Origin of the sequence: Luteimonas kalidii (genome assembly GCF_029887935.1) — a bacterium.
Classification (GTDB): Bacteria; Pseudomonadota; Gammaproteobacteria; order Xanthomonadales; family Xanthomonadaceae; genus Luteimonas; species Luteimonas kalidii.
This window is the reverse complement of record NZ_JARXRO010000010.1, coordinates 291-56,460: the sequence shown is the minus strand read 5'-3', so window position 1 is coordinate 56,460 and position 56,170 is coordinate 291. Positions and strand designations below refer to the sequence as shown.

At 70.0% G+C, this 56,170-nt stretch carries 51 protein-coding genes, 1 tRNA gene and 1 pseudogene (1 of these 53 running past the window's edge); 22 read left to right on the top strand and 31 right to left on the bottom strand.

Annotated elements, in window-relative coordinates; translation table 11 throughout:
- From QFW81_RS03055 to QFW81_RS03005, 12 genes are all read left to right on the top strand, one after another.
- Nucleotides 1–376, top strand: partial view of a YjhG/YagF family D-xylonate dehydratase gene (locus QFW81_RS03055; RefSeq protein ID WP_280577093.1) — the 3' end only. Its footprint begins 1,646 nt before the window's first position; 376 of the gene's 2,022 nt are visible here — the last part of the coding sequence; the start codon falls outside the window, past its left edge; it ends in the stop codon at nucleotides 374–376.
- A gap of 27 nt (nucleotides 377–403) precedes the next feature.
- Complete coding sequence (locus QFW81_RS03050) at nucleotides 404–1,711, top strand: gluconate:H+ symporter (RefSeq protein WP_280577092.1); 1,308 nt, start codon at nucleotides 404–406, stop codon at nucleotides 1,709–1,711.
- 273 nt (nucleotides 1,712–1,984) lie between these two features.
- Nucleotides 1,985–2,440 carry a hypothetical protein gene (locus tag QFW81_RS03045; protein WP_280577091.1) on the top strand — a complete coding sequence of 152 codons (456 nt, stop codon included), beginning with the start codon at nucleotides 1,985–1,987 and terminating at the stop codon, nucleotides 2,438–2,440.
- Nucleotides 2,441–2,633: 193 nt separating this feature from the next.
- Nucleotides 2,634–4,640: a TonB-dependent receptor gene (locus QFW81_RS03040; protein WP_280577090.1), complete on the top strand. Its 2,007-nt coding sequence runs from the start codon at nucleotides 2,634–2,636 to the stop codon at nucleotides 4,638–4,640.
- Between the two features lie 7 nt (nucleotides 4,641–4,647).
- Complete coding sequence (locus tag QFW81_RS03035) at nucleotides 4,648–5,838, top strand: PepSY-associated TM helix domain-containing protein (protein ID WP_280577089.1); 1,191 nt, start codon at nucleotides 4,648–4,650, stop codon at nucleotides 5,836–5,838.
- Nucleotides 5,839–6,224: 386 nt separating this feature from the next.
- On the top strand, nucleotides 6,225–6,503 hold the full coding sequence (locus QFW81_RS03030) for a hypothetical protein (RefSeq protein WP_280577088.1): 279 nt from the start codon (nucleotides 6,225–6,227) through the stop codon (nucleotides 6,501–6,503).
- Nucleotides 6,504–6,584: 81 nt separating this feature from the next.
- On the top strand, nucleotides 6,585–7,193 hold the full coding sequence (locus QFW81_RS17695) for a class I SAM-dependent methyltransferase (protein ID WP_425603958.1): 609 nt from the start codon (nucleotides 6,585–6,587) through the stop codon (nucleotides 7,191–7,193).
- Nucleotides 7,194–7,302: 109 nt separating this feature from the next.
- Nucleotides 7,303–7,992 (top strand): YoaK family protein, encoded by a 690-nt coding sequence (locus QFW81_RS03025; RefSeq protein WP_280577087.1) that lies wholly within the window; start codon nucleotides 7,303–7,305, stop codon nucleotides 7,990–7,992.
- A gap of 392 nt (nucleotides 7,993–8,384) precedes the next feature.
- Nucleotides 8,385–8,825 carry a DUF1810 domain-containing protein gene (locus QFW81_RS03020; protein ID WP_280577086.1) on the top strand — a complete coding sequence of 147 codons (441 nt, stop codon included), beginning with the start codon at nucleotides 8,385–8,387 and terminating at the stop codon, nucleotides 8,823–8,825.
- A 79-nt stretch (nucleotides 8,826–8,904) separates the two neighbouring features.
- On the top strand, nucleotides 8,905–9,300 hold the full coding sequence (locus tag QFW81_RS03015) for a YciI family protein (RefSeq protein ID WP_280577085.1): 396 nt from the start codon (nucleotides 8,905–8,907) through the stop codon (nucleotides 9,298–9,300).
- 83 nt (nucleotides 9,301–9,383) lie between these two features.
- A complete protein-coding gene (locus QFW81_RS03010) occupies nucleotides 9,384–9,932 on the top strand; it encodes a GNAT family N-acetyltransferase (RefSeq protein WP_280577084.1) in 549 nt (182 codons plus the stop codon).
- 33 nt (nucleotides 9,933–9,965) lie between these two features.
- Nucleotides 9,966–10,322, top strand: coding sequence for a cupin domain-containing protein (locus QFW81_RS03005; protein WP_280577083.1), 357 nt, complete (start codon nucleotides 9,966–9,968; stop codon nucleotides 10,320–10,322).
- Between the two features lie 72 nt (nucleotides 10,323–10,394).
- On the opposite strand, the gene QFW81_RS03000 is transcribed toward QFW81_RS03005, so the two are convergent.
- The 7 genes from QFW81_RS03000 to QFW81_RS02970 all read right to left on the bottom strand — a co-directional run bounded on the left by QFW81_RS03000 (nucleotide 10,395) and on the right by QFW81_RS02970 (nucleotide 21,341).
- Complete coding sequence (locus tag QFW81_RS03000; protein WP_280577082.1) at nucleotides 10,395–11,156, bottom strand: isocitrate lyase/PEP mutase family protein; 762 nt, start codon at nucleotides 11,154–11,156, stop codon at nucleotides 10,395–10,397.
- Nucleotides 11,157–11,330: 174 nt separating this feature from the next.
- The gene (locus tag QFW81_RS02995) at nucleotides 11,331–12,485 is read right to left on the bottom strand and encodes an endo-1,4-beta-xylanase (protein WP_425603957.1); all 1,155 of its coding nucleotides are present in this window, start codon (nucleotides 12,483–12,485) and stop codon (nucleotides 11,331–11,333) included.
- A gap of 35 nt (nucleotides 12,486–12,520) precedes the next feature.
- Entirely contained in the window at nucleotides 12,521–12,652 is a 132-nt protein-coding gene (locus QFW81_RS02990) for a hypothetical protein (protein WP_280577081.1), read from the bottom strand.
- A 75-nt stretch (nucleotides 12,653–12,727) separates the two neighbouring features.
- Entirely contained in the window at nucleotides 12,728–15,427 is a 2,700-nt protein-coding gene (galB, locus tag QFW81_RS02985; protein ID WP_425603960.1) for a beta-galactosidase GalB, read from the bottom strand.
- 149 nt (nucleotides 15,428–15,576) lie between these two features.
- Nucleotides 15,577–17,001, bottom strand: coding sequence for a glucuronate isomerase (uxaC, locus tag QFW81_RS02980; RefSeq protein WP_280577080.1), 1,425 nt, complete (start codon nucleotides 16,999–17,001; stop codon nucleotides 15,577–15,579).
- A gap of 82 nt (nucleotides 17,002–17,083) precedes the next feature.
- Nucleotides 17,084–19,954 (bottom strand): glycosyl hydrolase 115 family protein, encoded by a 2,871-nt coding sequence (locus QFW81_RS02975; RefSeq protein WP_280577079.1) that lies wholly within the window; start codon nucleotides 19,952–19,954, stop codon nucleotides 17,084–17,086.
- Nucleotides 19,955–20,036: 82 nt separating this feature from the next.
- Complete coding sequence (locus QFW81_RS02970; RefSeq protein WP_280577078.1) at nucleotides 20,037–21,341, bottom strand: MFS transporter; 1,305 nt, start codon at nucleotides 21,339–21,341, stop codon at nucleotides 20,037–20,039.
- A gap of 385 nt (nucleotides 21,342–21,726) precedes the next feature.
- Between QFW81_RS02970 and QFW81_RS02965 the strand changes: the two genes are divergently transcribed.
- The 5 genes from QFW81_RS02965 (at nucleotide 21,727) to QFW81_RS02945 (ending at nucleotide 28,941) form a co-directional block, all read left to right on the top strand.
- Nucleotides 21,727–24,642 (top strand): TonB-dependent receptor, encoded by a 2,916-nt coding sequence (locus QFW81_RS02965; RefSeq protein WP_280577077.1) that lies wholly within the window; start codon nucleotides 21,727–21,729, stop codon nucleotides 24,640–24,642.
- Between the two features lie 226 nt (nucleotides 24,643–24,868).
- On the top strand, nucleotides 24,869–26,359 hold the full coding sequence (locus QFW81_RS02960; protein WP_280577076.1) for an MFS transporter: 1,491 nt from the start codon (nucleotides 24,869–24,871) through the stop codon (nucleotides 26,357–26,359).
- Between the two features lie 16 nt (nucleotides 26,360–26,375).
- Complete coding sequence (locus QFW81_RS02955; RefSeq protein ID WP_280577075.1) at nucleotides 26,376–27,395, top strand: glycoside hydrolase family 43 protein; 1,020 nt, start codon at nucleotides 26,376–26,378, stop codon at nucleotides 27,393–27,395.
- Entirely contained in the window at nucleotides 27,385–28,230 is an 846-nt protein-coding gene (locus tag QFW81_RS02950; protein ID WP_280577074.1) for an aldose 1-epimerase, read from the top strand. The genes QFW81_RS02955 and QFW81_RS02950 overlap by 11 nt, the downstream gene beginning before the upstream one ends.
- 129 nt (nucleotides 28,231–28,359) lie before the next feature.
- Complete coding sequence (locus QFW81_RS02945) at nucleotides 28,360–28,941, top strand: GIY-YIG nuclease family protein (protein ID WP_280577073.1); 582 nt, start codon at nucleotides 28,360–28,362, stop codon at nucleotides 28,939–28,941.
- A gap of 163 nt (nucleotides 28,942–29,104) precedes the next feature.
- Here QFW81_RS02945 and QFW81_RS02940 read toward each other — a convergent pair whose 3' ends face one another.
- Together QFW81_RS02940 and QFW81_RS02935 are read right to left on the bottom strand one after the other, a co-directional pair.
- On the bottom strand, nucleotides 29,105–29,623 hold the full coding sequence (locus QFW81_RS02940; protein WP_280577072.1) for a COG4315 family predicted lipoprotein: 519 nt from the start codon (nucleotides 29,621–29,623) through the stop codon (nucleotides 29,105–29,107).
- Nucleotides 29,624–29,854: 231 nt separating this feature from the next.
- Nucleotides 29,855–29,939: transfer RNA gene (locus QFW81_RS02935), tRNA-Leu, on the bottom strand.
- Between the two features lie 295 nt (nucleotides 29,940–30,234).
- Here QFW81_RS02935 and rnr point away from each other — a divergent pair.
- The 4 genes and pseudogenes from rnr to sugE all read left to right on the top strand — a co-directional run.
- Nucleotides 30,235–32,451, top strand: a pseudogene (rnr, locus tag QFW81_RS02930) (ribonuclease R); the annotation flags it as partial.
- Between the two features lie 194 nt (nucleotides 32,452–32,645).
- Complete coding sequence (rlmB, locus tag QFW81_RS02925) at nucleotides 32,646–33,404, top strand: 23S rRNA (guanosine(2251)-2'-O)-methyltransferase RlmB (protein WP_280577071.1); 759 nt, start codon at nucleotides 32,646–32,648, stop codon at nucleotides 33,402–33,404.
- A 20-nt stretch (nucleotides 33,405–33,424) separates the two neighbouring features.
- Entirely contained in the window at nucleotides 33,425–33,682 is a 258-nt protein-coding gene (locus QFW81_RS02920) for a CBU_0592 family membrane protein (protein ID WP_280577070.1), read from the top strand.
- 139 nt (nucleotides 33,683–33,821) lie between these two features.
- Complete coding sequence (gene sugE / locus QFW81_RS02915) at nucleotides 33,822–34,142, top strand: quaternary ammonium compound efflux SMR transporter SugE (protein WP_280577069.1); 321 nt, start codon at nucleotides 33,822–33,824, stop codon at nucleotides 34,140–34,142.
- A gap of 35 nt (nucleotides 34,143–34,177) precedes the next feature.
- On the opposite strand, the gene QFW81_RS02910 is transcribed toward sugE, so the two are convergent.
- The 10 genes from QFW81_RS02910 to pstS all read right to left on the bottom strand — a co-directional run bounded on the left by QFW81_RS02910 (nucleotide 34,178) and on the right by pstS (nucleotide 43,092).
- Complete coding sequence (locus QFW81_RS02910; RefSeq protein ID WP_280577068.1) at nucleotides 34,178–35,101, bottom strand: hypothetical protein; 924 nt, start codon at nucleotides 35,099–35,101, stop codon at nucleotides 34,178–34,180.
- 135 nt (nucleotides 35,102–35,236) lie between these two features.
- A complete protein-coding gene (gene rnt, locus QFW81_RS02905; protein WP_280577067.1) occupies nucleotides 35,237–35,866 on the bottom strand; it encodes a ribonuclease T in 630 nt (209 codons plus the stop codon).
- Between the two features lie 126 nt (nucleotides 35,867–35,992).
- Nucleotides 35,993–36,778: an HvfC family RiPP maturation protein gene (locus QFW81_RS02900; protein ID WP_280577066.1), complete on the bottom strand. Its 786-nt coding sequence runs from the start codon at nucleotides 36,776–36,778 to the stop codon at nucleotides 35,993–35,995.
- On the bottom strand, nucleotides 36,771–37,634 hold the full coding sequence (locus QFW81_RS02895; protein WP_280577065.1) for an HvfB family MNIO-type RiPP peptide maturase: 864 nt from the start codon (nucleotides 37,632–37,634) through the stop codon (nucleotides 36,771–36,773). Before QFW81_RS02895 ends, QFW81_RS02900 begins: the two co-directional genes overlap by 8 nt.
- A 23-nt stretch (nucleotides 37,635–37,657) precedes the next feature.
- Nucleotides 37,658–38,083 (bottom strand): HvfA family oxazolone/thioamide-modified RiPP metallophore, encoded by a 426-nt coding sequence (locus QFW81_RS02890; RefSeq protein WP_280577064.1) that lies wholly within the window; start codon nucleotides 38,081–38,083, stop codon nucleotides 37,658–37,660.
- A gap of 288 nt (nucleotides 38,084–38,371) precedes the next feature.
- Nucleotides 38,372–39,076 (bottom strand): phosphate signaling complex protein PhoU, encoded by a 705-nt coding sequence (phoU, locus tag QFW81_RS02885; RefSeq protein ID WP_280577063.1) that lies wholly within the window; start codon nucleotides 39,074–39,076, stop codon nucleotides 38,372–38,374.
- 139 nt (nucleotides 39,077–39,215) lie between these two features.
- The gene (pstB, locus tag QFW81_RS02880) at nucleotides 39,216–40,076 is read right to left on the bottom strand and encodes a phosphate ABC transporter ATP-binding protein PstB (protein ID WP_425603956.1); all 861 of its coding nucleotides are present in this window, start codon (nucleotides 40,074–40,076) and stop codon (nucleotides 39,216–39,218) included.
- Complete coding sequence (gene pstA / locus QFW81_RS02875; RefSeq protein WP_280577061.1) at nucleotides 40,069–40,923, bottom strand: phosphate ABC transporter permease PstA; 855 nt, start codon at nucleotides 40,921–40,923, stop codon at nucleotides 40,069–40,071. The genes pstB and pstA overlap by 8 nt, the downstream gene beginning before the upstream one ends.
- On the bottom strand, nucleotides 40,923–41,891 hold the full coding sequence (gene pstC / locus QFW81_RS02870) for a phosphate ABC transporter permease subunit PstC (RefSeq protein WP_280577060.1): 969 nt from the start codon (nucleotides 41,889–41,891) through the stop codon (nucleotides 40,923–40,925). The genes pstA and pstC overlap by 1 nt, the downstream gene beginning before the upstream one ends.
- Before the next feature lie 94 nt (nucleotides 41,892–41,985).
- The gene (gene pstS / locus QFW81_RS02865) at nucleotides 41,986–43,092 is read right to left on the bottom strand and encodes a phosphate ABC transporter substrate-binding protein PstS (RefSeq protein ID WP_280577059.1); all 1,107 of its coding nucleotides are present in this window, start codon (nucleotides 43,090–43,092) and stop codon (nucleotides 41,986–41,988) included.
- A gap of 554 nt (nucleotides 43,093–43,646) precedes the next feature.
- Between pstS and QFW81_RS02860 the strand changes: the two genes are divergently transcribed.
- Nucleotides 43,647–44,948, top strand: a complete 1,302-nt coding sequence (locus QFW81_RS02860) for an OprO/OprP family phosphate-selective porin (RefSeq protein ID WP_280577058.1) — start codon at nucleotides 43,647–43,649, stop codon at nucleotides 44,946–44,948.
- A 61-nt stretch (nucleotides 44,949–45,009) separates the two neighbouring features.
- Here the strand turns inward: QFW81_RS02860 and gspN are convergent, their stop codons facing one another.
- From gspN to QFW81_RS02800, 12 genes are read right to left on the bottom strand one after another with little or no spacing between them, the layout of a single operon-like run.
- Complete coding sequence (gene gspN, locus QFW81_RS02855; RefSeq protein WP_280577057.1) at nucleotides 45,010–45,708, bottom strand: type II secretion system protein N; 699 nt, start codon at nucleotides 45,706–45,708, stop codon at nucleotides 45,010–45,012.
- On the bottom strand, nucleotides 45,705–46,196 hold the full coding sequence (gspM, locus tag QFW81_RS02850) for a type II secretion system protein GspM (protein WP_280577056.1): 492 nt from the start codon (nucleotides 46,194–46,196) through the stop codon (nucleotides 45,705–45,707). Before gspM ends, gspN begins: the two co-directional genes overlap by 4 nt.
- Entirely contained in the window at nucleotides 46,193–47,296 is a 1,104-nt protein-coding gene (gene gspL, locus QFW81_RS02845) for a type II secretion system protein GspL (protein WP_280577055.1), read from the bottom strand. The genes gspM and gspL overlap by 4 nt, the downstream gene beginning before the upstream one ends.
- Entirely contained in the window at nucleotides 47,293–48,333 is a 1,041-nt protein-coding gene (gene gspK / locus QFW81_RS02840; protein ID WP_280577054.1) for a type II secretion system minor pseudopilin GspK, read from the bottom strand. Before gspK ends, gspL begins: the two co-directional genes overlap by 4 nt.
- Entirely contained in the window at nucleotides 48,330–48,953 is a 624-nt protein-coding gene (gene gspJ / locus QFW81_RS02835) for a type II secretion system minor pseudopilin GspJ (RefSeq protein ID WP_280577153.1), read from the bottom strand. Before gspJ ends, gspK begins: the two co-directional genes overlap by 4 nt.
- A 17-nt stretch (nucleotides 48,954–48,970) precedes the next feature.
- Nucleotides 48,971–49,390 (bottom strand): type II secretion system minor pseudopilin GspI, encoded by a 420-nt coding sequence (gspI, locus tag QFW81_RS02830; protein WP_280577053.1) that lies wholly within the window; start codon nucleotides 49,388–49,390, stop codon nucleotides 48,971–48,973.
- Entirely contained in the window at nucleotides 49,374–49,826 is a 453-nt protein-coding gene (locus QFW81_RS02825; RefSeq protein WP_280577052.1) for a GspH/FimT family pseudopilin, read from the bottom strand. Before QFW81_RS02825 ends, gspI begins: the two co-directional genes overlap by 17 nt.
- 9 nt (nucleotides 49,827–49,835) lie before the next feature.
- Nucleotides 49,836–50,285, bottom strand: a complete 450-nt coding sequence (gene gspG / locus QFW81_RS02820; RefSeq protein ID WP_280577051.1) for a type II secretion system major pseudopilin GspG — start codon at nucleotides 50,283–50,285, stop codon at nucleotides 49,836–49,838.
- An 11-nt stretch (nucleotides 50,286–50,296) separates the two neighbouring features.
- Nucleotides 50,297–51,502, bottom strand: coding sequence for a type II secretion system inner membrane protein GspF (gspF, locus tag QFW81_RS02815; protein WP_280577050.1), 1,206 nt, complete (start codon nucleotides 51,500–51,502; stop codon nucleotides 50,297–50,299).
- Entirely contained in the window at nucleotides 51,489–52,976 is a 1,488-nt protein-coding gene (gspE, locus tag QFW81_RS02810) for a type II secretion system ATPase GspE (protein WP_280577049.1), read from the bottom strand. The genes gspF and gspE overlap by 14 nt, the downstream gene beginning before the upstream one ends.
- Complete coding sequence (gene gspD, locus QFW81_RS02805) at nucleotides 52,973–55,057, bottom strand: type II secretion system secretin GspD (protein WP_425603955.1); 2,085 nt, start codon at nucleotides 55,055–55,057, stop codon at nucleotides 52,973–52,975. Before gspD ends, gspE begins: the two co-directional genes overlap by 4 nt.
- Entirely contained in the window at nucleotides 55,054–55,884 is an 831-nt protein-coding gene (locus QFW81_RS02800) for a type II secretion system protein N (RefSeq protein ID WP_280577048.1), read from the bottom strand. Before QFW81_RS02800 ends, gspD begins: the two co-directional genes overlap by 4 nt.
- Between the last annotated feature and the right edge of the window lie 286 nt (nucleotides 55,885–56,170).

The window sequence follows — 56,170 nt, the reverse complement described above, 5'->3', positions numbered from 1 at the left end:
CGCCTGCATCGGCCATGTCGGCCCGGAGGCGCTGGCCGGTGGGCCGATCGGCCGGCTGCGCGACCACGACGTGGTGCGGATCGAGATCGACCGCGTGCGGCTCGAGGGCCGGCTCGATTTCATCGGCGAAGATCCCGACGCGCCGCTCGAACCGGCCGCTGCCGCCGCCGTGCTGGCGTCGCGCGAAGTCCATCCCGCGATCGCCGCACATCCGCGCCTGCCCGCCGACACCCGCCTGTGGGCTGCGCTGCAGGACGCCAGCGGCGGCACCTGGGGCGGCTGCGTCTACGACGTGGACGCCATCCTCGAAACATTGCGCGCCGGGCGCGAGGTGCTGCGTGCGACGCGCGGACCGCAGGATGCCGGCAATCCTTGATACCAGTCGCCGGGGAGGGCGCACCGCATGACCATGTTCCTGATCATCGCCGCGGCGATCGCGCTGCAGATCTTCCTCACCGCGCGCAAGCTCAGCCCGTTCCTGTCGCTGCTGATCGTGGCGATCCCGATGGGCCTGCTGCTCGGCATGTCGCCACAGGACCTGCTCAAGACCATCGATGCCGGCGTCGGTAGCACGCTCGCGGGCCTGGCACTGGTGATCGTGCTCGGCGCGATCCTGGGCAAGGTGCTGGAAGAGAGCGGCGCGGCGGAAAAGATCGCCACCACCCTGATCGCGCGTTTCGGCGAGCAGAACATCCAGTGGGCGCTGCTGCTCACCGGCTTCCTGGTCGGCATCCCGTTGTACTTCAACGCCGGCTTCATCATCCTGGTGCCGCTGATCTTCTCGCTGGCGCGCAAGACCGGGCTGCCGATCCTGTACCTCGCCATCCCCACCGTGGCCTCGCTCAGCACCACCCACTGCTTCCTGCCGCCGCACCCGGGACCGGTGGTGCTGGTGAACGCGTTCGGCGCCGACATGGGCCTGACCCTGGTCTACGGCATCGCGATGGCGATCCCGGCGGTGATCATCGCCGGGCCGATCCTGGGCAGGCGCCTGCAGGTGATCAATCCGCCGATGCTGGACCTGTTCACGTCCAGCACGCAGCACAAGGAACTGCCGGGAGCCTGGAGCTCGTTCCTGATCGCGCTCTCGCCGGTGATCCTGATCAGCGTGTCGGTGCTGGCCGATGCGCTGCTGCCGGAAGGCCTCCTACGTACCGGGCTGCTGTTCCTCGGTAATCCCACCGTGGCGCTGCTACTCGCCACGCTGGTCGCGTTCTGGTGGCTCGGTTATCGCCGCGGCGTGGGCTTGGAGACGCAGACGAAGTGGCTCAATGCCGCCATCGCCAGCATCGCCGTGATCCTGCTGATCATCACCGCCGGCGGCGTGTTCAAGCAGGTGCTGGTGGACAGCGGCGTGGGCGCGCAGATCGCCGCGCTGAGCGAAAGCTGGCAGATGCCGCCGCTGATCTTCGCGTGGCTGGCCACGGCCATCCTGCGGGTGATGATCGGCTCGGCCACGGTGGCGGTGATCACCGCCGCCGGCGTCGTCGGCCCGCTGATCGCCACCACCGGCGCCTCGCCGGAACTGATGGTGCTGGCGGTGGGCGCGGGCAGCGTGTTCGGCTCGCACGTCAACGACTCGGCGTTCTGGATGTTCAAGGAATTCTTCAACCTGTCCATGAAGCAGACCTTCGCGTCGTGGACCGTGATGGAGACGACGATCTCGATCGTCGGGCTGGCGGGGGTGCTGCTGCTGGAGCTGGTGGTCTGATACGGATCCCGCGTTCGCCTTGATCGATCAGGGCGACGGGGCCGGTCGCCACGATTTCCCGAGGACGCGAATCGACTGCACGGTGATGCGCGACATCGCCGGCACGCAGACCCGCGCGGTGCCTGCAGCGCTGCCGTCGCGGGTGAGTCGCATTCGGCGTGTCGCGCCCAGGTAGCGTCATGCTGGGGTGCCGGAAGTCTCCTGCACCTACGCAACTGTCGGCCCCGTAGCGCCGCCCGCAGACTGGCCTCGGACAAACGGGGAAGCGGAAGCATGGGCAGGGGACAAGGCGGGGATCGATCCGCGGCGCAGATGCCGTGGCAGGCGTGGCTGGCAGGCGGCATGTTCCTGCTCTATGGCATCGCGGCCGCGTTCGATCACGGCATGAGCCTCGCCGTGGGCGAGGCGTACTACCGTTCGGCCGGCATGACGGACGGGCAGGTCGCCTACTTCTCGGCGGTGCCCGCGTGGGCGATCGTCGGCTGGACGCTGTCGGTCTGGGGCGGCCTGGCCGCGGCGGCTGCGTTGCTGCTGAAGCGCCGCCAGGCGTGGATCCTGTTCGTGGTGTCGCTGGTGGGCGGCCTGCTCTACGTCCTGCACGTGCTGGTGCTCACGCCCGGCCGGGAGGCCATGGGGGTGCTGTGGGCGATGCCGCTGGTGCTGGCGGGGCTCACCCTGGCGATGGCCGTGTATAGCCGACGCCTCGCGCGTCGTGGTGTGCTGCGCTAGCCGCATCGCCGTCGCTGCGCAGGTGCTGAATGCGGCCTCCTGAGAGCCGCTCTTGTTTGACAATCATTCTCATTATCTTTCAAACTTGCCCCCTGCAGATCAGGGGGTTCCGATGCCGTTCCAATGCGTTCCTGCCCGTTCCACGTCCACTACGTTCCGCCTCAGCCGGCTTGCGGCCGCGATCGTGCTCGCCATGCCTGCGGGGGCCTTCGCCCAGGCCGCGACGGTTGAAGAGCCAGCGGCGGTCGCCCTCGACCAGGTGGTCGTCGTCGGCGCCATGACCGACGAGGTGCTCGACCGCGAGGACATCGAGCTCACCCAAGCCAACGATCTGGCCGACCTGTTCCGCGCCATCCCGTCGGTGCAGGTGGGCGGGGGCGTGGGCCTGGCGCAGAAGATCTACGTGCGCGGGCTGGAGGATTCGCTGCTCAACGTCACCGTCGACGGCGCGCCGCAGCGCGGCACCCTGTTCCACCACGTGGGCCGGGTTTCGATCGAGCCGGAGTTGCTGGAAACGGTCGACGTGCAGGCCGGCCCGGGCGAGGCGACCTCGGGCTTCGGCGCGATCGGCGGCGCGATCCGCTTCCGCACCCGCAACCCGGTGGACCTGCTGCAGCCCGGCCGCGATGCCGGTGCGCTGCTCAAGGCCGGCTGGTTCAGCAACGCCGGCCACAAGGCCAGCGCCACCGCGTTCGGGCGGTTGTCGGGCGACATCGGCATCCTCGCCTCGTTCGTGCGCGTGGACCGCGACGACTACGAGGACGGCGACGGCACCACCCTGCGCGGCACCGGCGCCGACCAGCGCCTGGGCTTCGTCAAGATCGGCGGCGAGTTCGGCGACGGCCATCGGCTCGCCGCCAGCTACGAGGTGCGCCGCGAGGAGGGCGACTTCGGCGCGCGTCCCAACTGGCCGGTGCTGGAAGGCGAGCCGCTGTTCCCGGTGGAAGGCGAACGTCGCACCGCGGTGCTGAACTACGGCGTGGCCGTCAGCGACGCCTTCGAACTCGAGGCGACGGGCTACCGCACCGAATCGAGCTTCGTGCAGGACCGCTACGATCGCTGGGGCCGCTACGGCGCCGACATCGACACCTGGGGCTTCGACCTGCGCGGCCGCTGGCGTGCCGGCCCCCATCGCATCACCGCCGGTATCGAGCACCGCGACGACAGCGTGTCCAGCCAGTACCTCGCCGATGCCGCCACCTGGCAACCCTGGGCCTGGGATCCGGCGATCGGACGGTTCGAGGAGCAGGGCCGCCTGCTCGGCGTCTACGTGCAGGACCACTGGCAGGTGAGCGAACCGCTGCTGCTGAGCTTCGGCGCGCGCTACGACGATTACGACCTCGACCTCACCACCTACGGTGGCGGCACCGGGAGCGACGGCGTGAGCCTCAACGCCGGCGGCAGCTACCGGCTGACGCCGGAGCTCACCCTCAACGTGGGCTATGCCGAGGCGTTCCGCGGCAAGGAGATCGGCGATGCGTTCACGCTCGAGCAGCGCCCCGGCCGCCTCACCCTGTCGCCGACCCTGCAGCCGGAACAGGTGGACAACACCGAACTCGGCCTGGCCTGGGCGCGCGACGGCATCAGCGCTTCGGCCGTGGTCTATCGCATGACCATCGACGACGTGGTGCTCGACCAGCTCTACAGCGGCCCGCCGCCGCAGGGCGGGGTGTACTACGAGAACGTCGGCACGTTCCGCTCCGAGGGCGTGGAACTGCGTGCGGGCATCATCCGCGGCGCGTTCTCGGCCGATGCCTACTACAACCGCTACGACTCTAGGCTCAATGATCGCCGGATCGAAGGCTACGAACACATCGCGCTCGGCAACTCCATGGGCGACAACTGGAACCTGATGCTCGGCTACCGTCCGGACGACCGCTTCGGCCTGCAGCTGGGCGTGACCCACGTGGAAGACCTGGACGATGTCGAGGTGCTGTTCCGCGACGTCGAGCTGGGCTACCTGCCCGATACCCAGTTCGTCGACAAGCCCGGCTACACCGTGGTCGACCTGTTCGCGCGCTGGCAGCCGCTGGCGACCGACCGCTTCGAACTGTTCGCCGGCGTCTACAACCTGTTCGACCGCAGCTACCGCGCGCACGCCAGCGTGGCCGACTACACCGCCATCCCGGATTACGAACTCGTCGCCGGGCTCAACGAGCCCGGGCGCAACTTCCGGCTTGGCGCGACCCTGCGGTTCTGAGCCTCGCGTGGTCGCACGGGCACCCGGTGGCTGGCGCGTGCGCACGCGCCTGGCGTTGCTGGCCTGGCATCGCTGGTTCGGGCTGGGCGCTTCGCTGTGGCTGCTGCTGCTCGCACTGACCGGCAGCGCGATCACCTTTTACGACGAGATCGACACCTGGCTCAATCCTGACCTGCGTACGACCGGCGAGGTCGTCGCCACGTCGGACGCGCCGGCACCGCTCGAACTTGCGATCGCGCGCGCGCAGGAGGCGCTGCCGGGTTTCGAGCCGTGGATCGTCGAGTTCCCGCACGCACCGGGACGCACGCTGTGGATGCTGGGGCACGAAGACAGCGGCGGCGTCGAACGCGACTTCCAGTTGTTCTCGCACCCGGACGACGGTCGCGTGCTGGGCTGGCGCGAACAGGGCCGGTTCGCGCTCGATCGCCGCCACGTGATGGACGTGCTCTACGGCCTGCACGTCGACCTGATGCTCGGCCCGGTGGTCACCTGGCTGTTCGGCCTGGTGTCGCTGCTGTGGCTGCTCGACCATCTGGCGGCGGCGTGGCTGTCGCTGCCGCGCCTGGCCGCATGGCGCGATGCGTTCCGCCTCGCCGGGCCTCCCGGCAGCGGCCGTCGTCGCCACGACCGCCACCGTGCGCCCGGCATGTGGCTGCTGGTGCTGACCTTCGTGATGTCGCTCACCGGCGTGACCCTGGCCTGGCCAGAGGCAAGTCGCGACGCAGTGGGCGTGCTGTCGCCGGTGTCCGGACGCTTGGACTGGACCATGCCGCCCGCACCCGACACTCCGCGCACGATCGACATCGACCAGGCCATCGCGCGCGTGCAAGCGCAACAGCCCGACGCACGCATCCACAGCGTGCGCATCCTGCCGCGCGTGGGCGCGTACGCCGTGCGCACGTTCGACCCGCGCGACGTCGACCAGCAGGGCCGCCTGTGGACCTACGTGGCCATGGACGACGGCCGCCTCCGCGGCCAACGTCACGATCGCGGCGAAAGTGCAGGCGATGCCTTGTTCGTCTGGCAGTACGCCCTGCACTCGGGCCAAGCGTTCGGGCTGCCGGGCAGGGTTGCGGTGTTCGTGTCGGGCGTTGGTACTGCGTTGGTGTGCGTGACCGGCGTGTGGCTGTGGTGGCGTCGGCGGCGAGCGGTTCGGGGAACTGGGGGCGGGCGCGCGTTTCGATCCACCACAGGCTAGGGCAGAGACGAGCAACGCGATCGGAGGTGAGGTCGCCTCTTCCCGCCCGCCCAGCAATGTCGGCCCTTTCCCGGTGGAGATACGCCGGCCGAGATCCGAAGCGTGCGCCGATCGGGAGCAAGAATGGGCATGAGCCGACTCAATTCCGGCGAAACAACCCATCCTTGCCGAAGGTGCCGCCTGCTGGATACGCCGGCGAGATTGTCGGCGTATCACGCTACACCGTCTGGTCGCAGCATATTCCGCCGATCGCGATGACATGCGATCAGCCTCGCGAGGCTGCAAGTGCTTGATCAGCAGAGCGAAGCCGATTGACGGAGCCTTGGGGCGAGAGCAAAGTGCGGGCTTATGCCCCAAGGTGGGGTCTATTCGTGGTTAGACGTGTGATGGATCGCGAAACCTCGCCATGCAAGTTCTGTAGGCCGATCAACCTCGTCTGCTTCTGGGGTGAGATGCCCGTTCGATCTTGGAAGCGCCCTGCGCTGCTCGCCGCTTCCTCCCTGATTGTTCTCCTTTTTGCCGTGCTGGCTTGGTACGCGAAACCAAGTCAGGATGTTGGCGAGCACATCGCTGTGATCTTAGGCGTCGGCGTGGGTTCCATCGGCGCTGTGGTTGCTGTCTTCGCGTGCAACAAGTGCGTTGCCAGACTCTTCGGCAGCGTCTAACCATTCATTCAAGCCCGATGCCGCTTCGCGGCACGGCTTAACTCAGGTGTTAGCGGGCAGCAGCAAGGTCGTCGCATTCGCATGGAACGAACAAGCATCAGCGGATACGTCGCCGGGGCGGAACATCTCATCCCTGCGTTTGAAGCTATTTCAGCGCCTGACGTTTTTGCTCACGTACTAGACTTCTTGCCCAAGCATCCATCGCGGATCGTTGAGATTGGCGCAGGTACAGGCCGCGATGCCGCTTGGCTTGCTTCGCAGGGCCATAGCTTGACTGCGGTTGAGCCAGTGGAGAAATTCCGTAAAGCCGGCATGCTTCTGCACCCCTCTCCGTTAATTCATTGGGTTGACGACCGTCTGCCATTGTTAACTCGCATGCTTAAGAAAGGTGAGAGGTTCGACCTCGTGTTGCTTGTTGCCGTTTGGCAGCATCTCACGCCCGAGGAGCGCGTAGTTGCTATGACGAATTTGTCTAAACTTCTTTCACCATGCGGTCGGATCATCATGTCAGTGCGTCACGGACTAGGCTTGCCAGACCGAGAGTGCTTCCCCGCGCCCACGTCGGAAGCAGTCGCTCTCGCTTGCCAAGGCAACTTGAAAATTCTCGCCAGACGGTCAGCTGAGTCGGTGCAGGAAAAGAATCGGGCAGCGGGAGTCACTTGGACATGGCTGGTGTTGGCACATTCATAAGAAGAATTAGTTTTCGAAGAGTGCCGGCTAACAATTCATTTAAGCCGCGCCGCTTCGCGGCGCGGCTCAATCTAGGTGTTAGACCGCTGATGCGCGTCGCGCAAGCACAATGATATCGAAGCTTCCCCGTTGGGTATGGGCCGGCGCATGGGCGCTCGCCTTCATCGCGGGCATGGTCAATGTGGTTGGGTTGCTCGGCTTCAAGCATGAGGCCATCACCCACCTCACCGGCAACACGTCCCTTCTGGCGGGGGCATTGGCGACCTTGAATCTGTCGGCAGTGCTTCATTTTGCATTGCTGATCGGATCGTTCGTAGCAGGTGCCGTGATCAGTGGATTCGTCATCCAGGACACTGCGTTGCGGCTCGGCCGCAGGTACGGCGCTGCCTTGCTTCTGGTATCACTATTGCTCTTCGTCTCGGTTCCTCTCCTTGGATACGAAAGCGCCTACGGGATGTATACCGCTGCCTGCGCGATTGGCCTTCAGAACGCAATGGTGAGTACCTACAGCGGAACCGTCGTTCGCACTTCGCACGTATCCGGCATGTTCACGGATCTCGGCATCTTCCTCGGTCACGCGCTGCGTGGCCTCCCGGTGGATGCGCGACGTCTGCGGCTCTGCTTCCTCGTCATCTCCGGATTCCTGTGCGGTGGTGTCGCGGGCACGTTCGCCTTCCAGGCGTTCGCGTACTCCGCCCTCCTGTTTCCTGCCAGTCTTACCGCCGTCGTGTCCATCGCGTACGGGCTGTATCGGATCCGCAAGGACCGTACAGAGCCAGTGCGTGGCGACGCGGTATAGCAACTCGGCTATTGGTGCCCAGGGACTTTCATGGTGCAACTGGTAATCCGCACAGGCTGCATCGCTACGGTTGGCCTCGTGCTCAGCTGGCTCTTGCTGGCGGGCGGCTCACCGCTCGCCGACTGGCTCGCTGGCCAACCGCTCGCCACGAATGTCGCGTCGGCCATCAATCTTCCCGCCGTGCTTTTCGCGCTTACTGGCCTTCCAGCGGGTGGATCGCCGTCAGCGGGTGCCGTGGCGCTGGCCGCCGCGCTCCAGTGGCTTGTGTACGGTTTCGCGATCGCTTGGCTGTGGCGAGTACTGTGGCCCGACCGCTCGATCGGGACGATGGCATCTCGCCCTGCGACCGGGCGAAAGATGCGAAGGCGACGAGCACCAGGAGGAGAAGGCTCGTGAAACCGGGCACCGATCCCCTGAAACGCTTCCGGCAGGCGCAGGCGGATGTCTATCCAGCTGCCTTGCGTGAGTTGCGGGCCGGGCGAAAACGCACGCACTGGATCTGGTTCGTGTTTCCGCAGCTCAGGGGGCTGGGGCGCAGCGCCACTTCGGAGGCCTACGGGATTGCAGACTTGGCCGAGGCCCGTGCCTACATGGCCGACCCTGTTCTGGGCCCTCGGCTGCGGGAGGCTGCGCAGGCCATGCTGTCGCACCGCACCCTGGCCGCAAGTGACGTGCTCGGCGAACTCGATGCCTTGAAGTTCAGGTCCTGCCTGACGCTGTTCGCACTGGCCGATCCGGACGAACCCGTCTTCGCCGCGGCCCTGGAGCGCTTCTTTGCCGGCGAGCGGGATCCGCGCACACTCGAACTGCTGCGGGTTCACGGCGACGCGTAGCGGGGCGCTAGTTTGAGCGTGCCTTCTGCACGTGCCTGCCACTGGCAGGATCGACGTCCACCGCCGACCGGACCCCGCCATGGCCAAGTACCTGATCTCCTTCCCCAGCGTGGCGATGCGCGTCCCCGACGGCGAGTGGGACGCGGTGGTCCGCGATTCGCACGCTGTGATCGATGAGGCCAGGCGCGCCGGAGTGTACGTGTTCGGCGGCGGCATCGACGAGCAGGTGGCGCCGGTGCGGGTGTCGGCCGATGGCGCCGTGGCCGAGGGCGGGTATCCGTCGGGGCCGCGGCTGCACGGGGGATTCACCGTGCTGGAATTGCCCACGCGCGAGGATGGGGTCGACTGGGCGGCGCGGATGCGATCAGGAATTGCGGGTGTTCCAGTTCGATCCGCAGTCCTGAACGACGCGGCGGCCGGCCGCGGCCGGATCGGGGCGTACGCACGCCGCCAGCGTGTGACGCACGGGACTTGATGGCGGGCCCCTCGCCACGTAGAACGTCCGCTGCGATCCATCATCCTGCGAGGCGCGCGGTGCGCTCCGCGACCGGGAGGCCCATGCCGTCCGACACGAACATCAGGCGCTGCGTGGCCGGTGACGAAGCGGCGCTGGCGCTGGTCGGGCAGGCGACGTTCCTGCAGACCTTCGCCGGCGTGCTGGCCGGCGACGCCATCGTGGCCCACTGCGCGGACGCGCACGCCCCGGCGCGCTACCGGGCGTGGCTGGCCGATCCGGCCTGTGCGCTGTGGCTGGTCGAAGCCGAACCGGGCCGCGCGCCGGTGGGCTACATGGTCGTATCGCCCGCGGACCTGCCGCTGCCCGATGCCACGCCCGGCGATCTCGAGATCAAGCGCATCTACCTGCTGGACCGCTGGCGCGGCGGCGGGCTCGGCGGTCACCTGGTCTCGCTGGCGAAAGCGCATGCGGCCGACTGCGGCGCGCGGCGCCTGCTGCTGGGCGTCTATGCGCACAACGCCGCCGCGATCGGCTTCTACCAGCGCGCCGGCTTCCAGGCCCTGGGCACGCGCCGGTTCAGCGTGGGCGGCCAGGACTACGACGACACCATCATGGGCGTTGCGATCGCATCCTCCGCCCTCACACCGTGACGCCATTCCCCACGTGAAGAGTCGACCCCGCCGATGAGCCCCGCGCCGATCAACCTCGCCCAGAAGCTGTCCACCTTCCACGAGCACTACCAGCCGCGCACCGTGGGCCAGTTCAACGGCCACGACCTGATGGTGGTGAAGGCGAAAGGCCCCTTCAACTGGCACCGGCACGACGAAACCGACGATTTCTTCCTGGTGCTGAGCGGCCGGCTGCGCATCCTGCTGCGCGACGGCGAGGTCGCACTCGGACCGGGGGACCTGTACGTGGTGCCCAAGGGCGTCGAGCACTGCCCGGTGGCGGACGAAGAGGCGCACATCCTGCTGATCGAACCGCAGGGCACGCCGAACACGGGCGACCCCGCGACCGCGGCCGCACGGGTCCTGATCTAGCCGGCGCGGAGTCCGATCGGCACGCCCGGTATCGCGACGCGGTGGCGCGCCAGGCCCGCGATTCGTCGCGGGCTAGGCGTTGGCCTGATCCTCGAACTGCTTCAGCGTGCGTGCGGCGTCGTCGAACGCATTCCAGGCCTGCTTCGCCAGGCCACCACCCGTGCTGCAGCGGCGCACGCCGAGCGCGGCGAATTCGGCGATGCGTGCGTCGAACGCGCCGAGCACCACGTTCACCGGCTTCGGCGCCACCGCGGCGACGAGTTCGGAGACCGCGCCGGCGTCGAGCAGGAACGGCACGAACAGGCAGTCGGCACCCGCATCGGCGTACGCCACCGCGCGTGCGATGCTGTCAGCGACCGGCATGCCGGGCACGCGGAAGTTCTCGTTGCGGCCGACCAGCATCACCGTCGGGTCGATGGCGTCGATCGCCTCGCGCGCCGCCTGCAGCCGCTCCACCGCCAGCGCGGTGTCGTACATGGCGCTGCCGGACCAGTCCTCGATCGAGAGCGCCGCCACGCCGGTGTCCACCGCGCGCGCGACGTTGCGGGCGACCGCGTCGGGCGCGTCGGCGAAGCCGTTCTCGAAATCGGCGTTGACCGGCACCGGCACCGCGTCGACCAGCTGCCGCAGGTGGTCGAGGACCTCGTCCAACGTCATCTCGCCATCCTGCTTGCCCGCTGCCCACGCCGCCCCCGAACTGGTGGAGGCGATCGCCGAAAACCCGTGCGCGACCAGCCGCACGGCGCTGCCGCGATCCCAGGCGTTGGGCAGCAGGAAGAACCCGGAGGCGTGCATGCGGCGAAACGTCGCGCGATTGGCGGTCACGGTGCTCATGGCGTCTCCCGGGTGGCGATGCGCGCGCGAACCACGCGCGCGGGCTCGGCACCGATCATAGCGGTGTCCGCCGACGCGAACCGGCCTGAGGCCGGAACCGTGCGTCCTGCGTGCGCGGGCGTTGCCGGTGGAAGCGGTGGGCGGCCGCGGGAGCGGCGGTCGCCCGAACGCCGGTCAACGCCCGGACGGCACCGCGAGCACCGCATCGAACGCCGGCTTGGGCTGGCCGTCGCGGTCGAACAGCAGGGTGTAGTTGGTGCGGTCGGGGATCGGGTAACCGTTCTTCCACGACATGCCGTCCTCCACGCCCCATACGGCCACCCGGTGCAGCTTGTCGCGGCGGCCGTGGAAGATGCGGAACAGTTCCGCATAGCGGTCGGCGAGCTGGCGCTGCACGGCATCGGGCAGCCCGTCGCGGTAGGGGTCGAGGAAGGTCTTGAACTCCGGCAGCTGGAACTGCGGGTGCATCATGCCCTGGCCGATGATCTGGCCTTCCTTCGTCAGCGGCAGCACATCGACGTCGAGTTCGGTGACCATCACCTTCACCCCGAGCGCGGCGTACGCGTCGATCGCCGCCTCGATGTGCGCGGTGGACGGATAGTTCAGCCCCCAATGGCCCTGGATGCCGATGCCGTCGATGCGGATGCCGGCGTCCTGCAGCATCTTCACCATGCGCACGATGCCGTCGCGCTTCTCCGGGCGCCAGGCGTTGAAGTCGTTGTAGTAGAGCGCCGCGTCGGGTGCGGCTTCGCTGGCGAAGCGGAAGGCGTCGCGCACCAGCGCGTCGCCGTCGCCGCCGTAGGCACGGACCCACGTCGTGTCCCGGTACTGGCCGTCCTCGCCGATCTGTTCGTTGACCACGTCCCACGCATCCAGGCGCCCGGCGTAGCGGCCGGCGACGGTGTGGATGTAGGTGCGCATGCGTTCGCGCATCGTGGCCGGGTCGGCGGGCGTACCGTCGTCGCCTGCGAAGAACCAGGCCGGGGTCTGGTTGTGCCAGACCAGGGTGTGGCCGACCATGAACAGGTCGTGGCGTTCGCCGAACTCGACGAAGGCATCGGCGGCGGAGAAGTCCCAGGTGTCGGGCTCTGGGTGCAGGACTTCCGCCTTCATCACGTTCTCGGCGGTGATCGCGTTGAAGTGACGCGTCGCCAGGGCCTGCGCGCGCGCGTCGCGGCCGGAGACCATGTCGGCGTTCATCGCGGTGCCGATCAGGAACGCGTCGGCATAGGCGTCCTTGAGCGTCGTCGGCGACGCGGCGGAGGCGGTCGCGGCGGCACCGGTCAGCAGGATGGCGGCGAGAGCGTGGACGACGTGGCGCATGCGCATCGGGAGTCTCCGGAGATCGTGTATGGAACGGGGCGTCATTCGCAGGTGTCGCGTGGCGTCCCGGCGGCCCAGCCGATCGCGCCGTCGATCATCTGCAGGTGCGGCGGATCCCGGCAGGTCTTGGCCTCGTGGCCGGGCGCCGAGTGGGACAGGTGGCCGCGAGACATGCAGCGCGTCCAGGCGAAGGGATAGTCGCCCATCCGGTGGGCGGCGGCCTGGGGTTCGTGGCTCGGCTCGTTCCATCACGGAGCGCCGACGTGGAGGCGCAGTTCCGCCGGCGCCAGACCCTCGGAGCGTACGCGCACGGTGGCGGTGCCCGATTCCCCGGCGCGGCCGCGGACGATCGCCAGCGCCAGTCCGCTGAAGGCCTTGCGCGCAGGCGAGGGGAAGGCGGTGAGGTCGCGCGGATCGCCGTTGTCTGTGGCGACGAGTTCGACCGGGCCTTCGACCTCGAACTGCACGAGGTTTTCGGCATTCCGGATCGCGCGGCCCTGCGCGTCGAGCACGCGCAGGGTCACGAAGGACAGGTCGCGGCCGTCGTTGCCGATGCGGTCGCGATCGGCCTCGAGCGCAAGCCGTGCCGGCGCGCCGGTCGTCTCCACCCGGGCCTCCGCCCACGGGGCGCCATCGCGCCAGGTCCGCACGCGCACCTCACCGGGCTGATAGACCACCTCGTCCCAGCGCAGGCGGTACTCGGACTGGCCCTTGCGCTTGCGCCCCTGCGAGACGCCGTTGACGAACAGCTCGCCTTCGTCGCCGCTGGTGAACACGTGCACCGGCGTCACCTCGCCCTCGCGGCCCGGCCAGTTCCAGTGCGGCAGGATGTGGGCCATGGGCAGATCCGGGCGCCAGCGCGACTGGTAGAGGTAGTAGCGGTCCTTCGGGAAGCCGGCGAGATCGACGATGCCGGTGTAGGAACTGCGCGCGGAATAGTAGGGCGTGGGCTCGCCGAGGTAGTCGAAGCCGTTCCAGACGAATTCGCCGGCCACGTAGGGATTGCGGTCGAGCGTGGCGAACACGCGGTCGGCGCTGGAGCCGAAGTCGACGGCGTGCAGTTCGTAGGCGCTGACGTGCTGGCGGGCGGCATCACCGCCGCCGTTGTCGTCGCGGATCGGCGCACTGTTGCGCGGGGTCACCGGGAACAGGTAGACGCCGCGACTGCTGGCCGCCGAGGCGGTCTCGCTGCCCATGAGCACCTTGTCCGGGAACGCGGCGCGGAACGCCGGGTACGAGGGCGGCGTGCGGATGCGTTCGGTCCCCTCGAACTCCGGTTCCTGGCGGATGCCTTCGCCCTGGTAGTTGAGGTTGACCACGTCGAACGCGGCGGGGAAGGGCATGTCGGCCTTGGCCCAGTTCATCGACGCGGTGGTGGGGCGGGTGGGATCCTCCTCGCGCACGATCCGCACCAGCCGCCGGCCGATCGCCGCGCCGGCCTCGCCGTCGTACTGCTCGCCGACCTCGTTGCCCACGCTCCACAGGATCACGGAAGGATGGTTGCGGTCGCGGCGCAGCATCGCGCGCAGGTCGGCTTCGTGCCAGTCGGGGAAGATCAGATGGAAATCGAGCGGCGTCTTCTTCTTCTCCCAGGAGTCGAACACCTCGTCGACGACCAGAAAGCCCATGCGGTCGGTGAGTTCGAGCAGCTGGGGGTCGGGCGGGTTGTGCGCCATGCGGATCGCGTTGACGCCCATGCCGCGCAGGATCTCGAGCTGCCGCTGCGCGGCGCGGACGTTGAACGCGGCGCCGAGCGCGCCCAGGTCGTGGTGCTGGTTCACGCCGCGCAGGGGCAGGTGCTCGCCGTTGACCACCACGCCGCGGTCGGGGTCGAATTCGAGGCGACGGATGCCGAAACGCGTTTCGACACGATCCACCACTTCGCCATCGCGCAGGAGGGTGGTGACGGCGACATAGCGGTGCGGCTGCTGGTTCGGGGGCGGCCCCCACAGCCGGGGCCGGTCGATCCGCGTGCCGGAGGTGACGGCCGTGGTGCCGCCGGCGACCACGTCGACGCCGAGGGCGGGAATGCGGGCAACGGGTTCCGCCTGCGGCTTGCCTTCCTCGCCGAGCACGTGCAGCGCGGTCTCCACCTGCACCCGCACGGGGGCATCGGTGGTGTTGTCGATCTCCACCCGGACGTGCACGTTCGCGGAGGCCTCCGAGACCTCGGGCGTGGTCACCGTGGTGCCCCACTGTGCGACATGCACCGGTGCGGTCGTGGTGAGCCACACGTCGCGGTACAGCCCGCCGCCCGGATACCAGCGTGCGGATTCGGGCGGATTGTCGAGCCGGATCGCGAGCTGGTTCACTCCGCCGAAGGCCACGTACGGCGTCAGGTCCACGCGCCAGCTGTTGTAGCCGTACGGCCATCCGCCCACGAGCGCGCCGTTGAGCCACACGCTCGCGTACGACATCGCGCCATCGACATCGAGGTACACGCGTCGTCCCGCATGCGTCGCCGGGATGTCGAGGGTGCGCCGGTACCAGCCGATGCCCCAGCTCGGCAGCCGGCCCATGCCACCGTACGGGCCTTCGGCGATGAACGGCCCGGCGATCGCCCAGTCGTGCGGCAGGGTCACCGGCGTCCAACCGCTGTCGTCGAAGCCGGCATCGAGGAACGGGACGTCGCCGATGGACGGCTCCGCGCGCGGGCGCACGTGTCGCGCCGCGGGATCGCGGATGAAGCGGTTCGCGGTCGGCAGGATCCAGGGCTTGAGCACGGGGCGGTCGGCAGCAATGCGCACCGCCTCGTCGGGACGCGCGTCGGCGACCTTGCCGTCGGCGCTGCGGACGACCTCGGGCCGCACGTCGTAATCGAGTCGGCCGTCGATGCCGGGCGGGTCGCCCGGGTGGAAGCGCCAGCCGGCATCGAGGCGGATGCGGTCGCGCGGCGAGACCTCGGCGGCGGAAGCGGAGACCGACGACGCGATGCCCCACATCAGCATCCCCGCCAGGGCGACCACGCGCCTCCAGCTGGCCCCACCGATGCGGGAACCGGATCCCCCAGCGGTCGCGATGCTCGTGAGGGGAACGCGGGCCAACGCGTGCGCGCGGGTCGCCGTAGCTGCGCGATCCGCGCTTCGCGCCTTCGCGCTCACAGCCGGTAGGCCTGCTTCGGCAGGCGGTAGGCGAGGTCGATCGCGACCTCCGCCGCATCGTCCTCATCGATGCGATGCTCCGCGACCAGCTTCGCCAACACCGCGCAGTCGATGCGGCGGGCGACGTCGTGCCGCGCCGGGATCGACAGGAACGCGCGCGTGTCGTCGTTGAATCCGACCGTGTTGTAGAAGCCCGCGGTGCCCAGGGTCTGCTCGCGGAAACGCCACATTCCCTCCGGCGAGTCGTGGAACCACCAGGCGGGGCCGAGGAACAGGCACGGCCAGTGGCCGGCCAGCGGCGCGAGCTCGCGCGCGTAACTGCTCTCGTCGAGCGTGAACACGATCAGGCGGAAGCCCGCTTCGTTTCCGAAGCGGTCGAGCAGCGGCTTGAGCGCATGCACGTAGTCGGTGCGCATGGGAATGTCGGCGCCCTTGTCGCGCCCGTAGCGCTCGAACAGGAAGCGATTGTGGTTGCGGAAACTGCCGGGATGGATCTGCATCACCAGGCCGTCGTCCAGGCTCATCGCCGCCATCTCGGTCAGCATCTGGGCGCGGAACAGCTCCGCGTCCTCAGGCGTGGCCTTCCCGGTGACGATGCGCGTGAACAGCGCGCGTGCCTGCGCCGGCGCGAGATCGGCGGTCGCACAGCTGGGGTGCCCGTGGTCGGTGGAAGTCGCGCCCATCGCGGCGAAGTACGCGCGCCGCTGCTGGTGGGCGCGCAGGTAGCCATCCCAGTCGTAGACGTTCTCGCCGGTGATCTCGCCGAAGCGCTCCAGCGCGGGCCGGAACTGTTCGTGCTCGGGATCGATCACCGGGTCGGGACGATACGCGGTGACCACGCGGCCGCCCCAGCCGCTGTCGCGGATCGCCTGGTGGTGGGCCAGCGGATCGAGTGGCGACTCGGTGGTGGCGATGACCTCGATGTTGAAACGCTCGAACAGCGCGCGCGGGCGGAACGCGGCGGTCTGCAGCGCATCGGTGATCGCGTCGTAATGGTGGTCGGCGGTGCCCGCGTCCAGGCGAACGCCCAGGCCGAAGACCTCGGCGAACACGTGGTCGAGCCACAGCGACGAGGGCGTGCCGCGGAACAGGTGCACGTTGCGCGCGAACACGCGCCAGGCCTCGCGCGGGTCGACTTCGGCACGCGAGCCATCGGCGCGCGGGATGCCCAGCGCGTCCAGGCCGATGCCCTGGCTGTAGAGCATGCGGAACACATAGTGGTCCGGGACCAGCAGCAGTTCGGTGGCATTGGCGAACGCCGCGTCGTCCGCCCACCACTGCGGGTCGGTGTGGCCGTGCGGGCTGACGATCGGTAGCCCGCATACCTGCGCGTACAGCCGCCGCGCGATCGCGCGCTGGGTCGGATCGGACGGGAACAGGCGGTCTTCGTGCAGGTGCAGGGGCTTGGCGGCGGTGTTCATGTGGCAGGACGTGTTCCGTTGTCGTTGGTGCGGGTCGCGCGGGCATCCTCGCGCGCGGAGCGGGGCAGCGGGGCTGGCGGCATCAGCGGGTGGTGCTCCCGACCGGGCCGAGCGTCCCGCGCGGACGCGGGTCGGTGACGACCTCGATCCGCTGGAACACGAGCCCCGGGTCGACGGGCCAGAGCCTGAGGATGTTGGCGCCGGCCGATGCCGCGTGGTGCGAGCGGGCGACATGCGAATAATCGATCACCGCGCGTTCCCAGGCCTGGAAATCGCGATCGCCGGGCGTCGGGTCCAGCCGCATCGTGACCACCTGCGGAGGTTCGTCGCCGATCGAGACCGCGTAGCGCAGGCCGCCGCGGTTGCGGATGTCCAGGGTCGGCGCCAGCACCACGCGCACCTCGACCTCGCCGGACGCATCGAGCACCAGCGGATACTCCAGCCGCGCGCCTTCGCCACCAGGCTCCAGGGCGCCGCCGACGGCCGGCCAGACGGTCATGCCCGACCCCGTGCGCCCCAGGTTGGGGATCTCCTGCCACTGCCCGCGGGGCGGCGGCACCGCACGGGTGTGCTGCGCCGCTTCGACCGCGACCACGCCGTCGCCCTCCACGAAGCCGCGCGCGCCGCGATGCGAGGGCGGCTTGCGCACCGGCACCTGCACGTAGACCTCGGTGCGATCGCTGCCGCGGATGGCCACGACCGCCTCGTGCTCACCTTCCGGCAGCTTCGACCAGTCGACCGACAGCGACAGCGGCTGGATGTCGTCGACCTTGCCCTGCGCCGGTGCCACCTTCAACCAGGGTTGCGACGATCTCGCGCTGAATTCCACGGCTTCGCGCCCGCCGTTGAAGACCACCACCGCGCGCGAAGGCGCGCCTGCCGGATCGAGAGCCGCCAGCCGCGGCGAGCTGGCCGGCCGCGGCCAGCGGCGCGGATCGCCTTCGATCGCGACCCCGGTGACGCCACGCGCGGGCACGTCGACCCGCGCCAGCGGCGGCAGGATGTTGCGCTCGGGCTGCTGCCAGTGGGTGTAGCCGATGCGCACCTGCGACATCATGTGCACCCACTTGCCGTCGGCGACGTCGTGTTCGTACGCGCGCTGCAGTTCGGCATCGCGCTCGAACCGTCGCAGCGCCTCGTCCGCCCAGCGGTTGGCGGACGCACGGCCCTGGGCCGCGTACAGGCGGTTGCGGGCCACCGCGATGTAAAGGTGATTGAGGTTGGCGCTGGCCAGCACCGGGTACTCGACCAGCTGCACCCACGCGTCGCGGTGGCTGTCCGGGATGCGCCTGGCGAGTGCGAGCGTGCGTTGTTCCAGCGCATCCCATTCGCCGATCACGCGCTCGGCCTCGCCATCGTGCAGCAGGCTCCAGGTGTCGGCGTCGAGCAGTTCCGGCTTGCGGCGCGCGTTGTACTGCGTGTAACGGGTCACGATGTCGCCGATCTCGCGCGCATGTCCGGCGCCGAACTGTTCGGCCGCCCACGCCATCGGGTAACCGCTGATCCAGTCGAGATCCGCCGCATCCGGATTCCAGGCCTGGTCCAGGAAGGCGCTGATGGGCAGCTCCATCGGCTTGATGTCGCCCACGTTGACGACCCACACGCGCTCCACGCCATGTGCCCACGCCAGTCGCATCTGCTCCCACGCGCGCTCGACCTGGGTGGTGTTGAGCCACTTGTAGTTGCGCGGACCGCCGACGTAGTCGAAGTGGTAGTACACGCCGTAGCCGCCGGGGCGCGTCGCGGCCGGGTCGGGCAGGCGACGGATGTTGCCCCAGTTGTCGTCGGCGAACAGCAGGGTCACGTCGTCGGGCACGCGCATCCCGGCGTCGTAGTAGTCCTGCACTTCCTTGTACAGCGCCCAGACCTGCGGCGTGTTCTCCACCGGTTTGCCGGTCACGTCGCCGATGATCCGGCGCTGGTCGGCGACGATGCGTTCGAGCAGGGCGGTGGCGGTACCCTCGGTCATCGCCTCGTCGCCGTCGCCACGCATGCCCAGCGTCACCACGGCCTCGCGGCCCTGCAGGCGTTCGATGCCGCCGCGCCAGAACCGCTGCAGCGTCTCGGCATTGCGGGTGTAGTCCCACGGACCCTTGCCGTAGCGCGACCACTCGTCGTGCGCCCGCATCATCGGCTCGTGGTGGCTGGTCGCGATCACCACCCCGTATTCGTCGGCCAGTTCGGCGTTGCGCGGGTCGTCGTCGTAGAACGCGCGCGGCTGCCACATCGCCGGCCACAGGTAGTTGGCCTTGTGGCGCAGGATCAGCTGGAACACGCGCTCGTAGAAGCGGTGGTTGGTGCCGCCGAAGGTCGCGCGCGACCAGCCGCCGAGCGCGGGCTCCTCGTCGTTGATGAAGATGCCGCGGTACTTCACCTTCGGCGCATCGACGAAGCGGCCCGGCGCGGCGTGCAGCGAGGTGCGGCGCGGTGGCGGCACGTCCGCCCACCAGGTCCAGGGCGAGACCCCGATGCGGCGCGACAGCTCGTACAGGCCGAACGCAGTGCCGCGGCGGTCCGCGCCGACCACGACGAGCGCGCGCGCGATGCCGGGCTCGGGCGCCTCGACCACCTGCAGCAGGTAGCCTTCCCACACGCCCTCGACGCCTGAGACGTCGATACCGCGCTCGCGCACGATGCGGTCGATGCGCGCGCTGTGGCCCAGGGTGCCGGCGATGATCGCGGTGCGCGGCGCACCGGCGGCCGGGGCGCCGCCGGACACTGCCTGCAGGTCCTCGCGCAGCGCGTCGGCGGCGCGGCGCACGGCAGCGAAGTCGCCGGCATCGACCAGCACGGCCACCGGAACTCCGCCTTCGATCAGCGCCAGGCTGCCGCTGCCGCGCGCCTCGCACACGGCCGCGGGCGCGCGGCAGTCGGATGCGCCGGACGCGACCCCGGGAACCGCAACGAGCACCCAGGAGAGTGCGGCGATCAGGAAGAATGGCGAGGCTCTCATCGAGCAGGTTGTCCTCATGGCGGAGGGAGGGCGTGGGGCGATCGTTCGTGCGACGCAGACGGGCGCGGCACGTGGACCGCGATCAGGTCCTTGCGGTGCCTGCGGTGTCCAGCCGCACCGGTTCCAGTCGCGGCGCCAGCACGTGGATGAGCAACAGCGCGGCCAGGTAGGCGAAGCCGGCCATCAGGAACATCGCCGCATAGCTGCCGGTGTACTGCCGCAGCCAGCCGGCGCCGAGGTTCATGAAGAAGCCGCCCATCGCCCCGGCGAATCCACCGATGCCGACCACCGACGCGACCGCGGAGCGGGGGAACATGTCGGACGTCAGCGTGAACAGGTTCGCGGAGAAGCCCTGGTGCGAAGCCGCGGCCAGGCCGATCAGCCAGACCGCGACCCATTGGCCTTCGACGTGGGGCGCGAACACCACGGGCAGGATGCACAGCGCGCAGATCAGCATCGCCGTCTTGCGCGCGCGGTTCGCGCTCCAGCCGCGCTTCATCAGGAACGAGCTGAACCAGCCGCCGCCGACCGAGCCGACGTCGGCCAGCAGGAACACCGTCACCATCGGCAGTCCGATCGTGCGCAGGTCCACGCCGAAGCGGTCGGCCATGAACATCGGGAACCAGAACAGGTAGAACCACCACACCGAATCGCTGAGGAACTTGCCGCCGGTAAAGGCCCAGGTCTGCCGGAAGCGCAGCAGCTGCGACCACGACACCTTGCCCGGCGGATCGGGCGGATCGCTCTCGATCAGCGCCAGTTCGCCGGGCGATACCTTCGGATGTTCGGCCGGGCGACGGTAGACGGGCAACCAGAATGCCAGCCACACCAGACCCGCCAGTCCGGTGACCACGAACGCCGTGCGCCAGCCCCAGGTCAGCGCCAGCCAGGGCACCACGAGAGGTGCGACGATCGCGCCGATGTTGGATCCCGCGTTGAAGACACCGGTGGCAAACGCCCGCTCGCGTTTGGGAAACCATTCCGCGACGGTCTTGACCGCGGCCGGAAAATTGCCCGATTCGCCGAGTCCGAGCGCGAAGCGCGCCACGCTGAAACCGACCACCGACCTGGCGAACGCGTGTGCGGCGGCGGCCAGCGACCAGACGGTCAGGTACACGCTGTAGCCCACGCGCGTACCGACGCGATCGATGAACCAGCCGGCGAACAGGAAGCCGATGGCATAGGCGAGGGTGAACGAGGCGCTGATCACGCCATAGTGCTGCTCGCTCCATCCGAACTCGTCCACCAGCGTCGGTGCGAGCACGCCGAGTACCGCACGGTCCACGTAGTTGATGGTGGTGGCGAAGAACAGCAGGGCGCAGATGACCCAGCGGTACCGGCTGATACCGGCGGTCGCCGGCATCGGGGAAGCGGTTGCGTCGCTCATGCGTGGCGCATCCGCGCCGCAGCGGCATGGGCGCCCGTCGGGCCAATGCGTGCAGATGACATCGATGCTCTCCCCGGCGTTACGTGATAGCGCTATCAGTAACACATTCGCCATCGCGTGAGCCACAGGTGCACATGCAACCTGCCGCTGTCATTGGGCAGACGACAACGCTGTCGTTACGTACCGCGTTTTTCTGCGTTTTCTCACATCGCCGATGCATGTTGCGACGCAGCGTGTAGTGGCTGACTTGATAGCGCTACCATCCGGCCGCCACTCCCGCAGGGCGTGTCGTGCAAGCGTCCCTTCGGGGGCACGAGGCATCACAGTCCACCGGTGTCACGACGCGAACACAGGCGTCGGCCACCATCAGCGGGAGGGGAGTTGCGTGCAAGTCCGAATCGCAAGAACAGCGTTGTCCCACGCCCTGGGCCTGGCCCTGGTCGGAATCGCCGGCGCGGCCATCGCGCAGGATCCTACGCCGGCGCCGGAAACACCGCCGCCGGCTCCCGTCGCGCAGGATGCGGTCGACCTCGACCAGGTCGTGGTGACCGGCTACCGGCAGAGCCTCCAGTTCTCCACCGACGCCAAGCGCCAGGCGACCGGTTTCACCGACTCGATCTTCTCCGAGGACATCGGCAAGTTCCCGGATACCAACATCGCCGAATCGCTGGCGCGCATCCCAGGCATCCAGATCGACCGTGACGTCAACGGCGAAGGCCTCAACGTCGGTATCCGCGGCCTGCCGCAGAGCTTCACCAAGACGCTCATCAACGGCGGCGAAGCGGCGACCGCGTCGATCGGCCTCAACCGCGGCAACCAGAACCGCGAGGTCGACCTCAACCTGTTCCCGACCGAATTCTTCAACAAGCTCACCGTCTACAAGTCGCCGCAGGCGAGCCTGCCCGAGGGCGGCATCTCCGGCGTGGTCGACATGCGCAGCATGCGTCCGTTCGACCTGCCCGGGCGCCACTTCAACTACTCGGGCCAGCTCGACTACAACACCATCGGCGAGAAGTTCAATCCGCGCGGCTCCGCGCTGTTCACCTGGACCAACGACGAGGGCACCTTCGGCGCACTGGTCGGGGCGTCGGTGGTGCGCAGCCGTATCTCGGTGCGCGGCTGGGAGTCGGTCGGCTGGATGAACCCCGGCCTGAACTACCAGCAGTGCGGAATCGCTGCGCCCGATGGCGTCGACCCGCTCACCAACCGCCCCGTCGAATGCAACCCGGGTGGCGGCGGCAGCCTGCAGATGCCCAACACCGTGCCCGACAACGCTTCGACCATCGGGGCAGGGATGACACCGGGAGACACGATCGACGCGCAGTGGCTCATGGAGCAGAACCCGGGCCTGTCCATCGGGCAGATCACCGAGGCGCTGTTCCCGCGTCTGGCGCGCCCGGTGGACATGTCCGGCGACCGCGAGCGCGACGCCGTGGTGGCCTCGCTGGAGTGGCGCCCGAACGACCGGATGCACTTCTACCTCGACAGCCTGTACTCGCGCGCCAACTACGAGAACGACCGCATCGACGTGAACCTGGTCGGCCGCACCTTCGGCCCGTCGGGCTTCCTGCCGACCAACATGCAGCTCGACGAGAACAACGTGGTCACCAGCGCCACGCTGGTGAATGCCCAGTTCATCCTCGAGGCGCGTCCGTACCGCGACGAAGTGCAGTACTGGAACCTCAACCCGGGCGCCACCTTCTGGTTCGGCGAGAACGAGGACGTGAAGCTGGACGTGCAGGCGAACTGGAGCCGCAGCTGGTTCTTCCGCGAGTCGCCGACGATCATGCCCGCCTCGCCGATCACCACGGTCGACTACACCAACAACGGCACGCCGGCCTTCGCCGCGGGCGGACTCGACCTCAACGACCCCAACGCCGGCTGGAACTGGGCGGGTGGCCGCGTCAACCTCAACAACGAAAAACGCGTCACCGAGGCCGGCCGCCTGCGTGCGGACCTGCAGTTCGGCGACGACGTGCAGAACATCAAGGTCGGCGTGTCCCACGACCGCTCCCGCCGCACGATCACCGGCTTCGACAACAGCCCGGCATGGCAGGAGTACGTGTTCGCTAACGTGCCTCCGGGTGAGCTGCCGAACTTCCTGCGGCCCGGTCCGGCCGGCTTCATCACCGTCGACTTCGACGCGTTCAAGGACGCCACCGACTACGCACGCTTCTTCGACGAGGCGCCGGAATCCGGCAGCTCGCAGTCGGTGGGTGCGGCCTCGGGCGGATTCGACGAGAAGAGCCTTGCCGCGTACATCGAGTTCAACGGCGAAACCGAGATCTGGAACCGCAACCTGCGCGTCAACGGTGGTGTGCGCTACGTCGACACCGACCAGGACATCACCGGACCGGTGACGCTGGGCGGGGTGCGCGAATGGCAGACGCTGAGCAGTGCGTACGATGAATGGCTGCCGTCGTTCAACGCCGCGTGGGACGTGGCCGACAACTGGGTCGTGCGCCTGTCCAGCTCGCGCACGATGACCCGGCCCAATCCGCGCTCGATGCTGCCGGCGACCACGTTCTCCGATCCGTCGGCCGAGATCGCCGACCAGGGCAATCCGAACCTCGCGCCATACCTGTCGACCAACTTCGACCTGGGCCTGGAGTGGTACACGGGTGACGAAGGCCTGGTTGCACTGACGATGTTCAACAAGCGGGTTTCGGGCTACACCTACCAGGGCATCAACGTGCGTCCGTTCCGCGATCTGGGAATTCCGATCGATTCGCTGACCGAGAACCAGCTGGCGGCCCTGAACGCGAACGGTGGGCTCGACGCGCCGATCAACGTGCGCCAGCAGGTCAATGCCGACGCCACACTCGACATCCAGGGCTGGGAGCTGATCTGGGTGCAGCCGCTGGACATGGTGTTCGACGGGCTCGGGTTCATGGCCAACTACACCGACATCGATCTCGAGCCGACGGGGCAGGAAGCCGCCCAACTGGCCGGCAACCTGTTCGGCATCGCCCCGGTGATGTGGAACGCCACCGCCTACTGGGAGAACGACCTGGCTTCGGTGCGCCTGTCCTACAACTTCGTCGAAGGATCGGCGCAGCGTGCGGTGGGCAACAACGAGGGCGGCATCAACTACGGCCAGTACTTCGGCGAGGACCGGGGGCAGTTCGACCTGTCGGCGAGCTACACCCTGGCGTCGCTGCCCTCCGAGCCGCAGCTCACCTTCAACGTGCTCAACATCACCAACGAGGAAACGCGCAACTACATCACCTACCCGAACGTTCCCGGCGAGATCTACCAGCCCGGCCGGACGTTCCTGGTCGGTATCCGCGGCACCTTCTGATCCGTTTCGCGAAGACGCTTTACTCCCCACGACCCACCCGGCGCCGCGAGGCGCCGGGGGGTCGTGACTTTTTTCGACGGGAGTGGTCCGGCGAGCCGGTGAACATGCGATCCTTCAAGACACGGCCGCCGGAAGGCGGCCGTGTTGCAGGGGATACCGGCGCATGCGCACCGCACCGGTTTCAATCGTTACGAACACGCACGACACACGGATCATTCCTATCGCCATGAGCATTGCCCAGAGCACCCGCGCGGACAGGTTGTCGGTCACCGAGAAGGTCGGCTACAGCCTCGGCGACCTGGCGGCCAACCTCATCTTCCAGACGTTGATGACGTTCCTGGCCTTCTTCTACACCGACATCTACCGCATCCCCGCCGGGACCGCGGCCACGATCATCTTCGTGGTCGGCCTGCTCGGCGCCTTCGTGTTCACGCCGCTGGTGGCGGTGATGGCCGACCGCACCAACACCCGCTGGGGCAAGTTCCGGCCCTGGATCCTGTGGACGGCGGTGCCGTTCGGCGTGCTGGCGTTGCTGGCCTTCAGCACGCCCGACCTCGGGCCGCAGGGCAAGGTCTTCTACGCCGCGGCGACCTACACGCTGCTGGTGCTGGTGTATGCGGCCAACAACCTGCCGTACTCGGCGCTGAGCGGCGTGCTCACCGGCAGCATGTCCGATCGCAACAGCCTGTCGGCCTACCGGTTCGTGGCGGTGATGATCGCGCAGCTGGTGGTGCAGGCGCTGCTGCTGCCGCTGGTGCTGATCCTGGGCGACGGCGACCGTGTGCAGGGCTTCCACAACACCATGCTGCTGTTCGCGGTGGTGGGCACGATCTTCCTGTTCATCACCTTCTTCACCACGCGCGAACGGGTGCTGGCACCGCCGGAGCAGAAGTCCGACCTGCGCCAGGACATCGCCGACCTGGCGGGCAACCGGCCCTGGCTGGTGATGCTGCTGCTGACGATCCTGGTGTTCATCACCCTGGCGCTGAAGGGCGGCACCTACGTCTACTACTTCGAGTACTACCTCAGCGAACCGGCGCTGGCCACGTTCCTGGACGACATCGGCTTCAACGGCTTCATCGCCGGGCTCAACACGCTGCTCACCGGCATGGGGCTGACCGCGTTCCAGTGGCCCGAGGATGCGCCGACTTCCGCGTTCAGCCTGTTCAATGCCGGCGGCATCCTGTGCATGATCGTCGGCATCGGTTTCTCCAAGCCCCTGGCCGACCGCTTCGGCAAGCGCAACGTGTTCGGCGTGTTCCTGTTCGTCTCCACGTTGTTCCTGCTCGCGTTCTACTTCTTCCCGCCCGACGCGATCGGCCTGGTGTTCCTGTCGCAGATCCTGCACGGCTTCTTCTACGGCATCACCATCCCGCTGCTGTGGGCGATGGTGGCCGACGTCGCCGACTACTCGGAATGGAAGAACCACCGACGTGCCACCGCGATCATCTTCTCGGCCATCCTGTGCGGGCTGAAGGTGGGTCTCGCGGTAGGCGGCGCGCTCGTCGCCGCGATCCTGGCCCGCTACGACTACGTGGCCGGCGCAGAGCTGCAGTCGCCCGCCACCGTCGACGGCATCCGCTTCTCGATGAGCGTGTACTGCTCGCTGCCGTTCCTGCTCGGCGTGGGGCTGATGTTCTTCTACCGGATCGACAAGTCGATGGAGTCGCGCATCGAGCGCGAACTCGCCGATCGCCGCGCCGGCCAGCGCGCCTGACCCGAGGAGGCCCGACATGGCAGACCAGGACTACACCCCGCAACAGCTCGAGGCGCTGAAGGCGAAGGCGCTGTCGCAGCCGCTCGTCACCCACATCTACACCGCCGATCCGTCGGCGCACGTGTTCGAGGGCCGGATCTACATCTATCCCTCGCACGACATCGAGGCCGGCGCCGCGTTCGACGACGATGGCGGCCACTTCCAGATGCGCGACTACCACGTACTGCGGCAGGACGCGCCGACCTCGGCCGCCACCGACTGCGGCGTTGCCCTGAGCGTGGACGACGTGCCCTGGGCGGAACGCCAGATGTGGGCGCCCGACGCGGCGACGAAGGACGGACGCTACTACCTGTATTTCCCGGCCAAGCGGCCCGACGGCATCTTCCAGATCGGGGTCGCGGTCGGCGACCGGCCGCAAGGCCCGTTCACGCCCGAGCCCGAGCCGATCGCCGGCAGCTATTCGATCGATCCGGCGGTGTTCGCCGACGACGATGGTGCGCACTACATCTACTTCGGCGGCATCTGGGGCGGTCAGCTGCAGAAGTACCGCGACAACCGCTACGACGCCACGCACGAGGAACCTGTGGGCGATGCCCCCGCGCTCGGTCCACGCGTGGCGCGGCTGACGGACGACATGCGGCAGTTCGCCGAAGCGCCGCGCGAGGTGTCGATCCTGGACGAGGCGGGCCAACCGCTCCGTGCCGACGACCACGACCGCCGCTATTTCGAGGCGCCGTGGATCCATCGCCATGCGGGTCGCTATTACCTCTCGTATTCGACCGGCAACACGCACTACCTGTGCTACGCCACCAGCGACGATCCGTATGGGCCGTTCACCTACCGTGGCCGGATCCTGGAGCCGGTGGTGGGCTGGACCACTCACCAGTCGATCGTCGAGTTCGATGGCCGCTGGTGGCTGTACTACCACGACTCGATCCTGTCCGGTGGCGTGACCCACCTGCGCTCGGCCAAGGTGGTGGAGATCGAACACGACGCGCAGGGGCGCATCCGGACCCTGCATCCCTATGGCGGCTGACGCCGCGGACGGAGGCATCGATCCGGGGCCCACGTCGCCGCTGGCACCGGGGCCGCTGCTCACGCTGGCCACCGGTGCCATCGAGCTCGATATCGCCGCCGCCGCGGGTGGTCGCATCGCACAGATCCGATGCGACGGCGTGGACCAGCTGCTGGCCCACGGCGCGCACGGCGCCACCACCGCGATCGCCTGGGGCTGCTACCCGATGGTGCCGTGGTGCGGCCGCATCCGGCATGGGCGCTTCGAATTCGAAGGCCTGGCCCGGCAGTTGCCGGTGAACCTGGGCCCGCATGCGATCCATGGGGTGGGCTTCCTGATGCCTTGGCAGGTGACCGGGCAGGACGCGCAGCACGTCGCGCTCGAGCTGGGACTGCCGCGTGACCATCGCTGGCCATTCGGCGGCATCGCGCGACAGCGCTTCGACATCTCGGGTCGCCAACTCCGGCTGACGCTGTCGGTGATCGCGGAGGACCAGGCGATGCCCGCCGCGCTCGGCTGGCACCCGTGGTTCCTCAAGCCGGACCGCCTCGAGTTCGTGCCGGAGGCCATGTACCCGCGCGATCAGGAAGGCATCGCCGTCCTGCCACCAGGCCCGGTGCGCCCGGGGCCGTGGGACGACTGCTTCGTGAACCGGCGCGAGGTGGTGCTGCATCGTGGCGGCCAGCGGCTGCGCGTGTGGTCCGGATGCAGCGACTGGGTCGTTTACGACGGAACGGAATTCGCCACCTGCGTGGAGGCCCAGACCGCGCCGCCGGATGCGTTCAACCTGCAGCCCGGCCAGATGTTGCGCCCGGGCGAAACGCTGACTGCTCAATGCCTGATGGCGTGGGACTGAACGTCCCGGGTCGATGATGCCGGCCACAGGACGCGCATCGCGGGCATCGTCGCATCGGGTCGCACGACCCGGGACGCGGCGGCCGTAGGCTTGCACGGCGCTTCACCGCAGCCCGTGCCCGCCTGCCACATGCCTGCCTGCCATCTCTACATCCTGCCGCTGCTCCACGAAGACATCGCCAAGGTCGGCATCTCGGTCGATCCGCTGGCGCGTGTGCGCGCGTTCTCCAGGCGCTATTACGAATCCTTCGATCTCGATCGCAGCCTGCTGCTGGCGTTCGACAGCGTTGCGGAGGCGCGCCGGCGCGAGACGGCCCTGCATCGCGCGCTGCGCGTCTGGCGCGCACCCGCCCCGCTGACCGTTCCCGCGCTTGCGGGCGGCGGCACCGAGTGGTATCGCGGCGCGTGGCCGCAGCTGCAGGCCGAAGCGGCAGCCGGGGCGGCGGCAGGACACCAGGCATGGCTGCCCGCCGACGACTGGTGGCGGGCCAGGTTGCAGGCCGAGGAGCCGCGCCTGTACGAGTGGGCGGAGGCCTGCCTGCGCGATGTGCCGGATGACGCGCCGCTGCCGCAGACACACTGGTCGCGGGTCGTGGACGTACTCGATGCCTGGCCCGCGCTCGGGCTCGGGGTGGCGCATGCGCTACCGGAGGCAATGGTTACGCGCTACAGCACGCATCGCACCGCCTGGCATCTGCCGCTGGGGGGATGAGCCGGGGGTCGATGCATATGCGCCACTAGCGGCGGTCGGGTGGTGCGGGCCGGCTTGCACGCTCAATCGAGCGGAACGCTGGCCCCGGGCGCGCCTGTTTCACCACCTGCGTGCGGCGTGGATGGCGGGTGGCGGCGCAACCAGCCCTGACGCACGCCGCCCCTCAATTGCCGGGGGGCGGCGTTCCGTCCAGCCTCACCAGTTGCCAGCGGCCCCACTCGTCTTCGACATCGTCGCCCGTCGTGGTGTTGGCGCCGCGGTCGCCAGCGTAGCGGTAGAGCGGCCGACCCGCGTACGTCACGTGATTGCGGCCGTCCCGACCCTGCAGGGTGGCGACCGCGGAAGCGTCCACGCCCTGGGCACCGACCGGTTGCGCGGTGTCGCTGGTGACCGGCGGCCAGACCTGCTCGCAGGCGGTATCGCACGCGCCGCCGTCCGTGTTCCCCTCCAGGGTATAGAGCGCCGCGCCGCTGGAATCGGCCAGGTAGGGCGGATCCCCTTCGCGGACCAGCATCGGCTGGGCGGGTGCGGCTTGCGTTTCCGGGGCGGCCGGCGCTGCCGGTGCGGGCGCGGTGGCCGCGGGCGCTTCGTTGTCGGGCGGCGCATCGGGCGGGGTGGCGTCGTAGCCGCACGCGCCGAGCAGGGCGAGGGCCAGGGTGGACACGGCAAGCCTTGGGGTCATCGCGGATCTCCTTCGAAGGATCCCGCCCGATGCTGCGCCGCCGGTCGTGACCGGTGGGTCAAGGCATCCGGTGCCGGCGCGATCCCGGTTCCGAGGAGCGCGAGCGTCGACGCAAGGTCCAGCCGGGAGCACCCGGCACCGTGGCCGCGGCGACGGATGGCGGACATGAAAAACCCCGCACCAGGCGGGGTCTTGTCTGCGACCGGACCCGAGGGGTCCGAGGTCGCGATCTGGTGCCCAGGAGAGGACTCGAACCTCCACGGTTTTACCCGCTAGTACCTGAAACTAGTGCGTCTACCAATTCCGCCACCTGGGCAGGTGGCCGCGTATGTTGCGGTGCGTCTGCGCCAAAGTCAACGCGTCCGTGCACGGGCCGCCGACCGGCCGCGTGTACCATGCCGCGGATGACGAAAACTCCACGCAAGCGCGGCAGCGGCCGCGGCACGGGACGGGGCGGTACGCCCGCGTCCGGAAAAGGTCCGCAGGGCGGACGGGGCGGCGACAGCCGCCGCAAGACGGCGTCCACGCCGGGCTGGATGCCGGAGGTTGCGGCCACCGCGAAATCCGCCGGCGGCGCAAGGCGCAGGGAGCGCGGATCGGGCGGAAGCGGCTTCCAGGACCCGCATGCGCAGCGCGAGGCGGAGCGCTACGAGCGACCGATCGCCAGCCGCGAGGCGATCCTGCACCTGCTTTCGGCGGCCGACGGCCCGCTCACCGCCGAGATGCTGGCCGAACAGCTCGACCTCGCAGCCCCCGATCGCGCCGACGCGCTGGGCAAGCGTCTCGGCGCGATGGTGCGCGACGGCCAGTTGCTGCAGAACCGCCGCGGCGGCTACGTCCCGGCCGAGCAGCTCGACCTGATCTCCGGCACGGTGATCGCCAACCCGGACGGCTTCGGCTTCCTGCGCCCCGATCGCGGCGTCGGCGACGACCTGTTCCTGCCGCCGGCACAGATGCGCAAGGTGATGCATGGCGACCGCGCCATGGCCAGCGTCACCGGCCTGGACCGGCGCGGCCGCCGCGAGGGCGCGATCGTCGAAGTGCTCGAGCGCCGGCTCAACCGGCTGATCGGGCGCTTCACGGTGGAGTCGGGCATCAGCTACGTCGTGCCCGACGACCGCCGCATCCAGCGCAACATCCAGGTCCCGTCCGACGCGCGACTGGAGGCGCAGCACGGGCAGCTGGTGGTGTGCGAGATCACCACCCCGGCCGATGAGCGCAGGCCGCCGATCGGCAAGGTGCTGGCGGTGCTCGGCGATGCGCTGACCCCGTCACTGGTGGTCGAGGCGGCGATCCACGGCCACGAACTGCCGCACGAATTTCCGCCCGAGGTGCTGGCCGAGGCCTCGGCGGTGCCGCTGGAGGTCGATGCCGCCACCGCCGCCGGCCGTGTCGACCTGCGCGCGCTGCCGCTGGTGACCATCGACGGCGAGGATGCGAAGGACTTCGACGACGCGGTGTACTGCGAGCCCAACGGCCGCGGCTTCCGGCTGGTGGTCGCGATCGCCGACGTCTCCAGCTACGTGCGTCCGGGCACGCCGCTCGACGACGAGGCGCAGCTGCGCGCGACCAGCGTGTACTTCCCCGGCTTCGTGGTGCCGATGCTGCCCGAGACGCTGTCCAACGGGATCTGCTCGCTCAAACCAAAGGTCGACCGCCTGTGCTTCGTTTGCGACATGCAGGTCGACCGCGACGGAGAGGTGGTGGAGTCCGAGTTCTACCAGGCGGTGATGAACTCGCACGCTCGCCTGACCTACACCCAGGTGTGGAAGGCGGTGGGCGAGGGCGACGGGGAGGCGCGCGCGCAGGTGGGCGCGCTGATGCCGCAGGTCGAACGTCTGCACCAGCTGTACCACGCGCTCGCGAAGGCACGCGCGCGGCGCGGCGCGATCGAGTTCGAATCGTCCGAGGTGCGGTTCGTGCTCGACAACCGCGGCGAGGTCACCCAGGCCGGCATGCTGGTGCGCAACGACGCGCACAAGCTGATCGAGGAATGCATGATCGCGGCCAACGTCGAGGCGGCGAAGTACCTGCTCGCCGCGGGCATTCCGGCGCCGTACCGGATCCACGACAAACCGCCGGAATCCAAGTACGCCGACCTGCTGGAATTCCTCAAGGAGTTCGCGCTGCGCATGCCCGGCTGGGCCCGGCTGCAGCCCAAGGATTTCGCCAACCTGCTCAAGAAGGTGCGCGAGCGGCCCGACGCCACCCTGCTCGAGTCGGTGATCCTGCGCAGCCAGAGCCAGGCGGTGTACTCGCCGGAGAATATCGGCCACTTCGGCCTGGCGCTGCAGGCGTACGCGCATTTTACCTCCCCGATCCGGCGCTATCCAGACCTGCTGGTGCACCGTGCGATCAAGCACGTGCTGGCGCGCGGCAAGCGCGAGAACTTCCACACCCCGCGCGAGATGGCATCGCTGGCGCTGCAGTGTTCCGAGCGCGAGCGCCGCGCCGACGAGGCCGAACGCGAAGTCGACGAGCGTTACCGCGCGGCATGGATGGAGCAGCACGTGGGCGGCGAGTTCGAGGGCACCATCAGCGGCGTGACCAGCTTCGGGCTGTTCATCGAGCTCGACCAGTCCAAGGTCAACGGACTGGTGCACGTGACCCAGCTGCCCAACGACTACTACCACTTCGATCCGGTGCGCAAGACGCTCACCGGCGAGCGCACCGCGCGCGAGTTCCGGCTTGGCGACCGCGCGCGGATCGTGGTGCTCAAGGCCAGCCTGGAGGAGCGCAAGATCGATTTCCGCCTGGCCGAATCGCGCGATGCCAAGGCGCCGCCGCCGCGCGGGCAGCCGGCGAAGCGCAAGAAGCAGAAGTACTGACCTGGCGAGGTCCGCCCGTGGCTCCGAGGGGCGGCACGGGGCGGGGCCAGCGTCGCGCCTGGATGTCCGCGCCCAGGTCGTGACGCGCTGCCGCCATGTCCTGTCGCCGGACTGGATTCCTGCCGGTCCGGCGACGACAATCCCCGCCCGGCCGCCTGCGCCGGCCCCACCTTCGAATTCGCGAACCAGAACGCATGTCCAGACAGAACCAGTGGATCGTCGGCATCAACGCGGTCGCCTCGGCGGTCGAGCACGACGCCGATCACGTGCGCGAGGTGCTGGTGGAGGCGGGCGCGAAGAACCCGCGCCTGGCCGAGATCGAACAGCTCGCGCGCCGCCGCGACATCGACGTGCGCCGGGTCGCGCAGCAGGCGCTCGACGGCGTGGCCGGCGCGACCCGCCACCAGGGCGTGGCGGCCCGTTATGCCGCCGCGACCACGCTCGACGAGGGCGACCTGCCGGGCCTGGTGGAACAGGCGCAGGGCCGCGCGCTGTTGCTCGTGCTCGACGGCGTGCAGGACCCGCACAACCTCGGCGCCTGCCTGCGCAGCGCCGCGGCTGCCGGGGCGACCGCGGTGGTGATTCCCAAGGACAAGGCGGTGCAGGTCAACGCCACCGTGCGCAAGACCTCGGCCGGTGCGGCGGACCGCGTGGCGGTGGTGCGCGTGACCAACCTCTCGCGCACGCTGTCGGAGCTGCAGAAGCTCGGGGTGTGGATCTACGGCCTGGTGGGCGGCGCCGATGCCTCGCTGTACGCACTCGACCTGACCGGCAACGTAGCGCTGGTGCTCGGCGGCGAGGCGGACGGCCTGCGCCGGCTGACCCGCGAGCACTGCGACCAGCTGGTGTCGATTCCGATGCCGGGCGTGGAAACTTCGCCGGGCGTGGAGAGTCTCAACGTGTCGGTGGCCGCCGGCGTGACGCTGTTCGAGGCGGTACGCCAGCGCGGCTGAGCAAGGCGAGGAGGCCGGGCATGCTGACATCGCTGCTGTGGCAGGACTGGCTGGGGCTGGCGGGCGCGTGCCTGCTGCTGCTGGCGCTGTTCCTGCATTCGTTCGCGCCGCGCCTGGACGGCGGCCGCGGGCGGGCGCTGCTCGGATTGCTCGGGTCGGCGGCGCTGCTGCCGTCGGCCTGGCTTGCGTTCCGGGCGCCGCTGTTCTTCCTGCTGGTGGGCTGGGTGCTGCTGTGCAGCTACCGGCTCGTGCGCGCGCCCGGTCCGCGCGGAGGGTGACCGCCGACACCGGGTTGCGCGCGGGTCATCCCGCCGCGCGGCCCGCGTGCGACGATGGCGCCACCGGGGACGACCCCGCGGCGCGACGACGGCGCTTTTCTGTTTCGGGGACGACCCCATCGATCGATGGAGGTCATCCATGTCGTGGATCATCCTGGTGCTCGCCGGCCTGTTCGAAGTCGGCTGGGCGGTGGGCCTGAAATACACCGACGGTTTCACCCGGCCGTGGCCGACGCTCGGCACGGTGGCCGCGATGGCGGTCAGCCTGTGGCTGCTCGGCGTGGCGATGAAGACGCTGCCGCTGGGGACGGCCTACGCGATCTGGGTCGGCGTGGGCGCGGTAGGCACGGCCATCCTCGGCATCGTGCTGCTGGGCGAGCCGGCCAACCCGGGCCGGCTGGTCAGCCTTGGGTTGATCGTTGCCGGCATCATCGGACTCAAGCTCGCGACGCCCGGCTGAGTCCAGCCGCCGGGCTGGCCCGGCGGCTGGTTCGATCAGTCGCCGGTGTCGCCGCGATGATCGCGCTTGCCCTGGTTGATGCGGTCGCGGGTGCTGATGCTGCCCTGGTTGGCGGGCAGGCGGACCTCGGCAGCGTGCAGGCGCTTTGCGCGCCGAGCCGCGGCGTCGGACTGGAATCCGGGCTCGCCGGCATCGGTCGGGCCGGCAGGCAGGTCCTGCCACGGCTTGGGCTCGGCATCGTGCGCCTGCTTGGCTTCGAGCAGCGCGCGGGTCTGCTCCAGCGCCTGCTCGGGCGTGATGCGACGCTTGCGCGAGGCCTTCCTGCCGGCCGTCGATCCGCCCCCGGACCTCGTGCGCCCGGACGCTGCGGGCTTCGTGGCGCGGGCAGCGCCGGTCGTCGTCCGGGTAGCCCGCTTGCTCGCGGAACCTTTACCCGCCGCGCTCGCCTTCTTCGGCGCAGCGGTCTTCGCAGCCTGCTTCCTCGTAACCGGCTTCTTCGTAACCGTCTTCTTCGCGCCAGTCCTCTTCGCGCCAGTCTTCTTCGCGCCAGTCTTCGCAGCAGTCTTCTTCGCGGAAGCCGTCTTCCTGCCCGCCGCCTTGGCGGCCGATGCGCGCCCGCTGGCCCTGCCGGACGCGGAGGCACGGGTCGCAGACTTGCCCTTGGCCTGCTTCGCGGCGGCCCTGGCATCGTCGCGCTCCGCACGCTGCACGTCCTTGAGCTGCTGTTCGAAGCGCTTGAGGATGTCGGCCATCAGCTCGGCCTTGTCCTTGCTGCGCTGGTTCGCCTCGCCGCTGCCGCCTCGCTTGCTGCCGGTGCGGGCCCGCGAGGCCAGCTTGTGCTTCTGCACCAGGTCGCGCGCCCGGTCGCGCGCGGTGCGTGCGCGCTTGACCCGCGACGTCAGTGCCCGGGAATCGAGCTTGCGCAGACCGTTCGCGCGGCTGTCGTCGTAGAGCGCCATTTCGGCCTGGTTGAGCAGGCGGCTCGCCTTCGCGCGTGTGATCGGCATCGCGACATCTCCGTTCGAGGGATGCCGGCAGTCAAGCACAGAGGATGTTCACAGCGGGTCTAGGCGCGACCGCGCGAGGCGCCGCGATCAGGCGCGCGGTGGCCACGCGTTGACGATGTTGCAGAACAGCTTCGCCGTCTGCTCGGCGTCGTACAGCGCCGAATGCGCGTCCTCGCTGCTCCACGCGAACCCCGCGGCCTGCACGGCGCGCGCCAGCACGGTCTGGCCGTAGGCCACGCCGGCCAGGGTCACGGTGTCGAATACGCTGAAGGGGTGGAAGGGATTGCGCTTGTGCCCGCTGCGCGCGACCGCGGCGTTGACGAAGTTGAGGTCGAAGTGCGCGTTGTGGCCGACCAGGATGGCGCGCTGGCAGCCGTGCTTCTTCACCGCCGCGCGGACGGTGGCGAACACGTGGTCGAGCGCCTCGCGCTCCGGCTTGGCGAAGCGGAACGGGTGGTCGAGGTCGATCCCGGTCACTTCCAGCGACTGCGGGTCGATCTGGGTCCCCGGCGCGGGCACCACATGCGCGCTCGCGGGGGTGTCGAGGATCAGCGCGCCATCGGCGTCGACGTCGATCGGGACCACCGCGATCTCGAGCAGCGCGTGGCGGTTCCAGTCGAAGCCGCCGGTTTCCACGTCCACCACCACCGGCAGGTACCCGCGGAAGCGTTTGGCGAGAGGGCTGGCGGCGGGGCTGGGGGCGACGGCGGGATCCATCGCGGAAGACTAGCAGAGGCGCATTTCGCGCAGGATCCGGCCCGCGATCGTCGCACCGTGCGACATGGGGCGGTATCGCGACCGCCAACGCGAACGGCGCCCCGCGGAGCGGCGTCGCGCCCGTTCTCAGCCGGGGCGCACGCCCAGCAGCGTGCCTTCGGCATGCAGCCGCTCGAGCATGGCGCGGCCCTCGGCGAGCAGCGCGTCGGGGCCGAGCCCGGCCTCCTGCGCCAGTGTGCACAGGCAGCCATGCCCGGTCGCGGTTCCGCCGTGCAGCAGTTCGAGCAGACGGAACACCAGCGGCGAGAGCTCGGCGAAGCGGACCTCGCCGCCGCCGTCGCGGCGCACCAGCAGCAGGGTGGGCGCCTCGGGCGCGGTCTGCGGCAGGTGGCCGGGCCCGATCCGGTGGACCGGCCAGCGGTAGGCCAGTGCCCAGGCCTGGGGCGACACCACCGGAACCCCCTCAAGCAGCGCCACCCCGCGCCGGGGATCGCCCTCGAGCGGGTCGACCGGCCCGGCCTCGGCGTCGGAGATCTGCAGCGCCAGCTCCACCCATTCGTAGTGCGCCAGTTCCGCCTGCCACGGTGGAAGCCCCGGATCGGCGTCGATGCGCGCCTCCAGCCAGCGCACGAACTCGCGGCCGATCTCGGTGAACAGCGGGGTGCGGCAGCGGTGGCCGGCGTAGAACGCGCGTACCAGCGCGTGCCAGTCCCCATCGGGGAGGGTGCGGCGGATCACCGGGAAGTTGCCGGCCAGCAGGCTCTGCAGGTTGTTGTAGAGCAGGTCGCGATAGATCGCCAGGCGCCGGTCCTCGATGCCGGCTGGCGCCGGCCCGGTCGCCGGATCGCGCAGGTGGCGCGACAGCGCGAACTGCTGCTCGCGCAGCGACGCTCGCGAGGTGGACTCAGCCATGCGCCTGGCGCGCCGGATCGCCGGCCTGCTGCAGGCGGCGGATGCCGTCGACCTCGCCCAGCAGCTGTTCGAACGGGGGGAAATTGAAGTCGCGCTCGAGCAGCGTCGGGCGCACGCCGTGCACGCGATAGGCCTCGGCCAGCAGGTCCCACACCGAGTCGCGCACCGCGGCGCCGTGGGTGTCGACCTTCAGGTCCGCGGCCTCGTCGTGGTGTCCGGCGACGTGGTAGCAGGCGATGCGTTCCGAGGGCATGCGGCGCAGGAACGCCATCGCGTCGTAACGGTGGTTGGTCGCGTTGACGTGGATGTTGTTCACGTCCAGCAGCAGGCCGCAGTCGGCGCGCTCGAGCACCGCGTTGACGAACGTCGCCTCGTCCAGCGTGGCGTGGCCGGCGGCCGGCAGCGCGGCGTAGTAGCTGACGTTCTCGATCGCGATGCGCCGGCCGAGCAGGTCCTGGACGCGCCGGATGCGCGCCGACACATGCTCGACCGCTTCCTCGGTGAACGGCAGCGGCAGCAGGTCGTACAGGTGGCCGTCGTCGCTGCACCAGCTCAGGTGTTCGCTGTACAGCGGAACGCGGTGGTGGTCGAGGAAGCGGCCGACGCGGGCGATGAAGGTCTCGTCCAGCGGCGCGGCGCCACCCAGCGACAGCGACAGGCCGTGGCAGGTGACCGGATGGCGTTCGGCCAAGGCGTCGAAGGCGGCGCCAAGACGCCCGCCGACGCCGATCCAGTTCTCGGGCGCGCATTCGAGGAAATCGAAGGTACCCCGGTCGGCCGCCTGCAGCGCGGACAGCAGTCCGCGCCGCAGGCCGAGGCCCGCGCTCGCCTCCGGCAACGGCGGGGCGGGGCGCATGGCGGGGTGGGGCGGTCAGCGCGTCAGGCGGCGCCGCCGCACTTGCCCTCGCCGCACTTGCCTTCCATGTCGGTCTTGCGCGCGGCCGAATGCGCATCGTGTTCGGCCTGGTCGATGAAGCCGTCGGCGTTGGCGTCGATGCCGGCGAACTTGTCGGCCTTGTCGGGGTGGGCGGCGTCGAACTCGGCGCGCGAGATGCGGCCGTCCTTGTCGGTGTCGGCCTTCTCCATCCCGCACTTGCCTTCGCCACACTTGCCTTCGGACTTGGCCTTGTCGCCGCCGCACTGGCCTTCGTGCGCCTTGGCCTCGGCGGTGGCGGCGTCCTGCGCGCCGAGCAGGTAGCCCTGCGCGAGCGGGGTGACGGCGAATGCCGATCCGGACAGCAGCAGGCCGCCGGCGAGCGCGGTTCCGATGGCGACGGCGGCGGGTTTGTGGCTGGACTGGGTCATGACGGATTCCTTCGGGTGGCGGATCGCTCCGCGAACGGATGAAGACGGGGCGGGATCGTGGGCTGCGGCACGCGACACGCACCGGGGTGCCGGTGGCGGCGGGGAGCGTGACGCGGCCGGACGCCGCCGGCCACAGTGTGGCCAGCGCGACATTAAGGGCTGGTCGAGGTCCACGCGGCGCTGCGCGCGATGCGCAGCGGCCCGTGTTCAGGCTGAAGTCAGATCGCCGTCATGACGCGGCGCACCATCAGTGCGCGGCGCCGGGCAGCGCGAGTGGACGGCGCGGGATCAGGTGGCCACGCTGGTGGCGTCGCGCTTCTCGCGTGGCGGCAGGGCGTCGTCGCCGTGCACCAGGAACCAGATGTTCTCGGCGATGTTGGTCGCGTGGTCGCCGACCCGTTCCAGGTTCTTTGCCATGAACAGCAGGTGGGTGCAGGGCGTGATCACGCGCGCATCCTCCATCATGTAGGTCAGCAGTTCACGGAACAGGCCGGTGTACAGCGTATCGACCTCGGCGTCCTGCGCGCGCACCCGCTGCGCGGCCTGGGCGTCGTTGTTCGCGTAGGCGGCCAGCACGTCGCGGATCTGCCGCACCACCAGCTGCCCGAGCGCATTGAGCCCGCGCGTATGCGGCAGCGGCGGCGAGGCGTTGAGCGCGGTGGACCGCTTGGCGACGTTCGCGGCGTAGTCGCCGATGCGTTCGATGTCGGACGCGATGCGCAGCGCGGCAAGGATCTCGCGCAGGTCCCGCGCCAGCGGCCCGCGCAGCGCCAGCTTCATCACGTCCTGGCTGACTTCGTGCTCGAGCGCGTCGATCGCCTCGTCGTTCTCGATGATGCGGGCGGCGGCCTTGTCGTCGCGTCGCTCCACCACGTCCAGCGCGGCCTCCAGCTGCGATGCCGCCATCTCGCCCATGCGCATGATCTCGCCGATCAGCCGCTGGCGCTCCTCGTCGTAGCTCTTGACGATGTGGTCGTGGGGTTGGGTGGTCATGGCGATGGCGATTCCAGTGGTGGGCGCTGTGGACGCTGCCGTCCGTGGCGCAGCAGCGTGGGCTTCGGATCAGCCTGCCCGGACATCCGTGCCCGGGCGTTCGGCAGGCCGCGCGGCAGTCCCGCGCAGGCGGCCTGCCTCACCCGAAGCGGCCGGTGATGTAGTCCTCGGTCTGCTGCTTCGAGGGGTTGGAGAAAATGGTCTCGGTGGTGTCGTGCTCGATCAGGTCGCCCAGGTACATGAAGGCGGTGAAGTCGGACACGCGCGCGGCCTGCTGCATGTTGTGGGTGACGATGACGATGGTGTAGTCGAGCTTGAGCTCTTCGATCAACTGCTCGATGCGGCTGGTGGAGATCGGGTCCAGCGCCGAGGTCGGCTCGTCCAGGAGCAGCACGTCGGGCTTCAGCGCCACCGCGCGCGCGATGCACAGCCGCTGCTGTTGCCCGCCCGACAGGCCGAGCGCGCTCTGGCCCAGCTTGTCCTTGACTTCGTCCCACAGCGCGCCCTGGCGCAGCGCGTGCTCGACGCGCTGGTCGAGCTGCTTCTTCGACAGGTTCTCGTGGTGGCGGATGGCGTAGGCGATGTTCTCGTAGATCGTCATCGGGAACGGCACGGGCTTCTGGAACACCATGCCGACCTTGCTGCGCAACCGGTTCATCGGGTACTTCGGCGCGAGGATGTTCTCGCCATCCAGCAGCACTTCGCCGCTGGCGTCCTGCTTCGGATACAGCGCATAGATCCGGTTGAACACCCGGAGCAGGGTGGACTTGCCGCAGCCGGAAGGTCCGATCAGCGCGGTCACGCGCTTCTCCGGGATCTCCAGGCTGATGTTCTTCAGCGCATGGAACGTGCCGTAGTGGAACTGCAGGTTCCGGGCGGCGATCTTGACCGGCGCCGGCGGCAGCGCGCCGCGTTCGGCCGTGGCGGTGCTGATGCGCTGCGTGCGGGCGGCGGGGGCGGCGTCGTTCATCACGGAATGGTCCATCGAAAGGTCAGTCATGGGCAATCTTGTTGCGCAGCACGATGTAGCGCGCCACCAGGCTGACAAGCAGCACGAACATGGTCAGCACGAAGGCGCCTGCCCAGGCCAGCGAATGCCAGTTCTCGTACGGACTCATCGCGTACTGGAAGATCACCACCGGCACGTTGGCCATCGGCGAGAACACGTTGGTGGTCCAGTACTGGTTGTTGAGTGCGGTGAACAGCAACGGCGCGGTCTCGCCGGAGATGCGCGCCAACGCCAGCAGGATGCCGGTGACGATGCCGGGCATCGCCGAGCGGTAGAGCACCTGGACGATCACCTTCCATTGCGGCACCCCGAGCGAGAGTGCCGCCTCGCGCATCTGGGCGGGCACCAGCTGCAGCATCTCGTCGGTGGTCCGGACCACGACCGGCAGCACGATGAAGGCCAGCGCGATCGCGCCCGCCAGGGCCGAGAAGTGCCCCATCTGCGCGACCACCAGCGTGTACACGAACAGGCCCAGCACGATGGACGGCGCCGACAGCAGGATGTCGTTGACGAAGCGCACCGATTCGCCCACCCAGCTGGCGCGCGAGTACTCGGCCAGGAACGTGCCCGCGAGCACCCCGATGGGTGCGCCGATGGCGATGCCGAGCAGGCTCATCACCGCGCTGCCGAAGAAGGCATTGAGCAGGCCGCCGCCTTCCGCTCCCGGCGGCGGAGTCATCTCGGTGAACAGCGCCAGGTTCAGTGCACCGATCCCCTTGGTCAGCGTGGTCCACATGATCCACACCAGCCAGAACAGGCCGAACACCGCGGCGGCCACCGCCAGTGCCTGGACGATCAGGTTCTTGGCCCGGCGACGCCGGTACAGCGAGGCGCTCATCAGTTGCCCTCCCGCTTCTTGAGCTGGCGGAGCATGAGGCGCGCGATGGTCAGGACCACGAACGTGACCATGAACAGCACGAAGCCGAGCGCGATCAGCGAAGACAGGTACATCGGCGAGTCGGCTTCGGCGAATTCGTTGGCGATGGTGGCCGCGATCGAGTTGCCGGGTTCGAGCAGGGACACCGTCAGGCGGTGCGCGTTGCCCAGCACGAAGGTCACGGCCATGGTTTCGCCCAGCGCCCGTCCCAGGCCCAGGAAAATGCCGCCGATCACCGCCGAGCGCGTGTAGGGCAGCACCACGTCCCAGACCACTTCGGTCTTGGTGGCGCCCAGTGCGTATGCCGACTCCTTCAGCTGCCCCGGTACGGTCAGGAAGACCTCGCGCATCACCGAGGAGATGAAGGGGATCACCATGATCGCCAGGACCAGTCCCGCGGTCCCCATGCCCAGTCCCAAGGGCGGGCCGGAAAACACCGCGCCGATGCCGGGCATCTCGCCGAGGTGGTCGTTGACCCACGGATACACGTGTTCGGCCAGGTAGGGCACCAGCACGAACAGGCCCCACATGCCGTAGATGATCGACGGAATGCCGGCGAGCAGTTCGATCGCCGCGCCGATCGGCGTGCGCAGCCACTTGGGCGCGATTTCGGTGAGGAACATGGCGATGCCGAAGCTGATCGGCACCGCGATCACCATCGCGATCAGGGCCGTCACCAGGGTGCCGTAGATCGGCACCAGGGCGCCGAAGTCCTGGAGCACCGGGTTCCAGGCGTCGCGCCAGAAGAAGGACAGGCCGAACTTCCCGAACGCTTCGCGTCCGCCCCACAGCATCGACAGCGCCGCCGCGACCAGTGACACCAGGACCAGTACGCCGGCGGCCGAGACCAGCCAGCGGAAGGCGCGGTCCGCGCGCTGGTCGGCGGCGTCGCGTCGTGTATCGCTCACGGGGAGGGTGCTGGCGTTCATCGTGTCTGGCAGGCCGGTGCGGAGGGAGGCCGGTCATCCGGTGGCCCCGGGTGCCTGCGCGAAGCGGGCGCCCGGGACCGCCGGTCGGGTCCGGTCAGAGCTGGAATTCGGCTTCCCAGTAGGCTTCGACCTGCTGCACGAGGTCCGGCGGCAGCGGCACGAAGTGCAGTTCATCGGCCTGCGGCTGGCCGTTCTCCAGCGCCCAGGTGAAGAAGTCGATGGCGTCCTGCGAGCGCTTGGGATCCTTGGGCTGCTTGTACATCAGGATGAAGTTGGTCGCCGCCACCGGCCACGCGTCCGCACCGGGCGCGTTGGTGATGATCAGGCTGAAGTCCGTGGCGTTGGTCCAGTCGGCGCTCGCCGCCGCTGCCTGGAAGCTCTCGGCGCTGGGGCGCACCCAGTTGCCCGCCGCGTTCTGCATCGACGCGTACGACATGCCGTTCTGGGTGGCGTAGGCCAGCTCGACGTAGCCGATCGAGCCCTTGATCTGCTTCACGTACGCGGCCACGCCTTCGTTGCCCTTGCCGCCGACGCCGGTCGGCCAGCTCACGGACGTGCCTTCGCCCACCTGCGACTGCCATTCCGGGCTCACCTTGGACAGGTAGTTGACCCAGTTGAAGGTGGTGCCCGAACCGTCCGAGCGGTGCACGACCGTGATCTTGCCGTCGGGCAGCTGCACGCCCGGGTTGAGCGCGGCGATCGCCGGATCGTTCCAGCGCGCGACCTTGCCCAGGTAGATGTCGGCGATCAGCGGGCCGGTCAGGCGCAGTTCGCCGGGTTCCATGCCGTCGATGTTCACCACCGGGACCACGCCGCCGATGGCCGACGGAAACTGCCCGAGCCCGGCCTGCGCCAGCTCTTCGCTCGTCAGCGGCTTGTCGCTGGAACCGAAGTCGACGGTGCCGGCCTTGATCTGCGCGATCCCGCCACCGGAACCGATCGACTGGTAGTTGATCCGCGCACCGGTGGCCTTGTTGTAGTCGTCGGACCACTTCGACAGCAATGGATAGATGAAGGTGGCGCCGGCGCCGGTGATCTCGGCGCTGATGCGGTCGCCGGCGGCCGGCTGCGCGGCGGCGCCCGGCAGGGGCGCCTGGCCGGCCTGGTCTGCGGTCGCGGAGCCGCCGTCGCCGGAGCAGCCGCTGGCGAACAGCGCGGCCGACAGGGCGAGGAGGGTCAAGCGGGCGAAGCGGGTGTTCATGTGCGAGCTCCTGGAGCAGGCCAGGGCAACGCCTGGCGGGATGGCCACATGAAATGATGTTTTTGTTACAGGCGTATGACTGCAGACGTCCCGACCGCTTCCCGACGGCCGCCTTCCGGGCCGCAGGCGCAAAAAAAGCGGGCCCGGAGGCCCGCGCAATGGGAGGTGCCATCTGGAGGAGAGGTGTTCCGATCGACCGGAAGTGCAGGCTGGAAAGCCGGGGAGAGGGACCAGCTGGCATCCGGGTGCCGCTTCCGTGGGCACATTGGAACGCGCCGCGATGACAGGGGCATTCAGGCCGGATGACGCTCGCGTGACACGTGCCGGAAGCGCTGGGAGGCGTGGGCTGTGGTCGGCCGGGCGCGATCCGGGGGCGCTGCGCGCGAATCCCGGCGGGGGGCGGATGCGATGAACTGTCATATGACAGCACTGTCATCAAAATGACACGTCGTTGACCCATTCTGCGCGGCGCCGGCCCATGCCGTGCCGCGCCACCGCATGGCCCGACGCGGCCGGCTTCGCCCTCGCGCCTCCACCAACCGGGAATGTCCCCCATGCGCCATTCGCTCCCCGCCGCCGCGCTGGCCTCCGCCCTCGCGATCGCCAGTGCCCCTGCGTCCGCCCAGTCCGCGCAGGCGCAGGAAATCGCCGAGCTCAAGGCCCAGATCGCCGCGCTCGCGGCCAAGGTCCAGGAACTCGAGACCCGGACCGACGCCCAGTCCGACATCAACATCGCCACCCGGGAAAACCTGGACCGGATGGCGACCACCCAGCCGGTGGTCGACACCAGGGGCGGGATCAAGGTGACCTCCGCCGACAAGACCTTCGAGGCCTCGCTCGGCGGGCGCATCCACTTCGACGCCTACGCCTTCGACCGCGACCAGGCCGACACCACCGGCACCACCGAGTTCCGCCGCGCGCGCCTGACCCTGCAGGGCAAGGCCTACGGCTGGGACTACAAGCTCGAGCAGGACTTCGCCGCGGGCAGCAACCTCGACGGCCTGCGCGATGCCTACATCGCCAGGTCCGCGCTGGGCGGCAAGTTCACCGTCGGCCACTTCAAGCCGTACCGCTCGATGGAGGAGCTCACCAGCTCCAACGACCTGCTGATGATGGAGCGTCCCTTCGCCTCGGCCACCGGCCTGTTCGGTGGTCGCCAGTTCCAGCAGGGCGTGGGCTACCTGCGTGCGGGCGCGAACTACACCGCGGGCTTCAGCGCGTTCAACCTGCGCGGCGCCAGCGGCGCGCGCAACGAGGGCGCGGGCTACGCCGGGCGCGTCACGTTCGCGCCGATCAACACCGCCGACAGCACGCTGCACTTCGGTGGCTGGATCAGCCAGGAGAACGCGAACAAGGGTTCGGCCGACCTGGTGGCGTCGGTCAACTACGCCGGCCGTCGCGGGCCGTCGCAGACGATCGCGACCGTGAGCGGCGCCAGCGGCGACGAGGTCACCGCCTATGGCGTGGAAGCGGCCGGCGCCTTCGGTCCGCTGTTCTTCCAGGGCGAGTACGCGAACGCCGCGTTCGGGCAACCGGTCGGTCCCGACCAGGACGTCTCCACCTGGTACCTGCAGGGCAGCTGGCACCTCAATGGCGGCCACAAGCCGTACAAGGCCGGCACCGGCGTGTTCGGTTCGGCGCCGGTCGCGGGCGCGGGACTGTGGGAACTCACCGCGCGCTACGACTCGATCGAGAACCGGGACGTCGCCGATCTGGACGTGACCAGCTGGCTGCTGGGCGTCAACTACTACGTCAACCCGGCGCTGCGCTTCATGTTCAACTACACGCGCGGCGACAACGGCTTCAACGGCGACGAGACCGGGCAGTACGCGCTGCGGACCCAGTTCGCGTTCTGAGCGGAGCAGTTCTTGGCCCGCGCGCGGCGGAGCGTCCTGTTGCCGTCCGTGCGCGGCGCGCTCAGTCGGCGAGCGTGCCGGCGTCGACCCGGCTGAACCCGCCCGGCGCCTGCTGGAACCCGGCGGCCAGCAGCGACATGCGCAGTGCGGGATCGTCGCTGCGGGCGAGGGTCTCGATCCGGTAGCCGCCGTCGCCGTCGATCTCCAGCCGCGCCTCGAACTGGAGCGGACCGCCCGCCTGTTCGGGCGCAAGCGCCAGCACGCCCCGGCGGCCTTCGCATGCGGGCGTGCCGGAGAGAATCATGGGCGTCACTGCGTCGTCGGCGAGCGCGAGCTCGAGCCTCACCCGGCCGCCGGCCTCGCGGCAGCCGCCGTCGTCGAACAGCAGGCCTGCCTCCTCCAGCGAGGCGCGCAGCGACAGTCCGGACGGCGCCGGCAGTGGCACCACGCCGCTGGCGCCATCGAGGCCGCGCAGGTGCCCGGTATGCAACCGCAGCGACACGTCCGGGCCCTGCATCCACACCTGGCGGTGCCCCGCCAGCAGCGGCAGCGGCGACAGGCCCAGGCGCACGTCGCCCAGCGGCGTGGCCTGCCAGTGCAGCTGTCGCAGGTGGCCGCGCCAGACCGGGCCCTCGACCCGCGTCGCCGACAGCGCCGCCGGCAGCGACAGCCGCGGCAGCACCAGCTGGAGCGGCGCGAACGCCAGCGTGCCGGACACCAGCGCGGCGGCGAACCACAGGACGAGCCGGCGGCGGCTCATGGCGCGCGTCCGCCGAAGCCGACGTCCGCGCGCAGCCGGCCCTCCGCGGGTTCGACCCGCAGCGAGGAGGGCGCCAGGCCATCGTCGGCGAGCGTTCCCAGCCAGGCGAACAGCGCCGGCGAGGCCACGCGTTCGAACTCGAGCACGAAGGCGCCGTCGGCCGCGCTGCGCTGGCGGCTCGGCGCGAGACCTGCCGCACGCGCGCTGTCGAGCACATGCCGCTGCAGTGCCTCGCCTTCGAGCATCGCGACCCGCGCGGCGCCGTTGCGATTCACCGAGAGCGCGGCGACCTCGGCCTCGGCGGTTCGCGAGGCCGAGACCGCCTGGTCGTAGCGCGCGCCGGCCCCGTCGCGCAGGGCGCGCAGCGGCCACAACAGGCCGTACCACCACGCGAAGCCGGCGACCAGCACGGCCATCAGCGCCAGCATGACGCGCTCGCGCGGCACGCGGGCGCGCCACCAGTCGGTCGATCGGGTGGGCGGGGTCATGCGTCGGGCTCCAGGGACACCGCGGTGCGCAGGCCGCCGTCGGCGTCGCGGCTGCCGCCTTCGACCAGTCGCCAGCCCTCGGCGGCCAACGCGCCGCGCAGCGCGTCCAGGTCGTCGGCGCCGGGGTGCGCGATGGTCGCGCGCAGGCGGTCGCCGCGCTGGTACTCGAGGTCGACCAGACGCACCCCGGGCCGTGCGGCCACGGCGGAGAACAGCGCGCCGGTGGCCGCGGCGAAGGCACGCGGTTCGCGTGCGGCCTGCAGTTGCGCATCGAGCGTGTCCACACCGCCCGACGGGGCGGTGCCGGGGACGGGCAGTGCATCCCGGACCACGGCGGAGACGCGCGCCTCCAGCGAGCGCGCCGCCAGCGTCAGCTGCAGCGCCTGCGCGGCGACCAGCAGCAGCGGCGAGATCGCCAGCGCGGCGGTCAGCCAGGCCAGCCGCCTGCGGCCGGCGGGTCGCGTGCGTTTCCATGCCGGGACGAATTCGCCCTGCAGCAGGTCGATGTCCGGGCGCAGCGCGCGCGCTGCGAAGCGGACGAGGTCGCCATCGAGCACCACCCGCTCGCGTTCCCCGAGGACCTGCGCGGCCAGCGCCGGCTCGGCGGCGAAGGCCATCGCGTCGGCGCGCACCAGCCAGCGGTCGCCGGCATCGAGCACATGCGCCGCACCGGAGGCATCGGGCACGGGCAGCAGCAGTTGCTCGGGGACCGCGGCGTCGATCGCCAGGCCGAAGGCGGCGGCACGATCGAGCCATCCCCGCATCAGCGCCGCCTCGACCGCGGCGACGGTCCGCAGGGGCCCGGCCTGCGCGGAGTCGAGCGCCACGTGCAGTGCGTCCGCGCGCGCCAGTCGGGCGGCGAGCAGCGCGCGCGCCGCGGCTCGTGCCTGCGCCGCGCTGTGGGCGGGAAGATCGAGCCGGTCGATGCGCACCGCGGTCCCGGGCACCACCAGCACGGTCGACGCAGCGGCCGGCGCGACCGGTGCCGGCGTGCCGGGCTGCAGCTGCGCACGTGCGAGCACGCGCCCGTCACCATCGACGTCGAGCAGGGTGGCGGCGGACGCGGGGTCCGCAGGCAGGAACAGGATGCGATGGTTCATTCGTCAGGGGTCCATCGCCGCGCGACAAGCCGCACGGGGCCAGCGGTGTCGGCATCCAGCAGCGCGCTCAGCACCACTTCGGCGCCGTCGTACTCGACTTCGGTGCGCAGGGCGAAATAGCGGGTGCGCAGGCGCAGCTGCTGCAGCACGTGGTCGGGAAGCGGGACGGCGATCGCCTGCGCGAACGCGGGGACGTCGCGCCAGCCGCCGGGCGGACGCGCGGCGATCACGCGGCGTGCGCCGGCAGGGTCGAGCGTGTTGTCGCTGAGCATCGCCAGCAGGGGCGCATCGTCCGGCCCCAGGGTGTTGGGGTTGAGCGGCGACAGCGCGCTGTCGGGCTGCGCGCAGACATGCGGGCGCAGGCGCGCGTAACCCGCCGCGTCGTAGCCGGCGATCGCGCGCAGCTCGCTCACCTCCGCCAGCAGCGCGCCGGAGGTGCGGTAGCCCGGGCCGCGGTGGGCATAGGCGGCGTCTTCGCCCCCCGCCGGGGACGGCGACTGGTCGCTGTCGATCCAGTCGACCAGGGCGTCGGCCATCGCCCCGGCCTGCACCGGCGAGTACCCGAGCGCCTGCATCAATGCGAGGTACTGGCGCACGCCGGCCTCGCGCCGCGCCCATTGGCCCACGGCGCCTTCGACCACGCTGTTGAGGTTGAAGCAGGCGCTGGCATCGTCCAGGCGGATGCGCATCGTGCCGCCGTCGATGGGGAACACGAACGGGCGGCCGTTCCAGCCGCCCTCGAGCGTGGTGCGTCCGTCGCCGCGGTCGAGCTGATGGATGCGCGCGCGCGCGAGTTCCTCGCTTCCCAGCGCGTACCACTGCGCCTGCGCCATCGCCTGGGCGTTGCCGGTGCGGCGCAGGCCGAAGCGGATGTCGTCCAGCACCGCCGTCAGCAGCACGCTCATCACCGCGACCAGCAACAGCACCGTGAGCAGCGCGGCGCCGGCGTGTGGCGCACCCGTCGCGTGCGCCGGCCTTCGGGCGCATTCGCGCCTGGTGCGGGCCGCGCGGGCACGCGCACGATCGCCGCGACTCATGGCGCGGACACCGGCAGCAGGAAACGCTGGCGCACGCGGCCGATCGCGTCCAGGTCCAGTTCCAGTTCCACCGCCGCCGGCAACGCCGTGGCCCCGCCGTGCCAGCCGTCGTTCCACGCCTCACGCTCGAGGTAGGCCACGCGTGCACGGGTGATGCCGTCGAGCAGCACCCGCGCAGGCGCCGGGGCGGCGCCGTCGACCGCGGCGCGTGCGCTGCGTTCCAGGCGGCCGTCGACGATGCGGTATTCGACGTACTCGAGCGAGGCGCGCGCGGCGGCCTCGGGGTTCTCGCGCCCGCGGCGCACGAACGCGAACAGCGGACCCGATTCGCCGGGACGGCCGCCGACGAAGGCGTCGCGGGTGTTGCTGCCGTCGGCGCGTCGCACCAGGCGTACGGCGGCCTGGGACAGATCGGCGCGGAGCAGGGCGCGCGCGCGCTGGAACTCGCCCAGCCGGTCCATGCGTTCGCGCAGGATCTGCTGGCTTTCGACCGCATGGCCCATTACCGCGACACCGGCGGCGGCGATCAGGCCGAACAGCGCCAGCGCGACCATCACCTCGAGCAGGGTGAAGCCGCGGCCGGCGGCGCGAGGCGCCGGATACCGCCGCGGCTTGCGCATGCGATTCCAGGCGCGGCTCATCGCGGCAGGCTCCGGAACAGCGCCACCTCGGCCGCCACGCGCGATTCGCCGGGTGGCGAGACCCGGATGTCCACGCGCAGAAGGGCCGGATCGGCGGTCGGCGTGATGGAACGCGTCCACTGCCAGTCGCGGCCACCCGCGTGCTCGCGGCCGCCGGCATCGGCGGACAGTGCGCGCACGTCGAGGGTGGCGGCGTCGACCGCGAGGGTGTCGGCGACCACCGCGGCCAGCACGCGTTCCTCGATCGCCACCGCGGTGCGCGTGCTCTCGCCGGCCAGGTTCAGCAGCCCGAGCACCGCGAGCGCGAACACCGCCAGCGCCACCAGCATCTCGATCAGCGAGAAGCCGGCCTCGGCGCGGCCACGGCGGCGCTGCCCGCCGCCGCATGGCGCATGCACGTCAACGCGCCGGGCCATCGATCACCACCGTTCCGTCGGCATCGACCGCCACGCGCGCGCGCCGCCCTTCGCGCACCAGGACCAGGGCGCCGGGCTCGGTCGCCCCCGTGGGGTCGAACCGGAACGCCTGCCGCGCTTCGCCCGGCGGCAGCCGCGGCTGCGTGCCCGCGTCCCAGTCGACCGGCGCGAAGGCACGGCCGTCGAGCGGCTGCCAGCCATCGAAGCGGCGACGCGAGAACCCGTAGCCGCGCGTGGTCACGGCAACTTCCACCGTACGCATGCCGAGGATCGCCTCGTCGCGCGCATGCGCCAGGCGCGCGGCGAACGTCTCCGCTTCGCCGGCCAGCACGTCGTCGTCCGTGGGCAACGTCAGCGCCACGGTCGCTCCCGCCAGGCCGATGACGGCCAGCGTCACCATCAGCTCGACCAGGGTGAAACCGCGTGCGCGCCGCATGGCTGTGAGTCAGCGCCAGTTGCCGATGTCGGCGCTGTCGCCGTCGCCACCATCCGCCCCGTCGGCGCCGAACGAGTACACGTCGAAGCCGCCGCTGCGGCCCGGCTGGCGATACTGGTAGGCGTTGCCCCACGGATCCTCCGGCAGGCGGCGGATGTAGCCGCCCTTGCGGTAACGCTCCGGGCGCGCCAGCCCCGACGGCGCACTGAGCAGCGCGTCCAGGCCCTGGGCACTGGTGGGATAGGCGAGGTTGTCCAGGCGATAGGTTTCCAGCGCCTGCTCCAGCACCGAGATGTCGGCGCGCGCCTTCTCGGTCATGGCCCGGTCCTGGCTGGGCATGACGTTGATCATCACCACCGTGGACAGCAGGCCGATGATGACGATCGCGACCATCAGTTCGACCAGGGTGAAGCCGGCGGAGCGGCGCGGATGGAACGGACGGGTGTTGCGGCTGTGCATGGGGCCTCCGGTCAGCCGGCCACGAGGGCGTTGAACTGCAGGATCGGCAGCAGGATCGCGAGCACGATCACCGCCACCATCGCGCCCAGCACGATGATGATCAGGGGTTCGAGCAGGCTCATCGCCGCCGTGGTGAAGGTGTTGAACTCGCGTTCGAGGTAATCGGCCGCGCGATCGAGCATCGGCGCCAGGCGGCCGCTGTCCTCGCCGCTGGTGGCCATGTACAGCAGGGTCGGGGGGAACACCGCCGCGCGCTTCATCGCGCTTGACAGGCTGCCGCCCTCGCGGATCACCTCGACCATCGCCTCGGTGGCCTCGCGCAGGACCGTGTTGCCGACGGTGCGCGCGGTGATCGCCAGGCCTTCGATCAGCGGCAGGCCGCTGTCGGACATGGTCGCCAGGGTGCGCGCCATGCGCGCGGCGTGCACGTCGCGCAGCAGCCGGCCGAGCAGCGGCAGGCGCAGCAGCGCGGCATCGGCGCGGCGGCGGATCGGCGGCCGGCGCAGCAGGCGGGTGGCGGCGTACACGGCGAGCGCCAGCAGCGCCAGCAGCGGCAGCCACCAGGTGGACAGCACCTCGGATACGCCGATGACGATGCGCGTGAGCAGCGGCAGCTGCCGGCCCATCGACTCGAACTGCTCCACCACCTTCGGCACCACGAACACCATCAGCGCGATCACCACCCCGACCGCGGTGACCGCGAGCGCAGCCGGATACACCAGCGCGGAGACCAGCTTGCCGCGCACCTGCTGGTCGCGCTCGTGAAGATCCGCAAGGCGCTCGAGGATCGCCGGCAGGGCGCCGGTGCCTTCACCGGCGGCGACCATGGCGCGGTACAGCGGGGGGAAGGCGCGCGGCTCGCGCGCCATCGCATCCGACAGGCGGAAGCCTTCGACCACGCGGGCATGGATCGCCATCACCACCCGCCGCACCGGTGCGCGCTCGGACTGGCTGCCGATGGTGCGCAGCGCTTCCTCCAGCGGTGCCACCGCCACCAGCGTGGCGAGCTGGCGCGTCAGCAGGGTCAGGTCCCTGGCGCCGAAGCGGCCGCGCCGCGGCGTGGCCTGCTCCGCATGCGTGCCGGCCGGCTGCAGCCGCACGGTCAGCAGCTTGCGGCCCTCGAGCAGCCGCCGCGCCTGCATCGCGTCGCCCGCCTCGACCACGCCCTCGCGGCCGTGGCCCTGGACGTCGAGCGCGGAGTACTCAAACGCCGGCATGGTCCTGCGGCTCCTGGCGGGTCACGCGCATGGCTTCCTCCAGCGTGGTGTCGCCGCGCAGCACGGCGGCGCGGGCGGCGTCGTCGAGGCGCCCTGCGCGTGCGAACGCAGACGCCGCGAGCGCATCCTCGTCGGCGCCGCCGCCGATCAGCTGGCGCATGCGCTCGTCGACTTCCAGCGCTTCGTGGATGCCCAGGCGTCCGGCGTAGCCGGTGTGGCTGCACTGCGGGCAGCCGGTCGCGCGGTACAGCGTGGCGCCAGCGGCATCGTCGCCGAGCAGCGCCGCCGCGGCCGCATCGGCCGCGATCGGCTGGCGGCAGGCGGTGCACAGCCGGCGCAGCAGCCGCTGCGCCAGCACCAGGCGCAGGCTGGAGGCGAGCAGGAAGGGTTCGATGCCCATGTCGCGCAGGCGCGTCACCGCGCCGGGCGCGTCGTTGGTGTGCACGGTCGAGAGCACCAGGTGGCCGGTGAGGCTGGCCTGGACCGCGATCTGCGCGGTCTCGGGGTCGCGTACTTCGCCGACCATCACCACGTCCGGATCCTGGCGCAGGATGGCGCGCAGGCCGGCGGCGAAGCTCATGCCGACGCGTGCGTTGACCTGGGTCTGGCCGACGCCATCGATGGCGTACTCCACCGGGTCCTCGACCGTGAGGATGTTGCGGCGGCCGTCGTTGAGCGCGGCCAGCGCGGAATACAGCGTCGTGGTCTTGCCGGCGCCTGTGGGGCCGGTGACCAGCACGATGCCGTTGGGCACGCGCAGCGCGCGGCGCAGCGCCTCGAGCACCGCGGGCTGCATGCCCAGGCCCTCCAGCGTCAGCGTGCGCTGGTCCTTGTCGAGGATGCGCATGACCACGCGCTCTCCGCCGCGCGCAGGCAGCGTGGACACGCGCACGTCGAGTGCCTTGCTGCCCATGGTCAGGCCGATGCGGCCGTCCTGCGGCAGCCGCTTCTCGGCGATGTCCAGGCGCGCCATCACCTTCACGCGCGAGACCAGCAGCGGCGCGATGCGCCCGGGCAGGCGCAGCGCCTCGCGCATCACGCCGTCGACGCGCATGCGCACCACCAGCGCCGATTCGAACGGTTCGATGTGGACGTCGGAGGCGCCGATGCGCGTGGCCTCGGCGATCAGGCCGTTGATCAGGCGGATCACCGGCGCGTCGTCGCGGGCATCGAGCAGGTCGGCGGTGGCGGGGAGGTCGCCGGCGAGCGCATCGAGGTCGCCCGGCAGGGCGAGTTCGCCGGCGCCGCCGGCCAGCGCGGCGTCGGCGTAGAGTTCGGACAGCCGGCGGTCGAAACTGGCGCGCGGCAGCACCTCGACATCGAGTTCGACGCCGAGACTGCGGCGCGCCTCCAGCAGCGCGACGGGATCCGCGTCCTCGCGCAGGCCGACGCGTGCACGATCGCCCAGCGCCAGCAGCACCACGCCCTGGTGCTTGGCGAACGCGTAGGCGAACGCGGGCAGGGGCTCGCTCATCGCGTGTCGTCGGCGCCGACGGCTGCCGGGTAGGTGGGCGCGGGGACCGGCGCTGTCGTGGGCGCCGTCGTGGGCGCCGGAGGAGGCATCGCCGGCGGCGTGGTCCGCAGGTAGTCGCGGACCAGTTCGTCCAGCGCGTTCTCGCGCTCGCCCACCACCGGCAGCTGGCTGCGCATGTAGCCGTAGCGGTTCGCGCTCATCGCCTGCGCATCCGCGGTGCTGCGCACGATGGTCGGGCGGATGAAGACCATCAGGTTGGTCTTGTCGCGCGAGCGCGAGCGGTGTCGGAACAGCTGGCCCACGATCGGGATGTCGCCCAGCAGCGGCACCTTCGACACCGTGTTGCGGTCGGCCTGGTCGAGCAGGCCGCCGAGGGCGACGATCTCGCCGTCGTCGACCAGTACCCGGGTCTCGACCTCGCGCTTGTTGAGCACCAGTTCGGAGAAGTCCTCGCTTACCGGCCCGGCGATCGACGAAACCTCCTGGCGCAGGGTGAGGGTGATGCCGCCTCCGGCGTTGATCTGAGGCGTGACCTCGAGCTGGATGCCGACGTCCTGGCGCTGGATCGTGCGGAACGGGTTGGAGTTGCTGTCGCCCAGCACCTCGCCGGTGGTGGTGGGCACTTCCTGGCCGACCAGGATCCGCGCCTCCTCGTTGTCCAGGGTCAGGATCGACGGCGTGGACAGCAGGTTGGACGCGGTATCGCTGTTCACCGCGTCGATGATCAGGCCGAAGGTGGCGTTGTCGTTGCTGCCGGCGATGCCTGCGAGCGCGCCGTTGATGCCCAGCAGCGACTGGATGGCGGCGCGGCGGGCGAGTTCGAGCGCGCCGTCGTCGTCGTCGTCATCATCGTCGCCGTCGCGGCGGCGTTGCTCGGCGTACCAGCCGCCGGCCAGCGGCATGATGCCCGGGCTGGCTCCCGGGTACTGGGTGGCGAGGAAGGGGATGTTGCTCCCGTCCTTGCCGGCGATCAGCAGCTGCGCGCCGAGGCGGCGGGCGGCGTTGTCGGAAATCTCGACCACGATCGCTTCCACCAGCACCTGCTCGCGCCGCGTGTCGAGCTGGGTGATCACGTCCACCAGCAGGCGCTGGGTCTCGGGATCGGCGTTGATGATCAGCGAATTCGAACCCGGGTACCGGACGATGGTGGGGCGCTTGCCCGGCACGGCGGTGATCAGCTGGGCGGCCGCTGCGTCGGGGTTGGCCGCGCTCGCCGCGACCGTGCCCGCGCCGTCCTCGCCATCCGGCGACTGCCCGACCAGCTGCTGCAGCACGGGCAGCAGCTGTTCCGCGCTGGCGTGCTGCAGCCGCACCACGCGCACGCCGCCGGTGCGCTCGGCGCGGCGGTCGAGTTCGAGGATGGTCTGCACCACCCGCTGCACCGCGGACGGTGCGCCGCGGACCACGATCGAGTTGCTGCCCTCCACCGGCTGGATCGAGAGCTGGCCGCCGCGGGCCTCGCCGCCGCCGAACAGCTGGTTGACCGTGGCGGCCACCTCGCGTGCCGAACTGTTGCGCAGCGTCACCGTGTCGATACCGGCGGTGTCGCTGTCGATCTGCGCGACCAGGCCGCGGATGCGGCGGATGTTGTCGGCGTAGTCGGCGATCAGCAGGGCATTGCCCTGCGGCGTGGGCACGACCACGCCGCCGCGACCCACCAGCGGCTTGAGCGTCTCGGCGGCGATGCGCGCGTCCACGCTCGACAGCGGCAGCACCTGGGTGGTGAACGCCGAGCCGCCCACGCCGCTGCCGGGCAGCTGCGCGGCAGCGGTGTCGGGCACCACGCGATAGGCGCCCGGGCCGGCGGACACGGCCACCAGGCCGTTCGCGCGCAGCACCGCCAGCAGCACGCCCAGCAGTTCGGCCTCGTCCATCGCCACGTCGCGGGTGATGTTGACGCTGCCCTGCACCGCGGGATCGATGATGAAGGTGGTGCCGGTGGCGCGCGCGACGTCCTGGATGAAGGCGCGGATGTCCGCGTCCTGTGCGGTGACACCGGAGCTGGCCTGCGCGAACGCGGCGGGTGCGGGCGGGAGCGCCAGCGCGCACACGAGCGCGGCGGCGAGGAATCGCTGGTTCACGGTGTGGGTGCCTGCAGGGTCGCGGTGCGGACCTGGCCGTCGCGCCGGTAGGTGAGGGTGATGGTGGCGGCACCGGCGAGGCTGTCGCCGAGTTCGGCGTAGCGCTCGGGCGTGAGCGCCTGGCCGTTGACCGACAGCAGCACGTCGCCGGCCTGCAGTCCGGCCTGGCGCAGGACCGCGCCGTCGCCGCGGGGAATCACGGTGTAGCCGGCCTCGCCGCCGCCAGCGTCGATCGAACGCAGCCCGGCTTCGGCCAGCAGTTGCGTGGGATCGATCGTGGGTGACGCGGCGTCGGCGCCAGTCGCCGTTCGTGCTGCCGGTGTCTGCGTCGCGATCGGCTTTGCCGCCGCGGGCGGACGGTTGGCCGGGATCGCTACCGGGAACCGCAGTTCCGTTCTGCGGCCTGACGATTCGAGGATCGCGTGGTCCGCGTGCACGGCGGCCAGCACCGCGCCCGGCGCGATCTCGTCACCGACCGCGTACGACCGCTGCGTGCCGGCGCGATCTGCCACGATGGCGCTGCCGCCCGCGGCGCCGCCGCGCGTTGCATACAGCCGCAGGCCGGAGGTGTCCGCAGTGGCGCCGGGCGCTGCACCCGGATGGAAGGCGTCGATGGCCAGGCGGTCGGGTCGCGGCGCCATCGTGTCGGTGGCGGCCCCGGGGATCGAACCCAGTGGCGCGGGCGGCAGCAGCAGCCAGCCCAGGCGCGCGCACTGGAGCGCCAGGAGCACGACGACGCCCGCTTCCGCCATGCGGATCAGTGCATCGGTGCCACCGAGCCTGGACAGCAGCGCTTGCGGATCGCGAAAGGTCGGGAATGCGGGCACGGGTCGACGGTCATGGCGCGTGGTCGGCGCCGTCGCGACAGGATGCGAAGGTTTTGTGACAAGGGAGTTTCAGCTGACACATTTGTGTCGGTCTGGCGCGACAGGATCGTCGCGGTGCCGGGATGGCCGGCTGCTGATCCGTCGACCTGTCGCGACTTGATCGTTACGAACGTCGTGCAGAAACCCGTGGAAACGCCATCGGTGGAGGTGTCACTTCGGAGAGACGCCACGCCCCGTCGCCGGAGGATCGCTCTTCCCTCGGTCAGGGCCGCTACGCGGTCGGCCC

What these genes read in the sequence shown, in the direction of transcription:
- QFW81_RS02825 (WP_280577052.1), bottom strand. Translation starts at nt 49,826, where the DNA reads ATGCGGCGCGCACGCGGTTTCACCCTGGTCGAGCTGATGGTGACGCTG.
- gspJ (WP_280577153.1), bottom strand. Translation starts at nt 48,953, where the DNA reads ATGCGCAAGCCGCGGCGGTATCCGGCGCCTCGCGCCGCCGGCCGCGGC.
- QFW81_RS02960 (WP_280577076.1), top strand. Translation starts at nt 24,869, where the DNA reads ATGAGCATTGCCCAGAGCACCCGCGCGGACAGGTTGTCGGTCACCGAG.
- QFW81_RS03025 (WP_280577087.1), top strand. Translation starts at nt 7,303, where the DNA reads ATGATATCGAAGCTTCCCCGTTGGGTATGGGCCGGCGCATGGGCGCTC.
- QFW81_RS02900 (WP_280577066.1), bottom strand. Translation starts at nt 36,778, where the DNA reads ATGGCTGAGTCCACCTCGCGAGCGTCGCTGCGCGAGCAGCAGTTCGCG.
- QFW81_RS02890 (WP_280577064.1), bottom strand. Translation starts at nt 38,083, where the DNA reads ATGACCCAGTCCAGCCACAAACCCGCCGCCGTCGCCATCGGAACCGCG.
- QFW81_RS03040 (WP_280577090.1), top strand. Translation starts at nt 2,634, where the DNA reads ATGCCTGCGGGGGCCTTCGCCCAGGCCGCGACGGTTGAAGAGCCAGCG.
- gspK (WP_280577054.1), bottom strand. Translation starts at nt 48,333, where the DNA reads ATGAGTCGCGGCGATCGTGCGCGTGCCCGCGCGGCCCGCACCAGGCGC.
- QFW81_RS03050 (WP_280577092.1), top strand. Translation starts at nt 404, where the DNA reads ATGACCATGTTCCTGATCATCGCCGCGGCGATCGCGCTGCAGATCTTC.
- QFW81_RS02895 (WP_280577065.1), bottom strand. Translation starts at nt 37,634, where the DNA reads ATGCGCCCCGCCCCGCCGTTGCCGGAGGCGAGCGCGGGCCTCGGCCTG.
- QFW81_RS03005 (WP_280577083.1), top strand. Translation starts at nt 9,966, where the DNA reads ATGAGCCCCGCGCCGATCAACCTCGCCCAGAAGCTGTCCACCTTCCAC.
- pstS (WP_280577059.1), bottom strand. Translation starts at nt 43,092, where the DNA reads ATGAACACCCGCTTCGCCCGCTTGACCCTCCTCGCCCTGTCGGCCGCG.
- gspF (WP_280577050.1), bottom strand. Translation starts at nt 51,502, where the DNA reads ATGCCGGCGTTTGAGTACTCCGCGCTCGACGTCCAGGGCCACGGCCGC.
- gspI (WP_280577053.1), bottom strand. Translation starts at nt 49,390, where the DNA reads ATGGCCCGGCGCGTTGACGTGCATGCGCCATGCGGCGGCGGGCAGCGC.
- gspM (WP_280577056.1), bottom strand. Translation starts at nt 46,196, where the DNA reads ATGACCCCGCCCACCCGATCGACCGACTGGTGGCGCGCCCGCGTGCCG.
- rlmB (WP_280577071.1), top strand. Translation starts at nt 32,646, where the DNA reads ATGTCCAGACAGAACCAGTGGATCGTCGGCATCAACGCGGTCGCCTCG.
- galB (WP_425603960.1), bottom strand. Translation starts at nt 15,427, where the DNA reads ATGCTGATGTGGGGCATCGCGTCGTCGGTCTCCGCTTCCGCCGCCGAG.
- sugE (WP_280577069.1), top strand. Translation starts at nt 33,822, where the DNA reads ATGTCGTGGATCATCCTGGTGCTCGCCGGCCTGTTCGAAGTCGGCTGG.
- QFW81_RS02860 (WP_280577058.1), top strand. Translation starts at nt 43,647, where the DNA reads ATGCGCCATTCGCTCCCCGCCGCCGCGCTGGCCTCCGCCCTCGCGATC.
- gspG (WP_280577051.1), bottom strand. Translation starts at nt 50,285, where the DNA reads ATGCACAGCCGCAACACCCGTCCGTTCCATCCGCGCCGCTCCGCCGGC.
- pstC (WP_280577060.1), bottom strand. Translation starts at nt 41,891, where the DNA reads ATGAACGCCAGCACCCTCCCCGTGAGCGATACACGACGCGACGCCGCC.
- pstB (WP_425603956.1), bottom strand. Translation starts at nt 40,076, where the DNA reads ATGACTGACCTTTCGATGGACCATTCCGTGATGAACGACGCCGCCCCC.
- QFW81_RS02920 (WP_280577070.1), top strand. Translation starts at nt 33,425, where the DNA reads ATGCTGACATCGCTGCTGTGGCAGGACTGGCTGGGGCTGGCGGGCGCG.
- QFW81_RS03010 (WP_280577084.1), top strand. Translation starts at nt 9,384, where the DNA reads ATGCCGTCCGACACGAACATCAGGCGCTGCGTGGCCGGTGACGAAGCG.
- rnt (WP_280577067.1), bottom strand. Translation starts at nt 35,866, where the DNA reads ATGGATCCCGCCGTCGCCCCCAGCCCCGCCGCCAGCCCTCTCGCCAAA.
- QFW81_RS02910 (WP_280577068.1), bottom strand. Translation starts at nt 35,101, where the DNA reads ATGGCGCTCTACGACGACAGCCGCGCGAACGGTCTGCGCAAGCTCGAT.
- QFW81_RS02990 (WP_280577081.1), bottom strand. Translation starts at nt 12,652, where the DNA reads ATGTCTCGCGGCCACCTGTCCCACTCGGCGCCCGGCCACGAGGCCAAG.
- QFW81_RS02955 (WP_280577075.1), top strand. Translation starts at nt 26,376, where the DNA reads ATGGCAGACCAGGACTACACCCCGCAACAGCTCGAGGCGCTGAAGGCG.
- QFW81_RS02970 (WP_280577078.1), bottom strand. Translation starts at nt 21,341, where the DNA reads ATGAGCGACGCAACCGCTTCCCCGATGCCGGCGACCGCCGGTATCAGC.
- pstA (WP_280577061.1), bottom strand. Translation starts at nt 40,923, where the DNA reads ATGAGCGCCTCGCTGTACCGGCGTCGCCGGGCCAAGAACCTGATCGTC.
- gspE (WP_280577049.1), bottom strand. Translation starts at nt 52,976, where the DNA reads ATGAGCGAGCCCCTGCCCGCGTTCGCCTACGCGTTCGCCAAGCACCAG.
- QFW81_RS03045 (WP_280577091.1), top strand. Translation starts at nt 1,985, where the DNA reads ATGGGCAGGGGACAAGGCGGGGATCGATCCGCGGCGCAGATGCCGTGG.
- QFW81_RS02975 (WP_280577079.1), bottom strand. Translation starts at nt 19,954, where the DNA reads ATGAGAGCCTCGCCATTCTTCCTGATCGCCGCACTCTCCTGGGTGCTC.
- QFW81_RS03030 (WP_280577088.1), top strand. Translation starts at nt 6,225, where the DNA reads ATGGATCGCGAAACCTCGCCATGCAAGTTCTGTAGGCCGATCAACCTC.
- QFW81_RS02945 (WP_280577073.1), top strand. Translation starts at nt 28,360, where the DNA reads ATGCCTGCCTGCCATCTCTACATCCTGCCGCTGCTCCACGAAGACATC.
- gspN (WP_280577057.1), bottom strand. Translation starts at nt 45,708, where the DNA reads ATGAGCCGCCGCCGGCTCGTCCTGTGGTTCGCCGCCGCGCTGGTGTCC.
- gspL (WP_280577055.1), bottom strand. Translation starts at nt 47,296, where the DNA reads ATGAACCATCGCATCCTGTTCCTGCCTGCGGACCCCGCGTCCGCCGCC.
- phoU (WP_280577063.1), bottom strand. Translation starts at nt 39,076, where the DNA reads ATGACCACCCAACCCCACGACCACATCGTCAAGAGCTACGACGAGGAG.
- QFW81_RS03015 (WP_280577085.1), top strand. Translation starts at nt 8,905, where the DNA reads ATGGCCAAGTACCTGATCTCCTTCCCCAGCGTGGCGATGCGCGTCCCC.
- uxaC (WP_280577080.1), bottom strand. Translation starts at nt 17,001, where the DNA reads ATGAACACCGCCGCCAAGCCCCTGCACCTGCACGAAGACCGCCTGTTC.
- QFW81_RS17695 (WP_425603958.1), top strand. Translation starts at nt 6,585, where the DNA reads ATGGAACGAACAAGCATCAGCGGATACGTCGCCGGGGCGGAACATCTC.
- QFW81_RS03000 (WP_280577082.1), bottom strand. Translation starts at nt 11,156, where the DNA reads ATGAGCACCGTGACCGCCAATCGCGCGACGTTTCGCCGCATGCACGCC.
- QFW81_RS02950 (WP_280577074.1), top strand. Translation starts at nt 27,385, where the DNA reads ATGGCGGCTGACGCCGCGGACGGAGGCATCGATCCGGGGCCCACGTCG.
- QFW81_RS02995 (WP_425603957.1), bottom strand. Translation starts at nt 12,485, where the DNA reads ATGCGCATGCGCCACGTCGTCCACGCTCTCGCCGCCATCCTGCTGACC.
- QFW81_RS02940 (WP_280577072.1), bottom strand. Translation starts at nt 29,623, where the DNA reads ATGACCCCAAGGCTTGCCGTGTCCACCCTGGCCCTCGCCCTGCTCGGC.